Genomic DNA, 57,122 nt, shown 5'->3' with positions numbered 1-57,122 from the left:
GATCGCGTAGTCGATCAGGGTCCACTCGTAGCGCGTCTTGCTCATCAGCGCGACCCGCTCGCCCGGCTCGATCCCGGCCGCGAGGAGCCCACGCGCGAGGGTCACGACCTGGTCGTGGAACTGTCCGCAGGTGACGTCCTGCCACATGTCGCCGACCTGGCGCTGGAACTGCACCGCGTCCGGCGCCGTGACCGCGTTGTCCCACACTGGGTCGGTCAGCGTGGCGTGATCGCCGACGGTGACCGCTGGGGGCACGGTGAACTCGCGCACGTAGGACTCCTTCTTTCCAACCCTTATTCGGGAACCTACCCTGCCGACGGATCGCCAGGCGCACCGCAGAGGTAGCCTGCCACGCATGGCCGACACTTCGACGCAGTCGATCGTCATTGACGCGCCCCCGGAGCGCATCGCCGAGGTCATCGCCGACTTCGCCCGATACCCCGAGTGGGTGGCGGCCGTGAAGTCGGTCGAGGTGATCGAGGAGTACGAGGACGGCTACGCGAGTCAGGTCCGCTTCGCGCTGGACTCGGGGCCGGTCTCCGACGAATACACCTTGCAATACGAATACGCCGAGGACCTGACCCGGATCGAATGGAGCCTGGTCGCGCCGTCGAAGATGCAGAAGCAGCAGGACGGCTCCTACGACATTACCGCCAACGCGGACGGGACCTCCACGGTGACCTATTCGCTCGCGGTGGAGTTGGCGATCGGCATGCTCGGCATGTTCAAGCGCAAAGCGGAGAAGATGATCATGGACACCGCGCTCAAGGAGCTCAAGCGGCGCGTCGAGGCCGGGGCGCCGGCGTGAGCCGCGACCCGCGCGAGGAGGCCGAACGCCTCGTCGCCACCGCCCTCGCCGCCCTGTCGGTCGCCGCGAACAGCACCGCCGGCTTCGCGACCGGCTCCGCCGAGTGCTGCGTGTGCCCCGTCTGCAAGGCGATCGCCGCGGCCCGCGACCCCGACCCCGAGTTCGCCGAGCGCCTGGCCACCGGCGTCGGCGACCTGGCCGTCGGCCTGGCCGGCGTCCTGCGAGCATTCGGAAACCCGGAAGGCCGGAGAAACGGGCCGGACGACACCGGTACACCGGAACCGCCGGAAAGCGAAGACGTTTGGCAAGAAGCCACCGCGGAGACACCGATGTCGCCGAAACCGATGGCCAAGAAGGCCGTCAAGCCCAAGATTGATCCCGAGGCATAGCGCCTGTGCGAGAGGAGACAGCCGCGGTGGGGTTGACCATCGGAGTCGACATCGGTGGAACGAAGGTGCTCGGCGGGGTCGTCGACTCGGCCGGTGACGTCCTCGCGCAGACCCGGCGCGACACACCGGCGCAGGACCCGGGGCAGACGGCGGACCGGATCATCGAGGTGATCCAGGAGCTGGCCGCCGGGCACCCGGTCGACGCGGTCGGCATCGGCGCGGCCGGCTGGATCGACGCCACCCGCTCGATCGTGCAGTTCGCACCCAACCTGGCCTGGCGCAACGAGCCGCTGCGCGACAAGATCACCGCCGCGGTCGGCCTGCCCGTCGTGGTGGAGAACGACGGCAACGCCGCGACCTGGGCCGAGTTCCAGTTCGGCGCCGCCCGCGACGCCGACAACTCGATGGTGCTCTTCACCGTCGGCACCGGCATCGGCAGCGGCATCGTCATCAACGGCACCCTGATCCGCGGCACCAACGGCATCGCCGCCGAGCTCGGCCACATGATGATGGTCCCCGGCGGCCACCCCTGCGGCTGCGGCCGGCACGGCTGCCTGGAGCAGTACGCCAGCGGCAACGCCCTCGTCCGGTTCGCCAAGGCCGACGCACGGGAGCGGCCCGAGCTCGCCGAGCAGCTGCTCAGCCTCGTCGGCGGCGACGTCGACGCGATCAAGGGCCACGCCGTCACCCAGGCCGCCCGCCTCGGCGACACCGTCGCGACCGGCGCCTTCGAGCAGATCGGCCGCTGGCTCGGCGTCGCCCTCGCCGACATCGTGCAGATCCTCGATCCGCAGGTCATCGTGGTCGGCGGCGGTGTCATCGACGCCGGCGACCTGCTCATGAAGCCGGCCCGGGCCAGCTACGAGGACCAGCTTGCCCAGCGCGGCCGCCTGCCCGTCGCCGAGGTCCGCCCGGCCCTCATGGGCAACCTCGCGGGAGTGGTCGGAGCCGCCGACCTGGCGCGCGTATGACCAAGCTCCGGGTGTTGTCTTACAACCTGCACAGCCTGCGGGACGACCGCCGCGCACTGGCGCAGGTGGTGCGGGAGATCGCGCCCGACGTGGCGATCCTGCAGGAGGCGCCCCGCCGTTTCCGGTGGCGGCAGAAGTCGGCCGACCTGGCCCGCGACTTCGAGCTCGTCGTCGGCGGCGGCGGGCTGCCGGCCCTGGGCAACCTGATCCTGACCAACCTGCGGGTCCGCGCGCTCGGCGGGTTCGACATCCGGTATCCGCTGACGCCCGGCCGGCACATGCGCGGCGCCGCGTTCGTGCGGTGCAAGGTCGGCCGGTCCACGTTCGCCGCGGTCGGCTCGCACCTGTCCACCGACGCGACCGAGCGCCCCGATCAGGCCGCCATGCTCAAACACCACCTGTCGGAGCTGCAGGAGCCGGTCATCTTCGCCGCCGACCTCAACGAGAACTCCGGCGGCGCCGCCTGGCGGACCCTCGCCGACGGGCTGCTCGACTGCGCCGGCACCGACGAACGCCTCACGTACCCGTGCGCCGCCCCCCGCGAACGCCTCGACGTCGTCTTCGTCGACCCCCGCATCACCGTGCTGTCCTACGAGGTCGTCGACACCCCGGCCGCCCGCCTCGCCAGCGACCATTTCCCGGTCGTCGTCGAGCTCGACCTGCCGGAGTGAGGCTGCTGCGGTTCGTGGTCCTTCTGGCTCCGGTCCGTCGTGGGCGCGGCCGCCGCTCCCGTCAGCCACCGGTCAGGCCTTGACGGCCTTCCCTGCCATGTCCGCGTGCAGTTGCGCGGACACGACCTGCGGTCGTGAACAGGCACGCGACCTTCGGCCGCGACCGGGTCGGGCTGGAGTGGGCAGGGGGCCGGGCGGGGGGCCATTTGACCTTGGAGACTTTGACTGCCTATAACCAGTCAAACTCTCCAAGGTCAACTTGGCTCGGCGCCGCGACGTGCGGGACTGGACAAAACAGCGCCGAGCGGACGAGGATCTGGCCGCGAAAGCATGAGCGGCATTGGGGAGACGACGCGGGTGACAAGCTTCGACGAACTGGCCGGCGGTGCGACCCACTGGCGCGACGGCGAGCCCGTCTACGACCGCGGCGACACCGTCTGTGTCATCGGCGCCGGCGGCACCGGGCTCGCCGCGATCAAGAACCTCCGCGAGGCGGGCTTCGGCGTCGACTGCTACGAGCGCGAGACCGGCGTCGGCGGCGGGTGGAACTGGCGGCACGACCGCAGCCCCGTCTACTCCAGCACGCACCTGATCTCCTCGAAGCCGTTCACCCAGTTCCCGGACTTCCCGATGCCGGACGACTGGCCCGACTACCCGCACCACTCGCAGCTCCTGGCGTACTTCGAGCGGTACGCGGACCACTTCTCGCTGCGTGAGCACATCTGGTTCGGCACCGACGTGGCCAGGGTCGAGCCCGCCGACGACCCCGGCGGCGGCCCGCCGCGCTGGGACGTCACGGTCCGGGGCTCCCGCGGCGGGGCGCCACGCACCATGCGCTACGCCGCCGTCGTGGCCGCCAACGGGCACAACTGGTCGCCGAAGATGCCCGAGTACGAGGGGCTCGCCGAGTTCCGCGGCAAGGTGATCCACGCCAGCCAGTACAAGGACGCGGCCCAGCTGCGCGGGCGCAAGGTGCTCGTCGTCGGCGCCGGCAACAGCGGCTGCGACATCGCGGTCGAGGCCGCCCAGCAGGCGGCGAAGTGCTGGCACTCGACCCGCCGCGGCTACTGGTACGCCCCGAAGTACGCCCTCGGCAAACCCGCCGACCAGGTCAACGACCGGATCCTGGCGATGCGGCTGCCGTTCCGGCTGCGCCAGTGGCTGCTGCAGCGCACGATCTCGATGACGGTCGGCGACCTGACCCGCTTCGGGCTCAAGGCACCCGACCACGGCCTGCTCGAGATGCACCCGCTGGTCAACAGCCAGCTGCCGTACTACCTCGGCCACGGCGGCATCACCCCACTGCCGGACATCAAGCGCTTCGAGCGCACCGAGGTCGTGCTGGCCGACGGCCGCACCATCGAGCCGGACCTGGTCGTGTTCGCCACCGGGTACCTGCCGAACTTCGACTTCCTCGCCCCGGAGCTGCTGTCGACCGACGCGACGGGCCGGCCGCGGCTGGCGCTGCAGATGCTGTCGCGCACCCACCCGACCCTCGCCGTCGCGGGGCTGCTGCAGCCCGACTCGGGCGTGTTCACCCTCGCGCACTGGCAGACCGTGTTCATCGCCCAGTGGCTGCGGGTCCTCGACGCGTCGCCGGCCAGGGCGCAGGCGCTGTGGGCGAAACTGCGCCAGGACGGTGACCGGCGCTTCACCGCCGGCAAGGTCACCGACTCGACCCGGCACTGGTTCGAGGTGAGCCACTTCGTGTACCTGCAGGAGCTGGAGAAGTCCCTGCACGAGCTGGAGGCGGTCCGTTGACCACCCGAGTGATGCGCTCCGACGAGTGGTCCGACCCGCCGAAGCCCGTCCAGCGGGAGGTGCTCACCGAGCAGCCCGACACCCCGCAGGACAAGCCGCCGGTGCTGTTCGTCCCCGGGTACGGCCACGGCGCCTGGGCCTTCGCCCAGCACTGGCTCGAGCACACCGCCCGCCGCGGCTTCCCCGCGTCCGCGATGAGCCTGCGCGGGCACGGCGGCAGCGGCACCGACCCGGACGCCCGCCTGCGCGACTACGTCCACGACGTCACCCAGGTCGCCGCCGGCCTGCCGAAACGGGCGGTCCTCGTCGGCCACGGCGCCGGCGCCCTCGTTGTGGCGATGGCCCTCGCGAGGTACCCGGCCCGCGCCGGCGTCCTCACCGCACCCGTCTTCGGCGGCGTCAGCACGGCCCTGGGCCTGCTGCGCCGCAACCCCGCCGGCACGGTCCCCGGCCTGTTCGGCGGCCGCGTCTCGCTGCGCCAGGCGCAGCTGTTCAGCCGGTCCCTGCCGGCGAAGGAGGCCCAGTCCTACACCGCTCGCCTCCAGCGGGTCCCGGCCGGCGCGCAGCGGCAGCTGATCCGCCGCCAGGAGCCGGAGGCCGCGGTCGGCGCCCCGCCGGTCCTCGTCGCCGGCAGCCCCGACGACCGCATCGTGTCGGCCTCGGCCCTGGAATGGGTCGCCCGCCGCTACGGCGGCTCACCCCTGCTCTTCCCCGGCATGGGCCACGACCTGATGCTCGACGCCCGCTGGCAGGAGCCCATCGACGCCATTCTGGACTGGCTCGAAAAGCCCCACTGAAATGCTCGCTGCGCTCGCACGCCCTGCTCCGCACGGGCGCACCACACGCTGCGCGCCGCATCCAGCCGACCAGGGTTGAGGTGTACGAGCCTCGCGGCAGGTCTGACATCTGGCTCAGCGCGAGACTCCCTCGTGCCGTCGTGGCGCGCCGACCCAGACAGACGTTGGTCAATGCCCGGGTTCGTGGCTTTGCGACATCGACAGTGTGCGACCTACCCACAGGATGATCTCTGGAACGCGGGTAGATCGCACACTGTCTATCCGGAAAAGGGGCGTTTCAGGGCATTGACCAACGTCTCCGCCGAGGCGGCGGAGCCGGGGGCAGCGGGGCCGGGGGCAGCGGGCTTGGGGTGAGTGGAGCCGGGGCAGCGGAGCCGGAGGTAGCGCAGCCGGAGGGTAGCGGGGCCGGGGCAGCCGAGCCCGGGGCTGGGGGCAGCGGAGCTGGGGGCAGTGGGGCTGGGTGGGTGCCTGTGGGCGGCGGGACCTGCTGATTTCCGGGCGGAGGTGTGGCGGAAGCGGGCCTAGACGCGGGCGCCGTTGTCCGGGTCGTCGTCTTCCTCGTCGCCGGGGCGCAGCCGCAGGATCAGCGTGACGAAGCCGCTGAGCAGCAGCGCGAAGCCCAGGAACAGCGTCGACTGCGGTCCGAAGATCGGCAGCAGGTCGGGCCAGATCAGCAGCATCAGGCCGCCGACCAGGCCGATGACGGCCAGCAGGGTCGACGGCGCGATCTTCGGCAGCGGCGGTGGGGGCGGCGGCGTGTAGCCGGCGTCCTCGTCCTCGTCGTCGGGCAGGTCGGCGCCGAACGAGTCGAGACCGTCCAGCAGCGACCGGTCCACGGCGTCGGAGGCGCGCCGCAGCGGGGTCCGCGGCGCCGGCTCGGTGTCCATGTCGGCGGCGGTGGACCCGGACGAGTCGAGGTCCTCGGCGGCGGGCCAGGGCGCGCTGGTCGGATCGACGGTGGTGTGGAAGCCGGCGATGATGCTGGCGAACGTCTCGTCGTCCGATTTGCGGCTCGTCTTGGCCTCCGGGGCGGGGGTCGCCTTGGCCGGCTGGGGTGCCTCGGCGGGTGGGGTGTGCTGCTCGGGCACGGCGGTGAGCTGGCTGAGGTAGTCGCGAGCGGTTGCGAGGTGGTCACGATCAGCGTAAAGCCGGTCGGTGGGTCTGGCGGGCAGTGTCGTGGTGCGCGTCACCGGGTGCAGATCAGTGGCAGGCTGGAGGTATGCCGCGATCCCGCCGGCCGCGAGGACGTCCAGCAAATGCTCACCGACCCGGGGGTCGACGTCTCCGACCACCGCATACTCCTGCGCCACCAGGCCGTTGTCGCGCCGGCCGCGCCGCGCCCCACCCCCTGGCACAGCCTGCCCCTCCCCGCGGCCGACACCGCGACGACCGGGTCCGCCGCGAAAAAACCGCTGACCGAAATCCTGACATGCGCAGTGGTGCTTCCGGGAGTGCGTTGTGGTGTGCCGAACTGGTTCGTAGGCTCTTTGCGACGGTCATCACCGATTGTCGGCAGATCTTGGAAGGTTGAGCGGTGCTCTACTGGTTCCTCAAGTACATCGTCCTCGGGCCTGTGCTGAAGCTCATCTTCCGCCCCAAGGTGGAGGGACTGGAACATGTCCCCGCCGAGGGGCCCGTGATCATCGCCAGCAACCACCTGTCGTTCGCGGACTCGATCTTCATGCCGCTGAGCGTCAAACGGCGGGTCACCTTCCCGGCCAAAGCCGAATATTTCACCGGAAAGGGGATCAAGGGCCGGCTCGTGAAGCTCTTCATGTCCGGGACCGGGCAGATCCCGATCGACCGCTCCGGCGGCAAGGCGGCCAGGGCTGCGCTCGAGGTCGGGCTCAAGATCCTCCGGGACGGCGGCATCTTCGGCATCTACCCGGAGGGCACCCGCTCCCCGGACGGGCGGCTCTACCGGGGCAAGACGGGCGTGGCGCGCCTCGCCCTGGAGTCCGGTGCCGTGGTCGTGCCGGTGGCGATGATGAACATGGACAAGGTCCAGCCGATCGGGCAGCGCCTGCCCAACCTGAAGCGCGTGCACATCCGCTTCGGCCCGGCGCTGGACTTCTCCCGCTACGCCGGGATGGCCGGCGACCGGTTCATCGAGCGGGCGGTCACCGACGAGATCATGTATGAGCTGATGACGCTGTCCGGCCGCGAGTACATCGACATGTACGCGCAGAAGGTGAAGAGCCTCCCCAAACCCGAACCCAGCAAGGCCGAACCTATAGCGGCGTAGGCGGCAGCTCGGCGAGGGTCAGCAGCAGCGGCGCGCCGGCCTGGGTGGCGAAGGCGATCAGCTCGCTGCGCCACGGCTCCAGGCGGTCCTCGGCGCCGAGCCGGCCGAGCGCCTGCACGGCCCAGGTGAGCGACAGGATGCGGGCGGAGGCGTTGGGGATCTCGCCGTAGAGCTCCGCGGCGGCCAGGTGCATGTCGGCGGCGCGGGCGAAGTCGCCGTCGACGAAGGCGATCGCCCCGGTGATGGTCCGCATCGCCGCCTCGACCCACGGGGTGCGGTGCGGCACGTCGGCGAGCATGTCCCGGATCGCCATCATCGAGACCCGGCCGGCGAGGACGGCGGCGTGCGCGGTCGCGTCGATCCACTCGCCGCTGGCGATGGCCCGCACCTCGCGCCAGGTCTTGGCGAGCTCGACGATGAGCGCCTCCGCGTCGCGCTCCCGGCCCTGCAAGGCCCGGCAGAGGGCGCCGTGGCCGAGCACGGTCCACTGCAGGCGGTAGAAGCCGCTGCGGCGCCCCGCGGCGACGAGGTCCTCGATCTCCTCGGGGTTCACGAAGGGCTCGCCGCGCAGGATCTTCATCCAGGCGTGCGCACCGCGCACCTGCAGGTCCCACTCGGACGCCGGGGCCCGTTCGGCCACCTCGATCAGGGTGGCCCAGTCGCCGGTGAAGTACGCGACCTGCGCGACGTTGGAGTAACCGGTGGCGAGGGTGTGGCTGCCGGGGACGGTGTGGCGGGTGCTCTCGTACATCGCCGCCGAGGCGGTCCAGTCGCCGTCCTCGAGCAGCGCCCAGGCGACGTTGCGCATCGCCCGGTGCTCCGACAGCAGCCGCCGCTCCCGGCACACCTCCAGGGCCGCCTGCAGCTCGACCAGGCCGGAGCGGTCGCCGGCCTGGAACAGCGCGGTGCCGATGGTGATCCGGGCGCTGGTGGCGACCTCGATCAGGCCGAGCCGGTCGGCGATCTCGGCGGCGGCGCTGGCCGCGGCGACCGCCGGCTCGACCTCGAAGTTGGACATGTGCAGCCGGCCGAGCTCGGCGTACGCGTCGGCCTTCTGCGGCGCGTCCGGCAGCTCGTCGAACAGCTCCACCGCCCGGTCCAGGCACGACAGGGCGCCGAGCCGGTCGGCGCGCAGCCACGCGGCCTGGCCGCGGATGGTCCAGGCCCGGGCGGCGCTGGCCTGCTCGCCAGCCGCGTACAGCCGATCGGCAAGGCCGGCCAGCTGGTCGGTGCCACCCGTGCCGAGGAAGGACTCCGGGTCGGCGTAGAACGCGATCTCGGTGGCGAGCAGCCCGATCCGCAGCCGCTCGCCCTGCTCGGTGCTGTCGTCGCAGAGGGCGAGGGCCTTGCCGGCGTGCGCCGCGGCCGCGTCGAGGACGTGCAGCGCGTAGGTGCGGCGGGCCGCCCGGTGCAGCGCGTCGCGGGCCGGCACGCTGTAGCGGGGCGCGTCGAGGCCGAGCGAGCCGGCGATCTCGTAGGCGGTGTACCGGTGGTTGGCGACCACCTCGGCGAGGTCGGTGTCGCGGTCGGCGGCGACGCTGTCGAGCCAGGCGGCGGTCAGCTCGTGCCGGGCGACCCGTTCGGTGCGGGGGAGCCGCTGGTAGCACACGTCGCGGACGAGGACGTGGCCGAAGCGGTACTCGGTCTGCCCCTCCATGGTCGAGGCGGCCTGCTCGTGGATCAGGTCGCGCTGCTCCAGGCGGCGAAGCGAGCGCTCGATGCCGTCGGCGGGGCGGCTCATGGCGGCGGCGACCGCGCCCGGCCAGAAGTTCATCCCGACCACGGCGGCGGCCTGCAGTACCGCCCGATCCGCCGCTTCCAGGAGGTCGACCCGGTTGGCGATGACGGCGTGGACGCTGTCGGGCATCGGTAGGACCCGGGTGAGCGCGTCGGAGGCGCGCAGGTTGCCCTGCTCGGCGAGCATCCGGGTGTACTCGAGCGCGTACAGCGGGTTGCCGTCGGCGAGCTCGACCAGGGAGTTGAGCGAGTGACCGGGGAACGCCGCCTGGCCCAGCAGGTGCGCATACATGGTCGCGATCTCGGCGTCGCGCAGCGGCGGCAGCGTGATGGTGACCGAGCCGGCGATGGCCCCGGCCCAGCTCGCGTTGCGCTCCAGGAACTCCGGCCGGGCCGTGGACAGCAGCAGCAGCGGCACGTCGCGCACCGAGGCGCCCAGCCGCTCCACGAAGCGCACCATCGACTCGTCGGCCCAGTGCAGGTCCTCGAAGACCAGGACGGTGGGGCGGTGCGCGGCGAGCGCGACCACGAAGCGCCGCCAGGCAGACTCGGTCTCGTCGGGGGCCAGCTTCGGCCCGGGCAGGCCGACGAGCGGGCTGAGCGCGTCGGAGAGCCGCTCGGCCTCCGACGGGGTGACGATCACGCTGAGCGCGGTGTCCAGGCGCTCGCGGGCCGTCTCGGCGGTGTCGGTGTCCAGGATGCCGGCCTGCGCCTTGACGATGTCCGCCAGCGCGGCATATGTCACGTTCTCCCCGAAGGGCGGGCAGCGCCCGGTCCGCCACGCGACCGGCGCGTCGAAGAGCCGCTCGGCGTGCAGGAACAGCTCGTGCACCAGGCGGCTCTTGCCGATCCCGGCGTGGCCGATCACGGTGACCAGCTGCGGGGTGCGCTCGCGCAGCCCCCGGTGCAGGGCGTTGACCAGCAGGCTCAGCTCGTGGGTGCGGTTCACCAGGGGAGTGGAGCCGGCCTCCCGGTCCGGATGGTTGCGCCGCAACGGGGCGAGGGCCAGCCACACCTCGGTCGGGGTGGAGCGCCCGCGCAGCGTGGCCGGCGGCTGCGCCTCGTAGCGGATCGAGGACTTGGTCAGCGCGTACGTGCTGCCGCAGACGAGGACCCCGCCGGGCGGCGCGAGGGACTGCAGCCGGGAGGCGGTGTTGACCACGTCGCCGGCGACGATCGCCTGGCCACCGTCACGGGCCGCGGCCACGTCGACCAGGGCCTCACCGGTCGCGACACCGACCCGGAAGCGCAGCGCGCGCTCGCCGTCGCCGGTGCTGGCATACCGCGCCAGGACCCGCTGCAGCTCGAGCCCGGCCCGCACGCAGCGCACGGCGTCGGTCTCGGTGGCCACGGGTGCGCCGAAGAGCGCCATCACGGCGTCGCCGATGTACTTCTCGACCACCCCGCCGTACTGTCCGATGACCTCGCGGGCGGTGGAGAAGAAGCCCTTCTGCAGCTCGCGGACCAGCTCGGGGTCGGCGCGCTCGACGTAGGGCGTGAAGTCGATCAGGTCGACGAACAGCACGCTGATGCGGCGGCGGTCCTCGCTGCGGGTGGCGGGGATCGGCACGGTGGCGCGGCCCATGTGACCGCCGCCACGGTCGGACCGGCTCTGCCCGCCGCCTGGCTGCCCCGATGAGGCGCGCGGGGTCCCGCAGCCGGTGCAGAACGACGCGTCCGGGCCCAGTGAGCGCCCACATGTCGCGCACGCCGGACTCAGCTCGGCGCCGCATCCACCGCAGAACCGGTCACCGTCGCCTGACTGGCGGCCGCAGCGTGCGCACTGACTGGAAATCGCCGACACTCCCCAACTCAGATCCCCGCACATCCTCACACGTCGGCAACCCGGCCGACCAGGTGTATACGGAGTGACCACCGCCGCGCAGCGTGTCGCGGCGCGGTGGTGGTCGAAACTGTTGGGGGACCGCTAGCGGTCGGTCATCCCGGCCCGGCGGCGCAGCGCGCTGAGGTCCGTGACCACGATCCGCCGGCCCTCGGTGCGCAGCCAGCCGCGGCTGGCGAACGACCCGATGGCCTGGTTGACGCTCTGCCGGGAGCCACCCGCCATCTCGGCCAGCTGGCTCTGGTTGAGCTCGATGGTCACCATCGGCGCGTTGGTCTCACCGGCGAGGCGGACGAGGGTCTTGGCGACCCGGCCCGGCAGGTCCAGGAAGACGTGGTCGGCGTTCTGCTCGGTGAGCCGCCGGATCAGCGCGCCCAGGGAGCGCATCACCGCGTCGAGGATCCGCGGGTTGGCGTGGACCAGCTCGATGAAGGCGTGCCGGGACAGTGCCAGGGCCTGGCAGTCCTCGATCGCCTCCGCGGACGCGGAGCGGGCAGCACCGTCGAGCAGGGACACCTCGCCGAGCGTGTCGGGCGGGCGGACCACCGAGAGGACCGCGCGCTCGCCGGTCGGCGCGGTCCGGAACACCATCACGGCACCGCGCTTGAGCACGATGAGTGATTCGCCCGGATCGTTTTCGACGAACAGCAGCTGGCCCTTGCGGTATGTCCGTGGCACCGCCGCCTGGATGACCCGCTGACGCACGTCGGGCTCCAGACCACTGAACATTTCCACACCGGTCAGTGCGTCGCCGGGATCTGGCAGCCGACCCTCCACGGTCAAACCCCTCCCGGTGCAGCGTTGATCGGACTCGTGATCACCGTAGGTGATCACGAGCACAGTACGGAACTTCTACCAGATCATGACGCGCGTGTCGGAGTCTGTACATCCCCCGCATCGGCTCACCGACAGCCCGCGCATGTGCCCGCAGGCAGGCTAGTGCCAGCACGCAAACCGCTGGGGGGCGGGGTTGGTGTCGGGTACCCGAGGTGCTGGTGGTGCGAGCACCGGTGCCTCGGGTATCTGCGTTTTCCCGGCACGGACGCCAATGCGGGCGCATAATGCGCATCGTGGCCCCCGCTGCCGACCAGGTGCACACGACACTGCGCAGGAGTTGGCAGTGCAGCCCCGGCCCGTGCATTCCTCTCGGCGCCGCCGCGTGGCGGGTTGAGATCGACGACGGCCAATTCGATGCGGTTCGGCTCGACGGCGACCAGTTCGTGGTGAAATGGGCGCCGGCGGCCGCGCGGCGCGGCTTCGAGGCCGGTCTGTGCGCCGCGGAGCACGTCGACGCCTCGGGGGTGTGCGCCGGCCGTCCGGTCCGGGCCGCCGACGGCGCGCTCACCACCCGGGCCGGCGACGGCGTCCTGGCCCTGCTGCGCCTGGTGCCCGGCCGGCCGCTGCGCGCCGACGACCCCCTGGACCAGTCGTGGTGGGGCAGCACGCTGGGCACCGCGCATCGCAGCCTGCGCCGGTTCGTGCACCCCGACCTGGCGAAGTTCCAGGCGGCCACGGTGCCGGCGGTGGCCCCGCATCTGGCGATGGAGCCGTGGCTCGGGCCGGCCGTCGCGGAGAGCGCGGCCGTGGTGCGCCGCATCATGATCACCGACCAGCTCACCTATGGCGTCCGCCACGGCTCGCCCGCCGCCGCCCGCTTCCGGCTCGACTCCGCCACCGGCCGGGTCGGCCTGTTCGGCTGGGCCGGCGCCGGCACCGGCCCGCTGCTGTACGACCTCGCCCACGCCGTCCTGTGCGCCGGCAATGCCGGCACCGACGGGCTCGTCGAGGCGTACGTGCGGGCGGGCCCGGTCCCGGCCGACGAGTGCGAGGCGGTCCTGCCGCCGATGCTCGCGCTGCGCGCCGCCGTCCACGCCGGCACCGTCGCGGCGAAGATCCACGCCGACGGCGGCACCCCCCGTGACCACGCCGAGCTGACCCGGCTGGCGACCCTGCTGCTGTGAGGCCGCGCCCCGCCCGGCAGGATGGGAGCGGTGTCGGCATATCGGTACTTCTACGACTGTGAGTTCATCGAGGACGGTCGCCTGATCGACCTGGTCTCCATCGGGGTGGTGGACGAGCACGGCCGGGAGTACTACGCGGTCTCCACGGAGTTCGACGCCTCGCGGGCCGTGCCGTGGGTGCGCCGCAACGTCCTGGACAAGCTGCCGTCACCCGCCGACAAGGCGTGGCGCTCCCGCGAGCAGATCCGGGAGGAGCTGCTCGAGTTCCTGGTCGAGCCGCTGCGCGCCGGCGAGGCCGACGAGCTGGAGCTGTGGGCCTGGTACGCGGCCTACGACCACGTCGCCCTCGCGCAGCTGTGGGGCCCGATGCCGACGCTGCCCCGGGAGATCCCCCGGTTCACCAAGGACCTGCGCCAGCTGTGGGACGAGTCGGGCCGGCCGCCCCTGCCCGCGGCGGAGGGGCGGCACGACGCGCTCGTCGACGCCCGGCACAACCTGGCCCGCTGGGCCGTCATGCGCCCGGCGTAGCCCTCGTCAGCGGCACCCGCAGCGCGAAGTACAGCGGCATCCCGATCGGCGACAGCAGGATCGTCAGGACCAGCACCGGCGCCATCACCAGGGGATGGATCCGCCGCTCGCGGCTGTCCAGGTAGATCCACCGGCCGACGAACAGGTCCCACGCGAGCACCTGTGCCCAGACGGCGGCGACCACGTCGTCGCCGGCGAACAGGGCGCGCACGCCGGCCAGGTCGGGGTTGAGCATCTCCGCGGCGAAGTCACCGAAGACCGGCGCGATCGCGAAGGCCCAGACCACCAGGGCCGGCAGCACGATGAACGGGGACCCGGCGATCCGCTCGCTCCACCGCCACCCGGGCGCGATGATCATCAGCGCCCAGAACGGCACGACCACCAGGAACGCGAGCTGGAACAGGGTGCCGGCCATCAGTGGACCTCACTCAGCACGGGTGCGGCGGGGGTCTGCACCGTACCGGGACGGGCCAGGGCCCAGGTCAGGCCGCCCGCCGTGGCCAGCAGCAGCCCGCCGAGCGCGGCCAGGGTCAGGGCGTCGGGGTGCGCGATCGACTGCCCGCGCAGCGCCTGCCAGACGAGCAGGCCGGTGAGCACGCCGTACGCGCTGCCGGCGACGATCACGATGCGGGTCCGCACCCGGTCGAAGCGCAGCCGCGCGAAGCGCCGGGAGGCGAGCACCAGCAGGAACCCGAGCAGCGGCAGCGCCTGCAGCGCGTGCATGCCGATGAAGTGCCCGGCGCGCAGGTCGCCGCCGGTGGTGCTCCAGTTGACCAGGGGCAGGCCGGGCCCGCCGTCCTCGACGCCGACGCTGTGCGCGCCGATGATCGTGGGCTGTTCGCCCTCCGGCAGGTCCTGCTGCGCCTTGGTCGGCAGGGTCATGAGGAAGCCGACCATCATGCCGCCGAGCCCGACGAGCAGGCCGAAGCGCACGGCGAGGGCGTTCGCCCGGTCCGGCAGCCGCTGGATCAGCAGCAGGACGGCGAGCCAGGCGGTGCAGATCCAGGCGATCGCGATGGTGGCGCCCATCACGCTGAACAGGGTCGCGTCGAGCGGGGTCTGGTTGTTGAAGTGGCTCTGCCGGCCGCGTGCCGCCTGACCGACGATGATCACCATCTCGCCGAGCATGGCGGCGGCGATCACGGTGCCGAGCCACCAGCCGAGCCGCTGCCGGCGGTCCAGCAGTGACAGCAGCCAGGCGATGGTGACGGCGTAGATGGTGATCGACACGGCGAACTTGAACGGCTTGAGCCAGACCGGGACGCCGACCAGGATCCGGTCGTCGAGAGCGAGGCCGGCACCGGCGAAGATCGCGATGAGGACCATCACCGCAGCGGTGAAGATGAGGGGGCGGTGCAGCTGTGCGAGACGCATCAGAGGCTCCCAGCAGTATGGATAGCGGCGCTCTCCACTATTGGAGAGCTACACTATCCATGTCAACCCTGAAAGGACCCTGATGCGCATCGCGGAACTGAGCCAGACGACCGGCGTGCCCGTGCCGACCATCAAGTACTACCTGCGCGAGGGACTCCTCCCGGCCGGCGAGCTGACCAGCCCCAACCAGGCGCACTATGACGATCGCCACGTCCAGCGGCTGCGGCTCGTGCGGGTGCTGCTGGACATCGGCCGGCTGCCCATCGCCACGATCCGCGACCTGCTCACCGAGCTGGACCAGCCGGATCCCGACGTGCACGAGGTGCTCGGCCGGGCCCTGCCGGCCACCGTCGGCACCCGCGAGACCAGCGACCCGGCCACGATCGCCGCGGCGCACGAACGGGTGAGGACGCTCATCAAGGAGCGCGGCTGGCTGATCTCGGACAACGCCCGCACCCGGCAGTCCGCGGCCGAGGTCGTCGCCGCGTTCCAGCAGGTCGGCGCCGACGTCGAGCACCTGCTGGAGCAGTACGCCGACCTCGCCGAGCAGATCGCGGTGCACGACCTGCGCTTCGTCGCCAAGGCGAGCGGCAACGAGGGCAAGCTGCACGCCGCCGTGGTGGGCTCGATCCTGGGAGATTCCCTGCTGGCGGCCCTACGACGGATGGCACAGGAACATGAGTCGGCCAAGATGTTCGGCATTCGCGACGACAACTGCTAGGTCCCGGACGCGGACTGATGCGACGTCGTCGAGTTCAGGCGGAGCGACTACAGTGCGCTGTGAATCGGCAGCGTCGCCAACGAGTGGGACCCTCCGGCTCGGCAGTGCCTCTGGGCAGACCCGTCAGCAGGGCCCACCAGCATGGTCGAGCAGCACCGCAACCAGGAAGGCAAGATCTAGCATGCGTATCGGCGTACTGACCGGGGGCGGCGACTGCCCCGGCCTCAACGCGGTCATCCGTGCCGTGGTCCGCAAGGGAATCTCCACCTACGGTCACGAGTTCGTGGGCTTCCGTGACGGTTGGCGCGGACCGCTCGAAGGCACCACCCGCGAGCTGGGCATCGCGCAGGTCCGTGGCATCCTGCCGCGCGGCGGCACCATCCTCGGGTCCTCCCGGACCAACCCGTTCAAGATTGACGGCGGCGTCGAGAAGATCAAGTCGAACCTGGCCGAGCTGGGCATCGACGCGCTCGTCGCGATCGGCGGCGAGGACACCCTCGGCGTCGCGGCGAAGCTGACCGACCTGGGCGTCAACGTCGTCGGCGTGCCGAAGACGATCGACAACGACCTCGGCGCGACCGACTACACGTTCGGCTTCGACACCGCGGTCAACATCGCCATGGAGGCGATCGACCGGCTGCACACCACCGCCGAGTCGCACCACCGCACCCTCGTCGTGGAGGTCATGGGCCGCCACGCCGGCTGGATCGCGCTGCACGCCGGCCTCGCCGGTGGCGCCAACGTCATCCTCCTGCCGGAGCGGCAGTTCGACGTCGAGCAGGTCGCCGGCTACGTCGAGAAGCGCTTCCAGACCCAGTACTCGCCGATCGTGGTCGTCGCCGAGGGCGCACAGCCGCTCGACGGCCAGATGGTGACGCACAACCAGGAGCTCGACGCGTTCGGCCACGTCCGCCTCGGCGGCATCGGCCAGTGGCTCGCGCAGCAGCTGGAGGAGAAGACCGGCAAGGAGGCCCGCACCGTCGTGCTCGGCCACATCCAGCGCGGTGGCACGCCGACCGCGTTCGACCGGGTCCTCGCCACCCGCTTCGGCCTGCACGCGATCGACGCCGTCCACGAGGGCGACTTCGGCAAGATGGTCGCGCTCAAGTCCACGGACATCGTCCGCGTCCCGCTCGCCGACGCGACCCGTGAGCTCAAGACCGTCCCGGTCGAGCGCTACACCGAGGCCGAGGTCTTCTTCGGCTCCTGAGCCTGCCGGGCCCGGCCTTCGCGAGGAGGCCGGGCCCGCCACTCGTCATCGACCAAGGGAGTGCGTGCGCGTGCGGACCATCGCCGTCTTCGGCGCCGGCAAGCTCGGCGAGGTGCTGCTGTCAGGGCTGCTGCGGGCCGGCTGGTCCGCCGACCGGCTCCTGGCCACCGCCCGCCGCCCCGAACGGGCGAAGGAGCTCGAGGAGCGCTACGGCATCCGGGTCGTGGACAGCGAGACCGCGCTGCTGGAGGCCGACGTGCTCACCGTCGCGGTGAAGCCGCAGGACGCCGGGGCGCTCCTGGCGGACCTCGGCCCGAAGCTGCCCGCCGGCAAGCTCGTCGTGTCGCTCTGCGCCGGCCTGCCGACGTCGTTCTTCGCCCGGCACCTGCCCGAGGGCACGCCCGTGGTCCGGGTCATGACCAACACCCCGGCCCTGGTCGACGAGGCGATGACCGCGATCTCCGCCGGCCCCCACGCCACCGCCGAGCACCTCGCCCTCACCGAGGAGATGTTCCGGCCCCTCGGCCGCACCATCCGGGTCCCCGAGTCGCAGCAGGACGCGGTGACCGCGCTGTCCGGCTCCGGCCCCGCCTACTTCTACTTCCTGGTCGAGGCGATGACCGACGCCGGCATCCTGCTCGGGCTGCCCCGCCAGGTGGCGCACGACCTGATCGTGCAGACCGCGATCGGCTCCGCGGTGATGCTGCGGGAGTCCGGCGAACACCCGGTGAAGCTCCGCGAGGCCGTGACGTCGCCGGCAGGCACCACCATCAACGCCATCCGCGAGCTGGAGAACCACGGGGTCAGGGCCGCGTTCCTGGCCGCCCTGGAAGCGGCAAGGGACCGCGCCAGGGAGCTCGCAGCCCAGAGTGGTTGAATCATGCGGTCATAGCGCCGCAGGCGTCGACCAGGAACGGATCTGAGCGTGACCGTCATCACCTGTACGTGCTGCGGCGTGGAGCTCGGCGACGTGCCGAGCATGTGGTCGTTCTCCGCACCCGACACCTGGGGCGTGCCGGGCGTCGGCGGGGCGTCGTTCCTGGAGGAGGAGCTCTGCTTCGTCGAGCTGCCCGACCTCGACGAGCAGCACTTCTTCATTCGCGGCCTGATCGAGGTCCCGATCCGGGGCGCGCAGGAGGCGCTGACCTACAGCGTCTGGGCCAGCCTCAGCCCGGCCGGCTTCGCGCGGGCCGTCGAGCAGTGGGAGGACCCGGACCGGGCCGCCGAGCCGCCGTTCTTCGGGCAGCTCGCCAACCGCATCCCCGGCTACCCTGAGACGCTGCGCCTGCGGGTCCGGGTGCACACCCGCCGGCCGGGGCTGCGCCCCCTGGTCGAGGTGCGGGCACACGAGCACCCGCTCGGGGTGCGGCAGCGCGACGGCATCGACGCGCACGAGCTCCCGGAGATCGCCGCCGCCTGCGGCGGCTGAAGGCGACACCCCTGGACGCCCGCGCAGCGGCTGAGGGCATCCCTGGACGCCCCGCGCAGCGGCTGAGGGCATCCCCCCTGGACGCCCGCGCAGCGGCTGACAATTCGTTCATTCAGGTATTCACCGGTATCCGCACGCAATACCGTGCCCGTACCGTTACGTGCAGTGAAGCTGATGTTGACCGCGACCGGTGGCCCCCCGCTCGTCGCGAGTCCCGCGCTCGGTGCCCTTCCCCAGCCGAAGAGCGCGGCGTAAAGCCCGCCGTCGGCCGCAGAGGTGGTCGACGGCGGCTTTGCGGCATGATAACCGGGTGCGATTCGAAACCAGCCGTGCCCTCGACGCCGTCGAGCGGAGACTGAGCGTCGACCCCCTCGCTGTTGGCGGGGTCATCGACCTGGTGGAGGCGGCCCGCAGCGTCGACCTCGACGGCGGGCGCCCCGCCTCCCTGCTGCGGCTCGGCATGTTCATCGACGCCCTGAGCCGGCAGCTCGGCGACGGCAACGTCGCCCTGTATGCCGTGGCCGAACGCGGCGCCATGTCCGACACCGACTTCACCTCCAACGAGCGGATGGTGCTGCGCCGCTGGTCCGACGACGGGCTGATCGAGATGTTGCCGCCCGGCGCCCGGACCGGCGCCCGGGTCCGTGAGGCGGCGGCGCTCACCGGCCTGCCGCTGATCAGCCGCACCCCGCTGCCCGGCCACCCGGGCCCGGTCTACCTCACCACCGGCGCGGCCGGCGGGATGGAGCTGGCCCTCGCCCCGTCGACCGGCTCCTCGCCGCGGCCGCACCCGGTGCTCGCCCGGTTCTGGCGCTGCCCGGCCGCGGACTGCCCGACGCTCGGCCGGCAGCCCGCCGCCGGTGCCGGTCAGCCACCACCCGCGCTGCCCAGTGGCGCCCCGCTGTGCCCGCGGCACGGCGAGCGGCTGATCGACGCCGGCCCCCGGCCGCCCGCGACGACGATGGCGGTGCGCATCGACGGCATCGTGCGCGCCCGCTTCCCGCTGACGGCGGCCCGCCCGGTCGTCGTCGGCCGGGCCCCGGAGGAGCCCGGTGGCATCACCATCGGCAACTGGCTCAACGACGAGTCCACCCGCCGGGTCAGCCGCAACCACGTCCGGCTCGAGCTGCGCGACGGCATGATCCTGGTGACCGACGTCAGCACCAACGGCGCCGCGGTCCTGGCCCGCACCGGCTCCTCGGTCCCGCCGCGCGAGGTCGACCTGCACCGCGGCGAGCCCAAGGCGATGGGGGAGTGGGACGAGGTCGAGCTGTATCCGGAGGTCACCGTGGGCCGCGCGGACCGGCCGCCGTCGTCGGTCGCCAAGGGCGGCGCCCCCAACTCCGTCATGGCCGACGCGCCCACGATCGCCCTGCGCCTGCCGAAGCAGGCTTGAGTGCGTCGCGACAGCGACGCATGGGGGGTGTGGGGTGGGAACCCCCCACGAAGCCGCGGGCGTAGCCCGGGGAGCCAGAAACTGTAAATCACTGGCCGTTTCAACGACGGCGAGCTATCTTTCGACCCGTGATCACGACGACCGCGTTCTTCGAGCCGGGCCTATCGGCCACCGGCTCCGCGGTCGCGTGCGCCTCGGCCCTGCGACGCTGACCCTCCTCCCGCAGCCTTTCATGCGGAACCTACGGAGGAGGGTGGCTCGGCCACCCCTCACGAAGGTGGCCGCACGGTTCTGCACACCCACCACACATCCACTGTGGAGTGTCAGATGGCCAAGCAGACGTTCACGAGGAACAAACCTCACCTCAACATCGGCACCATGGGTCACGTCGACCACGGCAAGACGACCCTGACCGCCGCGATCACCAAGGTGCTCGCCGAGCGCTACCCCACCGTCAACCGGTACACCTCCTTCGAGGGGATCGACCGGGCGCCGGAGGAGGTCAGCCGGGGCATCACCATCAACATCGCCCACGTCGAGTACGAGACCGCCACCCGCCACTACGCGCACGTCGACATGCCCGGTCACGCCGATTACGTGAAGAACATGATCACCGGCGCGGCGCAGGTCGACGGTGCGATCCTGGTGGTCAGCGCGGTCGACGGGGTCATGCCGCAGACGCGCGAGCACGTCCTGCTCGCGCGCCGCATCGGCGTGCCCCACCTGGTCGTGGCGATGAACAAGGCCGACGCGGTTGACGACGCCGAGCTGCTCGACCTGATCGAGCTGGAGATCCGCGAGCTGCTCACCGGCTACGGGTTCCCCGGTGACGACGTGCCGGTCGTCAGGGTGTCCGCGCTGCGGGCACTGCAGGGCGACCCGGCCGGCGTCCAGTCGGTCTTCGACCTGCTGGACGCGGTCGACCGGTATGTCCCGGTACCCGACCGGGTGCTCGCCGAGCCGTTCCTGATGCCGATCGAGAACGTGCTCACGATCACCGGCCGTGGCACCGTCGTCACCGGCGCGGTCGAGCGGGGCACGCTGCAGCTCAACGCCCCGGTCGAGGTCGTCGGGCTGGGTCCCACCCGGTCCAGCGTGGTGACGGGGCTGGAGACGTTCGGCCGGCAGCTGGAGCGGGCCGAGGCGGGCGACAACGCGGCGCTGCTGCTGCGCGGCATCCGCCGCGGCGACGTGCAGCGCGGCCAGGTCGTGGCCCTGCCGGGCTCGGTCTCGCCGCACCGCCGGTTCACCGCACACGTGTACGCGCTGACCACGAAGGAAGGAGGCCGGCACACGCCGTTCTTCGCCAACTACCGGCCGCAGTTCTTCTTCCGGACCACGGACGTGGTCGGCTCGGTCGACCTCGGCGAGGTGAGCATGGTGATGCCGGGCGACACCGTCGACCTGACGGTCGAGCTGGGCAAGCCCGTCGCCATGGCCGAAGGCCTCGGTTTCGCCGTCCGTGAGGGCGGCCGCACCGTCGCCGCGGGCACGGTCACGGAACTGCTCGACTAGACGACCCCGAGGTGGGCAGGTGCGTCGGCATGGACACCGACCATGTTCAAGGCCCGGCCGACGCACCGCTGACCCTGCTCGAGTACGGGGACTACCAGTGCCCCAACACGGGCAGGGCGTTCGGCGTGGTGGAGCGCCTGCAGCTGCACTTCGCCGGGCGGCTGCGGTTCGCGTTCCGGCACTTCCCGCTCGTCGACAAGCACCCGAGGGCGATGCCGGCGGCGCTGCTCGCGGAGGCGGCCGCGGACGCCGGCTCGTTCTGGGGCATGCACGCGCTGCTGCTGTCCCACCAGGACAGCCTGGAGGACACGGACCTGTCCCGGTACGCCGAGCAGTTCGGCCTGCCGGGCACCGGCGGGACCCGCGCGCACTACCAGCGGGTCGACGAAGACCTGGCCGCGGGCCGGTCCGCCGGGGTACGGGAGACGCCCGCGTTCTTCGTGAACGGAGTGCCGCACGAGGGCGGGTTCGACTTCGAGTCGCTGCGCGAGACGCTCGATAAAGTAGCAATCGGGTGAGATAGGGGTGAACAGTGTCGATTGCCGGATGGGTTACGGCTTGTCCTCCCTAAGATCTTTGAGAAGAAACACAGCGAATTTTGAGCTGAACAAAGGTTGCCGTTAAGAACGTCAGGGCAACCTGTAGGGGATGCGGAACCGGTACGTAGACCTCCTGCGAGCCGTCGCGATCATCCGGGTGGTGACCTACCACACCCTGGGGTTCGCGTGGCTGACCGTTGCGTTCCCGGCCATGGGCCTCATGTTCGCGCTCGGCGGCTCACTGATGGCCGCCTCCCTCGACCGTGCCGACGGCGTCGGCCTCAAGGCGATCGGCCGCCGGATGCGCCGCATCGTCGTGCCGTTCTGGGTGCTCGGCGCGTTCGCCGTCGTGCTCATGTCGTTCATGGGCGGCCTGGAGCACACCTGGCGCCTGGTGCTGTGGTTCCTGCCGCTCGACGACCCGCCGACGTCGGAGAAGGGCGGGGTCTGGTTCAGCCAGATCTGGTACGTCCGCTCCTACCTGTGGTTCATCATCCTGTCGCCGGTCATGCTGTGGCTCTTCCGGCGGGCGCCGATCCCGACCGTCCTGGTGCCGTTCGGGATCCTCGTCGCGCTGTGGGAGACCGGCCACGGCACCGGCGGCATGGTCCGCGACTTCTTCATGTACGCGCCGATGTGGATGCTCGGCTTCGCCCACCACGACGGCACCCTGCAGCGCATCTCGAAGAAGGTGCTGTGGCCGGCGTGCCTGGTCATCGGCGGGATCGGCCTGGCCATCCTGTACACGCATCCCGGGCCGCGCGGGTACGACATGAACGACGCCCCGGTCGCCGACGCGCTGTGGTCGACCGCGTTCCTGCTGGTGATGCTGCACGCGGCGCCGGCGGCGCTGAGCCTCGGCGCGGCCGAACCGGCGGTCGAGGCGGTCAACCGGCGGGCGCTGACCATCTACCTGTGGCACGAGGCGGTCATCACCGCCGTCCGGCTCGCGGCGGTCGCGGCCGGCGTGTCGCTGATCGGCGTGTACGGCGGGCTGCTCCAGATCGTGCTGGTGTTCGCCCTGGTCACCCTGGTGGTGCTCGCACTGGGCTGGGTCGAGGACCTGGCCGCCAGGCGCAAGCCGAAGCTCATCCCGCTGCCTACCCGTACACCCGCCAGGCGGCTCGACGAGCAGGCGCAGCCAGTTCCGGTATAAAAAGCAAGACGACACGCCGACACTGGTCTTTGCTGGAACTTGCTGGAACCAGCTACCGTGCCGTTCGTGTCCGAACCGATCCAAATCGAGCTGCTCGAGCGGCGGATCGACCGGTTGCGTGGTGAGCTGCGACGAGCCGCCACCACCGGTGACCGGATGCAGGCCCGTGCCCTGCGGGCCGAGCTGCGCCAGGCGGAGCACGCCTGGGACGACGCCCTGGCCGACCTGGAGGACCAGGCCCGGCCGGCGCCGCAGCCGGTGCACAAGCCGATGCTGTCCATCCGTGAGCAGGTCCACCACGCGCTGACCCTGCTCACGGTGCCGGCCGCGCCGAAGCTCATCATCGCCGTCCACGACGCCTTCTTCCCGGGCGAACTGGTCGCGGCGCGCCTCACCAGCCTGCGCCGCGACGAGGAACGCTCGTTCCGCGTCCAGCCGTTCGGCCGGCCGTACTACCTGTGTCCCGCGCTCACCGCCGACCTGCTGTCGCCGGCGCGCGGGCTCCTTGCGCTGTCGACCTGGCCGCTGGAGACCCGGGTGGTCGGGCCGCTCAGCGCCCGCGTCGACTTCCTCATCGGCGCGATCAAGGTGGCGGAGCGGGTCGGGCAGCTGCCCGAGGACGCCCACGACGCCCGGCGGCTGCTGTGGCGCTTCGCCGCCAGCATCCCCGGCGCGGGTAGCGCCGGCATCACCCCTGAAACCGTCGCCGGCCTCGCCCAGGCCGAACTCGACGTGCACCTCGAAGCCGACACCGCGGACCGCACCGCGGCGGCCGAGCGTGCGCAGGAACGCCTGGACGGATCCGAGGCGCTCTTCGGAGCGCGTCTGCAACGACTGCGTCGTACCGCGAGCACGACGTGAAACCGCGAAATTCTTCCCCGAAAGAAGACCGCCCATGGACCCACTGGTCGACCGGTTGGACCGCATCCGCGGCACGGTGGCGCCGCGCAACCACAACGCGCGCACCATCGCGGCCCTCACCAGCAACCCGGGGTGCGGCCGCCGCGGGCTGATGGACGCCGCCGGGGTCAACAAGGGCGCCGTCGCCGGGCAGCTCGGCTTCCCCGCCGGCTTCGGGCAGTCCCGGTTCGCGATCGCCCGCGGCAACGCGTTCGAGGCGCAGGTGAAGGCCGACGGCGCCGCCGAGCTGCTGCAGCTGCTCCGCGAGCGGCTCGGCCTGGCGATCCCCGAGGTCGCCTATGACGACCTGTCCAACGTCGGCGGCAACGCCAGCCGCGAGGTCCGTTACGCCCGCACGAAGGCGCTGCTCGCCCGTGCCGCGTCGGAGCGTGACGACGCCGGGACGCTGTTCGACCATCCGATGCTGCGCCTGGAGATCGCCGGCTACTACGCGTACCTGGAGCCCGACCTGATCGCGTTCCGGGCCGGCGGCCGGTTCCACGTCGTGGAGATCAAGTCGTTCGCGGTCATCGACGGGCAGGCCGACCCCGGCAAGACCGCCGCCGCCGCGACCCAGTCCGCGGTGTACGTCATGGCCATGCGCGAGCTGCTCGCCGAGCTCGGCCACCCGCCGGAGACGGTGTCACACGACGTGGTCCTCGTCTGCCCGGAGAACTTCGCCAACCGGCCGACCGCCACCCTCGTCGACGTGCGCAAGCAGCTGACGGTCCTGCGGCGGCAGCTGTCCCGGCTCACCCGCCTGGAGGCGATCCTCGACGCGCTGCCGGCCGGGTTGTCCTTCGACCTCGCGTACGACAGCGACCAGCAGCCGACCCGCCCCGCCGACGAGCTGCGCAAGGCGGTCAGCACGATCGACGCCCGGTACAGCCCCGACTGCCTCGGCACGTGCGAGATGGCGTTCTTCTGCCGCGACGAGTCGGCCGGCTCGACGTCCGCGCTGGGTCGTTCGGTCCGTGACGACCTCGGCGGGGTCGAGAGCATCGGCACCGTCCTCGGCCTGGCCCGCGGCACGCTCACGCCGGGCGCCGGCCAGGAGGAGATCGCCGGCCTGCTGCGCTTCGCGCACAAGCTACGCACCGAGTGCCTCGACGGCATCGGCTAAAGCGTGAGCATCCTGACGGCGCTCGCGCGGGCAGAGGCGGTGGAGTCCGGCAAGGCGCAGCCGCTGACCACGGTCCGGCACACGCACGTCGCCGAGCGCCCCCTGGTCCTGGTGCCGCTGAGCCTCGCCGGTGAGGCCGCCGCGCCCCTGGCCGCGATCGTCGGCACCGACCCGGCGCAGCCGCGGCTACTCGTCGTGGCCAACCCGCGCGACCGCACCCAACGCTTCGACTTCGTCGCCGAGCTCGCCCGGGTCGTGCTGTCCTACGTGGACGGTTGCGCCCGCAGCGTCGACACCGGCGCCGGCGGCACGAAGCTGCGCTACGCCGAGGCACCCCAGGTCATCGTGCCGAACCGGGGCGGGGTCGAGTTCGTGCGGCTGCTCGGCCGCTCCACCCGGTTCCGCCGGCCGTTCGGCCCGTACCCGGTGCACCGCACCGTGCCGATCCTCGGGCAGTGGCTGACGTTCCTGCGGGAACGCGCCGACCACCCGGGCTCCTCGATGCTCCTGGCCATGACCGAGGTCCTCGGCAACCACTGGGCGACCGGGCAGAGCGGCCTGGAGGACGCCAACCTCGCCGCCCTCCTCGGCTGGATCGACCCGCCCGGCGGCCTTGACGGCGCCACCGCCGCGTCGCTCGCCGAGGACCCGCTGCGCTCCCCGCCGGCCGGGCCGAGCACCGACCCGACCTTCGACAACGAGATCCTCGCCCCGGCCCTCGCCGCCGTCGCCCGCTCCGACAGCGACGACTTCGCCCGGGAACGGGCCCTCGCGGCGCTCACCGCCGCCGTCGCCGACCAGATGCGACCCACCTGGGACCTGACCTGGCAGGCCGTCCGGCTCCTGCGCGCCCGGCCCGCCGGGGCGTCCGTGGAGACCCGCTGGGCGATGGACCGCGACGTGTTCACCATGTACCACATGGCCCTGGCCGAAGGGACCGCGCTGCCCCAGCCGAGGCGGGACAGTGCCGTCGCCGCCGCCGGCCGGCTGGATCGCCTGGAGCGCGAGCAGGCCCGTTACGACGCGCAGCGGGCCCTCGACGACCCGCTGGTGATGGCCGAGTTCCGGCTGTCGGGGGAGGCGTTCACCGGCACCGTCGTCGCCGCGTCACCGAACCGGGTCGACACGTCGGGCAAGAAGGCCGCGCTGCGCCCCCACATCACGGTGCAGACCGACGACCCGGTGCGCCTGGAACCCGGTGCGAACCTGGTGTCCCCGGCCCGCCTCACCCAGCAGGCGACCGTCGTGTCGGTGTCCAGTGTGGACGTCGTCCTGGAACTGTCCAAAGGCATGGGCCGCTCCACCAAGCAGCCGGCGCCCGGCTCGGTGCCGGAGGTCGGTGAGCGGGTCACGTACGGGCCGGTCACCGACGCCTACCAGCCGCCGGGCCGCTTCCCCAGCCGCGACGACACCCCGTGGACGCACGGCGGCCCGCCACCGGTCGTCGAGTACAGCCCCAGCGAGAACGACGCCGTGGAGGACTGGTCGTGACGAACGTGATCGACGACATCCTGCGGGACTTCGGCTCCGCCGCGGGACGGGGCGTCGTCGTCGACTCACCACCCGGCGCCGGCAAGTCGACCCTGGTGGTGCGGGCCGCGCGGACCCTCGCGGAGGCCGGCGAACGGCTGATGGTGGTCGCCCAGACCAACGAGCAGGTCGACGACCTCATCGACCGGCTCGCGACCGCGGCACCCACGCTCGCCATCGGCCGGCTGTCGGCGTCGACCTACGTACCGGCGCAACGCGTGATCAAACACGGCACCGTCACCGTCAGCGGCGCCGTCGGCGACATGAACGCCAGCGCCGTCACCATCGGCACCGCCGCGAAATGGGCGACCGTCACCGACGGCAGCTGGGAGCGGGCAATCGTCGACGAGGCGTACCAGATGCGCTCCGACATGCTGCTGCGCGTCGCCGGCCGGTTCTCCCGCGCGCTGTTCGTCGGCGACCCCGGCCAGCTCGACCCGTTCTCCGTCGTGGCCGTCGAGCGCTGGGCGGGCCTGTCCTGGGACCCGATGCAGAGCGCCGTCGCCGTGCTGCTGCGGCACAACCCGGACCTGCCCGTACACCGGCTGCCCGTGTCGTGGCGGCTCCCACCGTCGGCGGCGTCGGTGGTGTCGGCGGCGTTCTACCCGTTCACGCCGTTCGAGGCGGGCACGAAACCCGCCGACCGGCGCCTCGAGTTCTCCGCCCGCGCCCTCGGCGGCGACCACGGCCTGGACGCGACCCTGGAGACCGCCCGCCGCACCGGCTGGGCGCTGCACGAGCTCCCCGCCCGGCACACGGTGCGCACCGACCGGGAGGCGGTCGCCGCGATCGCCGACCTGGTGACCCGCCTGTTGCAGCGCGGGCCGGTCGCGTACTCCGAGCACGCCCCCGACGGCCGCCCCGTCACCGTCGACCGGGTCGCCGTCGGCGCCGCCCACCGCGACCAGGTCGCCGCGATCCGCCAGGCCCTCGCCGGCACGGTCGCCGCCGACGTCACCGTCGACACCGCGAACCGCCTGCAGGGCCGCGAGTACGACGTGACGGTCATCCTGCACCCGCTGTCCGGCCGCCGCGACGCGAGCGCCTTCCACCTCGAGGCCGGCCGCCTGTGCGTCCTCGCCTCCCGCCACCGCCACGCCTGCGTCGTCGTCGCCAGAGCCGGCATCGCCGAGCTCCTCGACACCCACCCGTCCGCGGAACCGGTCCACCTGAACGTCCCGGTCCGCTTCCCCGACGGCTGGGAAGCCAACCAGGCCATGCTCGCCCACCTGAGCCGCTGAGCTGGCTGGGCGACAGACCTGTTGTGCCTCAAACCGTGACCTCCGGTCTTTCGTAGGTCCGGTGGGTAAGACTGCTCACATGGACCCAGAGCGCCCGGATCCGGCCGCCGAGCCGCTGATCGTCGTGGACGGCGCCAACGTCGTCGGCTCCGTGCCCGACGGCTGGTGGCGGGACCGGCGCGGGGCCGCGACCCGGCTCCGTGACGCACTGGCGGCCCGGAACGCCGCCACGCTACCGGCTGCGCTGCTCGGTGCGGTGACCCTGGTGGTGGAGGGCGCCGCCCGTGGTGTGCCGCCGGTCGCGGGCGTGCATGTCGAAGCCGCGCCGCAATCCGGTGACGACCACATCGTCGCGCTCGTCGCTGACAATGTCGGCCGCCGTCCGGTCGTGGTGGTGACGTCCGACCGGGAGCTCCGCCAACGAGTGCGCGAGCTCGGTGCGAGTATTGTCAGCCCCGGTGAGTTGCGCGCGTCGATCCCATATGGTGGACGACGTGAATCTACCTAGCGGATAGGATTTGTCGGCAACATGTGCGCACCTTGGCATGGGTTTGCCGGTACCCCAAGGGTGGATCTTCTCAACATGCGGGAAGAGATTGACCAGTCATCGTACGGTGACAAAGCTGGACTCGTAGACGTGTCGTGAATGGCCGGTGAATGTCGGCCGAAAACATCAGACAAATTGTCATCGATCTATTCTGTGCGGCAGGTAACAGCTCTGTCGCGCGGCGTGACGATGCTGGTAAGGTCGGTCCCATGTGCCATGAGGTACTCCTTGACCCCATCTGGGTCTCGCGGCGTGCACACCATTTCGACGGCCTTTGTCGAGCGGCTGTCCGTTGATTCGGCGTCATTTCAAAGGCTTTTCGAGAGGAATTGAAAATGGCCATTTCGGTCGTCGGCGCTCCTGACGTGACGCCATCGGTGGTCACCATCACCGTGCACATCACCCTCAACGGTGACGAGCTCCCACCGGAGGCGTCCCGCCTGATCAGCGACCTCGAGGCACTCGCCGCCAGCCAGGCCAAGCAGCAGATCCAGCGCGGCCCGCAGACCCCGGCGCCGCTGCAGCGCGCCACCGCACCGGCGCACACGCTGCAGCACGGACCGTCCCAGCACACCGGCCGCAACCTGCGGCTCGTCGAGACCTCCGAGGCCGCCGGCGCCGTCGAGCCCACCCGGGTCAAGCGGATCGGCGCGGCCGCACCCGACGCCCCGTCGCTCTACCTGTGCACCGGATCCCGGCTCGTCCTGCGCGACGGCGCGCCCGTGCCGCTGACCCGCCGCGAATACGACCTGTTCCTGTTCCTGTGCGAGCACCCGCGTCGCGTGTTCAGCCGGGCGCAGCTGCTGCGTCAGGTGTGGGGCTACGACATGGTCGGCACCGAGCGCACCGTCGACGTCCACGTGCGGCGCCTGCGGGTCAAGCTCGGCGAGGCCGCACGGATCATCGCCACAGTGCGCGGCGTCGGCTATCGTCTCGACGATGACGCCGCCGTCCAGGTTGTCGTTCGCGAGGACTGACCTCCGGATCCCCGCGCTCGCCGCGGGGATCCTCCTGCTGGTCGACCTGCTGCGGGTCTGGCTCCCGTCGATCATCACGATCTTCGGGCAGGCCGCCTCGACGCCGGCGGAGCTCATGGGCGCCTTCGCGCTGCTGTGGTTCCTCGTGCCGTTCGCCGTCGTGCCCCTCGCCGCGCGATGGGACGCCGGGAAGGTCGCGATCATCGGCGGCGCCGGCCTCGCCGCCGCCCGCTTCGCGCTGCTGTTCGTCCACGGTGGACAGCCGCAGCTCTACGTCGCCTCCGCCGGTCTGCTCGCCGGGCTGTCATGGCTCGCGGCGAGCGCCGTGCGGGGCGCCCCCGCGGCCACCGGCGTCCCGTTCGGCCTCGCCGCCGCCGCGCTCCAGCACGCCGCGCTGCGCACCGTCGACCTGACCTGGCAGTCGCGCTGGTGGGCCGCGCCGGTCGTCGCCGTCGAGTGCCTGATCCTGCTGTGGTGCCAGTGGCGCACCGCACCCGGGCGGAGCTCCGCGGCGGCCTGGTTCCTGGTCGGACCGGCGATGCTGCTCGCCGGCATGTTCGCGCTGTCCCCGGCCGTCGCGACCCTCGCCCTGTCCTACCGCTTCGACCCCGTCGCCAGCACCGCCCCGCCCGCGCTGCCGGAGCTGCTGCTCGGCCTGGCCGTGGCCGGGTTCCTGGCCGGCGCGACCGGACGGCTCGCCGGCCGCTTCGACCGGATCGTGGCGGCCGTGCTGCTCCTCGCCGCCGCGGTCATGTGGCTCGTCCCGGACGGCCTGTTCGTCGCGCTGCTGCTCGGCTGCGGCGCCCTCGGCCGGGCGTTCCGTGCCGCCGCGGCCGACGGCGCACCCGACCCGGCCGCCGGGCGCGGGGCGGCGGCCGGGCACGCCGCGATCGCCGGGATGGTGGTGTTCGCCGTCGCCGCCGTGGCGTACTACGCGGCCTACGACCTCGGCTACCCGAACCAGTGGGTGCCCGTCGCGGTGGCCGTGGCACCGGCATGGATCCTGCTCCGCGCCGGTGGTGGCGCCCCCGCGGTCGGCCTGTCGTGGCGGTCCGCACTCGCCGGCCTCGGCGTCTGCCTGCTCGTGCCGCTGCTCGGGGCCACCGCGACGCCGCCGGTCGCACCCGACGCCGCGCCGGGACGGGGGCTGCGGCTCGTCGCGTACAACATCCGCATGGGCTTCGGGCTCGACGGCACCTACCGTCCCGCCGTCGCCGCCCGGGCGATCGCCGCATCCGACCCTGACGTCGTGGTCCTGTCCGAGGTCGACCGGGCCTGGCTGCTCAACGGCGGCCACGACGACCTGCGGGTCCTCGCCGCGGAACTCGGCATGCGGTACTGGTTCGGCCCGGCCGCCGACGCAGTCTGGGGCGACGCGGTGCTGACGAGGCTGCCGGTGAGCACGGTCGAGACGGTGCCGCTGTCGGCGGTGGGCGCGCCGACCGGCGCCCAGGCCCTCGGCGTCGTCGTGCGATTCGGCGGCCGGGACATCGCGGTCGTCTCCACCCACATCCAGCCGCCGCCGGACGCCGAGCCCCTGGTACAGGTCGCCGAGATCGCCGCGTTCGCGACCCGGTTCGGTGCGGGCCGGCCGACGTTCATCGCCGGCGACCTCAACATCGAACCCGGTGACGCGTCGATGCGGGCGTTCGCCGACGCCGGCTACGCCGACGGGTTCGCGGCGTTCCGCCCGGTGCGCACGTTCCCCGCCGACGCGCCCGTCAAGCAGATCGACCACGTCCTCGTCCGGGGCCTGACCTGCACCGGCGTCAGCGTCGGCACGGCGGTGACCTCGGACCATGCGCCGGTCGTCACAGAACTGCGCTGATTGAGCAGGCCCGTGAATGGGCAACCTGACGCTCAGAGAGAGAAAGGGGCAGCGATGAGCGTCACACATGCGAACGGGACAACGATCGGTGGCACTGCCACCGGGACTCGCGACGACCTCGGCACCACGGTCGACACGATGTCCGCCAAGACCAAGCAGCGCGCGGCCGAACTGGCCGAGCAGGGCAAGGACGTGGCACGCCGTCGGCCTGTTCCGCTGGTGACCGCCGCCGCGGCCGGAGTCGCCACCGTGATCGTCGCGGTAGTGACGGTCGTGCGGCGCCGCCGCAAGCCGACGCCGCGTCAGCGGGCCGTCAACGCTTGGCGGAGCACCAGCAAGAGCGTGAGGAAACGAGTCAAGCGGTAACTTGCTCTCAAAGCGCGCGCCCCCGCACCGGAACAGATGCGGGGGCGCGCGCATTTGCTGCGCTGGCTGGGCCGTGGGTCAGGGGGTGGCCATGCGGTAGGCGGCGAGTTGGGTGGCCTGGACGACGACACGGTCCTGGGAGTCCCAGATCTCGCAGACCTGGTCGACGAGGTGCTCCGTGAGCAGCCGGGCCCGCTGGCGGACCCGGAGGGGACCTGCGGCGGGGAGGGCTCGCACGTACACCGTCAGCTCCAGCGTCGGCGTCCAGCCGTTGCTGCCCAGGGTGAACGTCGCCGGTGGGAACGCGTCGGCGGCGAACAGCAGCGAGACCGGGTCCCAGGTCGCGCCGTCCGGCAGCCGCAGCCAGCCGCGCAGCTCACCGGCCGGGTCGCCGACCGCCTGCCAGTCGATGCGCTGCTCGAACTGCTCCAGCATGTCGATGCGCAGCCCGGTGCCGGGGGCCTGTGCGGGGGTGGGGAACAGGTCCTGCTCGGCGGCGACCGGCGGGGGAGCGGCGTCGACCCAGCGGGGCTCACCGGCCGCGGCGAGCGCGCCTAGGGTGAACAGCGCCTCGACGCACGTGCGGTCCTTCTGGCTCAGCCGCGCCCGGATCTGGCTGGCGGAGCGGCCGGTGCGCAGCACCTCGACGGAGACTGCGGCCGGGCCAGGGTCCGGCGGCGACAGATAGACCGCGCTCGCCGACAGCGGGTCCGGGTGGGTGCCGGCCGCCTCGACCGCGGCCCGGGCGAGGATCGCCAGGAGGTAGCCGCCGTTGGGCTTCCCGCCGACGGTCCACAATGGATCAAGCTCGGCGTCGAAGCCGCCGGCGCCGTCGGGCCGGACCCGCGTCGCGTCGGTGAACCCTGCCACGCCTGCCTCCTTCTGGTTGGATGACGGCATGGCTCGCACGCGGCTCTACCGCAACGGTGACCTGGTGGCCGAGGACTTCCCGATCGACGATATCTCGGACCACCTGGAGGCCGAGGACACGGTGGTGTGGCTGGACCTGTCCTCGCCGTCGCCGCGGCAGTACGAGCAGGTGCAGGAGGAGTTCGGGCTGCACCAGCTGGCGATCGAGGACGCGTCGTCGCCCCGCGAGCGGCCGAAGCTGCATCACTACAGCGGGCACCTGTACCTCAGTGCGTACCAGGTCGGCTTCGAAGGCGACGGCAACGACCTCTCCGTGCACCAGGTTTCGGCGTTCATCACCGACCGGGCGCTGATCACCGTGCACGGCGAGGGCTTCGACATCGACGCGGTGGTGGAGCGCTGGGACACCACCACCGAACTGGCCGTGCACGGTGTCGCCTACCTCGTCCACGGGCTGCTCGACGTCGTCGTCGACGGGCACTTCGACGCGGTGCAGCAGCTCGACGACGCGCTCGAGGGCCTGGAGGACAAGCTCTTCGAGGAGACCCCGAGTGCGGTCCGTGAGGTGCAGCAGCGCAACTTCCGGCTCCGCCGCACACTCAGCCACCTGCGCAAGATCGTGCTGCCGATGCGCGAGGTGGTCAGTGGCCTGACCCGCACGAAGTTCGTCGACGAGGACATCGCGCCCTACTACCAGGACCTCTCCGACCATGTCATGCGGGTCACAGAGTGGACCGAGAGCCTGCGCGACTTCGTGGCGAGCATCCTGGAGTCCAACCTCGCCGTGCAGGGCAACCGGATGAACAACATCATGAAGAAAGTCACCAGCTGGGCTGCCATCATCGCGGTGCCCACGGCTGTTACGGGTTACTACGGGCAGAATCTTCCGTTTCCTGGTTACGAGCACACTTGGGGCTTCGTGACCTCCGCCGTGCTCATCGTGGTGCTGTCCATAGGGCTGTACTTCACCTTCAAACGCAAGGACTGGCTGTGACTACTGAACAGGCTGAACATTTCGACGTCGTCGTGCTGGGCGCCGGTCCGGGCGGGTACACCGCCGCCGTGCGCGCCGCGCAGCTCGGGCTGCGGACCGCGATCGTGGAGGACCGCTACTGGGGCGGCGTCTGCCTCAACGTCGGCTGCATCCCCAGCAAGGCCCTGCTGCGCAACGCCGAGCTGGCGCACATCTTCACCGCCGAGGCCAAGACGTTCGGCATCCAGGGCTCGGTGACCTTCGACTACTCCGCCGCGTTCCAGCGCAGCCGCAAGGTCGCCGACGGCCGGGTCAAGGGCGTGCACTACCTCATGAAGAAGAACGAGATCCGTCAGTACCAGGGCCGGGGTGTGTTCCTCGACGAGCACACGCTGCGGGTCGGGGACGAGACGGTGACGTTCGCCAACGCCATCATCGCCACCGGTGCCACCACCAGGCTGCTGCCGGGCACCTCGCTGTCGGACCGGGTGGTGACCTACGAGGAGCAGATCCTCACCGAGGAGCTGCCGTCCTCGATCGTCATCGCCGGGGCGGGCGCCATCGGCGTCGAGTTCGCATACGTGCTGCACAACTACGGCGTCAAGGTCACCATCGTGGAGTTCCTGGACCGCATGGTGCCCCTGGAGGACGCCGAGGTGTCGGCCGAGCTGGCGAAGCGCTACAAGCGCCTCGGCATCCAGGTGCTGACCTCGACGCGCGTCGAGTCGGTCGAGGAGACGGCGGACAGGGTGCGCGTGCGGGTCGCCGGAAAGGACGGCGCGTCGCAGATCCTGGAGGCGGACAAGCTCCTGCAGGCCATCGGCTTCCAGCCCCGAGTCGAGGGCTACGGCCTGGACAAGACCGGGGTCGCGCTGACCGAGCGGGGCGCGATCGCCGTCGACGGGCGGCTGCGCACCAACGTGCCGCACATCTATGCGATCGGCGACGTCACCGCGAAGCTGATGCTCGCGCACGCCGCCGAGTCGATGGGCATCATCGCCGCGGAGACCATCGCCGGCGCGGAGACCATGGAGCTCGACTACGTCATGATCCCCCGGGCGACGTACTGCCAGCCGCAGATCGCCAGCTTCGGCTGGACCGAGGCGCAGGCCCGCGAGCAGGGCTTCGACGTGAAGGTCGCGAAGTTCCCGTACACCGCCAACGGCAAGGCCCACGGCCTCGGCGACGCCACCGGCTTCGTGAAGATCATCAGCGATGGCAAGTACGGCGAGCTGCTGGGTGCGCACCTGATCGGCCCCGAGGTGACCGAGCTGCTGCCGGAGCTGACCCTGGCCCAGCAGTGGGACCTCACCGTGCACGAGGTCGCCCGGAACGTCCACGCCCACCCCACCCTCGGCGAGGCGGTCAAGGAGGCCATCCACGGGCTCGCCGGCCACATGATCAACATGTGACATCGGGAGTGTTCCAGTTCCCGGGACCGGCGGGATGGCGACAGCCGCCGGTCCTGGGCGGTCGGTAGGCTTTGCGGTATGCGGCAGGAGTGGCACCACTTCACATACCCCGGTCCCGAGATCTCACGAGTCGCCGTCGCGGGTAACGCCGCCGACGACGAGGAGTTCGGTCTCGACCACTGGCGCACCCTGCCCCGCGCGCAGACCCCGCCGTGGCCGGACCAGCAGGCGGTCGACGAGGTCGGCCAGCTGCTGTCGTCGGTCCCGCCGATCGTCGCGCCGTATGAGGTCGACCAGCTGCGCGAGCGGCTCGCCCTCGTCGCCGACGGCAAGGCGTTCATGCTGCAGGGCGGCGACTGCGCCGAGACGTTCGCCGACAACACCGAGGCGCACGTCCTGGCCAACGCCCGCACCCTGCTGCAGATGGCGGTCGTGCTGACCTACGGCGCGTCCCTGCCGGTCATCAAGCTCGGCCGGGTCGCCGGCCAGTTCACCAAGCCCCGCTCCGCGGCACTGGACTCGCTGGGCCTGCCGGCCTACCGCGGTGACATGATCAACTCGTTGGACAAGGACCCGCAGGCGCGCATCGCCGACCCGCAGCGCATGGTCCGCGCCTACGCCAACTCCTCCAGCGCGATGAACATGCTCCGCGCCTACCTCGGCGGCGGCATGGGCGACCTGCACGCCGTGCACGACTGGAACAAGGGCTTCGTCGTCACCTCGCCCGCCGGCCAGCGCTACGAGGCGATCGCCCGCGAGATCGACCGCGCGCTGCGCTTCATGCAGGCGTGCGGCGTCAACGACGACGAGGCGCTGCGCACCGTCACCCTGTATTGCTCGCACGAGGCCCTCGCCCTGGAGTACGAGCGGCCCCTGGCCCGCATCGCCGGCGGCCGTCCCTACGGGCTGTCCGGGCACTTCCTGTGGATCGGCGAGCGCACCCGCCAGATCGACGGCGCCCACGTCGACTTCATGTCGCGCATCGCCAACCCGATCGGCGTCAAGCTCGGCCCGACCACCGCCCCCGAGCAGGCCCTCGAACTGTTCGAGAAGCTCAACCCCGACAACATCCCCGGCCGGCTCACCTTCGTGGCCCGCATGGGCAGCACCAAGGTCCGCGACGCGCTCCCGCCGATCGTGGAGAAGGTCACCGCCGCCGGCTGCCGCGTCGTGTGGCAGTGCGACCCCATGCACGGCAACACGCACGAGTCCTCCAACGGGTACAAGACCCGGCACTTCGACCGGATCGTCGACGAGGTCCTCGGCTACTTCGAGGTCCACCGCGAGCTGGAGACCCACCCCGGCGGCCTGCACGTCGAGCTCACCGGCGAGGACGTTACCGAATGCCTCGGCGGCGCCCAGGCGATCGTCGACGAGGACCTCCCCGACCGGTATGAGACCGCCTGCGACCCGCGGCTCAACACGCAGCAGTCCCTGGAGCTGGCGTTCCTCGTCGCGGAGATGCTGCGTGGCTGACCGGGTCGCGGACCTGCGCTCCGACACCGTCACCCGGCCGACCGCCGCCATGCGAGCCGCCATGGCCGAGGCGCCGGTCGGGGACGACGTGTTCGACGAGGACCCGTCACTGCACGAGCTGCAGTCGTATGCGGCTGCGCTGTTCGGCCACGAGGCGGCCCTGTTCACGCCGTCCGGCTGCATGGCCAACCAGATCGCCCTGCAGCTCGTCGTCCCCCGCGCCGAGGAGCTGCTCTGCGACGCCGACGCCCACGTCGTCACCTATGAGATGGGCGCGGCCGCGGCGTACGGCGGCATCTCCACCCGCACCTGGCCCGCCGTCGGCGGCGCCATGGACCCCGCGGTCGTCGAGGCCATGATCCGCCCACCGGGCGGCTACACCGTCGCCACCCGCGCCGTCGCCGTCGAACAGACCCACAACCGCGGCGGCGGCACGATCATCCCGCTGCCGGCCCTGCAAGACCTGCGCACCGTCTGCGACGACGCCGGCCTGCTCCTGCACTGCGACGGCGCCCGCATCTGGCACGCGCACGTCGCCACCGGCACCCCCCTGGCCGAATACGGCCGGCTCTTCGACACCATGTCCGTCTGCCTGTCCAAGGGCCTCGGCGCGCCCGTCGGCTCCCTCGTGATCGGTTCCGCCGCCCGCATCGCCGAGGCCCGCCTGATCCGCAAGCGCCTCGGCGGCGGCATGCGCCAGGCCGGCATCCTCGCCGCCGCCGGCCTGTACGCGCTGCAGCACCACATCGACCGGCTCGCCGACGACCACGCCAAGGCCCGGCACCTGGCGACGGCCCTCGCCCCGACCGGCGTCGTCGACCCGGCCCGCGTCGAGACCAACATCGTGCTGCTGGACCTGCGCGCCGCCGCCCTCGACGCGGCGCAGCTGACCGCGGCGGCGCAGGAGCAGGGGGTCCTCGTCTCCGCGTTCGGGCCGCGCACGGTCCGCCTGACCACCCACCTGGACCTCACCGACGACGACGTCACCACCACCGCGTCCGTGCTCACCAAGCTCCTGACCTGATCCCCCGCTCCGGTCCGTCGCGGGTTTCTGCCCCGGCCCGGTCGCGGGTTTTCTGCTCCGGTCCGTCGTGGGCGCGGCCCGCCGCTCCCGTCAGCCACCGGTCGGCCGTGAACGGCCTCCCTGCCACCTCCGCGTGCAGTTGCGCCGCCACGACCTGCGGTCGTGACAGCCCACGACCTGCGGTCGTGACAAGCACGCGGCCGTCCCGGCGGCGGGTGAAGGTCGAGGGCACGTCCCGGCGGGTCAATGTCTCCGAGGGTCAACGCGACGTGGACATGCCGCGCAGCAGGGCGATGTCGGCGGCGTGGTCGGCGGACAGTTCGCCGCCCGGGGTTTCCACGATCAGCGGTACGCCCGCCGCGGCCGGGTGGCGGGCCAGTTCCGCGAACGCCGCCGCGCCGATGGTGCCCTTGCCGAGCGACTCGTGACGGTCGCGGGTCGAGCCGCAGGTGTCCTTCGAGTCGTTGGCGTGGATGAGCCGCAGCCGCCCCGGGCCGGCCGCCCGGATCAGGGCGTCGAGGGTCGCGGTCATCCCACCGGGGACGGCCAGGTCGTGCCCGGCGGCCCAGGCGTGGCAGGTGTCGAAGCAGATACCGAGGTGCGGGTGGTCGTCGACGGCGGCGAGGTACGCCTCCAGGTGCTCGACCCGGGACGCCAGGGAACGGCCCCCGCCGGCGCTCGGCTCGACCAGCAGCGGCGGCCAGCCCTCCGCGACCGCACGGTCGAGCAGGGGACGGAGCACATCGCGTACCACATCCAGGGCCTTCTCGGCATGGGCCGCGTCGACCGCCGAACCGGCGTGGAAGACCACACCCCGGGCGCCGATCGCCTTGCCGCGGCGCAGCGCGTGCTCGAGTGTGGCGACGGACCGTTCGACGGTGGCCTCGGTGGGGGAGCCGAGGTTGACCAGCAGCGCGGCGTGGATGTAGGCGGTGACGCCGCGTTCGCCGCAGCCGGTGAGGAACGCGGCGTCCTGGCCCGGGTCGCCCTCGGTCAGCGCCCAGCCGCGCGGGTTGGAGACGTAGACCTGCACGGCGGTCGCGCCGGTCTGCTCGACGTAGCGCAGCGAGGCCTTGGCCAGGCCACCGGCGGCGGGCGCGTGCCCGCCGACCGGTGTCGAACCTGACACTAGAAGTACGCCAGCAGACGGATCCGAGTGCCCGGCGGGACCTGGGTGTTCGGCTGCGGGTCCATCTGGCGGACGGTGCCGAAGCCCTGCACGTCGACGCCGAGCCCCAGCGCCTCCAGCGTCTGGCGGGCCTGGTCGACCTGCATGCCGCGGACCTCGGGGACCGTGACGAGCGCGGGGCCCTTGGAGATCTGCAGGTCGATGACCATGCCGTCGGTGACGCTGTTGCCGTCGCCGATGCTCTGCGTGACGACCTCGTTCTGCGGCTTGTCACTGTCGACGGCCTCGATCTTGCCGACCGTGATCTTCACCTTGGCGAGGGCCTGCTTGGCCTCTTCGATGTTCTTGCCGATGACGAGCGGCACCTTGACCGGGTTCGGACCCTTGCTGACGAGGACCTTGATCGTCTGGCCGGGTTTGACCTCGGTGCCGATCTTCGGTTCGGTCTCGATGACGTAGCCGGCCGGGATGGCGTCGTCGAACCTCTCGGCGCGGGTGGCCTGCAGGCCGGTCGCCTGGATGTCGACGAGGGCGAGGTCGTATTCCTTGCCGGCGATGTCCGGGACCTTGTGGATCTCGGGTCCGAGCGACAGCGTCAACGTGATCGTGCCGCCGTCCAGGATGCGGGCGTGCGCCGCCGGGTCCTGGGCGAGGACCTTGTCCTTCGGGACCTTCGTGTCGAACTTCGCCGGGCCGAACTTCACCTTGAACCCGGCGGCCCTGGCCTGCTGCCCGGCCATGTCACTGGTCATCGTGGTCAGGTCGGGGGCGTCGGTGTACCGGCCGACGCCGAACCAGTAGCCACCGACGGCGATCAGCAGGCCCAGCGTGAGCATCGCGGCGATCACCGTGAGGCGGGTCCGCGGGTTGGCGTTGATCTGGGCGAGCAGCTCCGCGAGCCGGGCCGCGGGGCCGGTCGGCTCCGGCTGCGCCCGCCGGCGCCGGGCCGGCGGCTGCGCGGCCGTGGGGCTGGGCAGCTTCGCCCATGAGGGCCGGGCCGGCTCCATCGAACCGGTGCGGTACACGTTCTGCGGCACGGACTCGATCTGCGGCACGATCACCGTCGGCTGCGACAGCGGCCGGGAACGGGTGGCGAGCTCGACGCCGACGTTCTCGCGGGCGGCCTGCACCTCGGCGAGCATCGCGCCCGCGTCGGTCGGGCGGGCGCCGGGGTCGCGGCGGGTCGCGCGGATCACCAGGTCGTCGACGGCCGGCGGAAGCCCCGGGGTGTACCGCGACGGGAACGGCACGTCCCGGTCGACGTGCTGCCACGCGACCTCGACGGGCCGGTCCGCCTCATAGGGCACCCGGCCGGTGAGCATCTCGAAGAGCACGATGCCGGCGGAATACACGTCGGTGCGGGGATCGGCGTGGCCGTCGGTGACGAGCTCCGGCGCGACATAGGCAACGGTGGCCATGAGGTGCGAGCCGGTCTCGTCGGCGCTGGCCTCGACCGCGCGGGCGAGCCCGAAGTCGGCGACCTTGACCACGCCGTCGATGAGGTTGTGCGCGTCGCCGGGCGCCTCCGCCACGAGGACGTTCTCCGGCTTGACGTCGCGGTGCACCAGGCCGGCGCGGTGCGCGGCGGCGATCGCGGCGAGCATCTGCTCCATGATCGCGAGGGCTTCCTGCGGCTGCAGGCGGCGGCGCTCGGCGAGCACCTCGCGCAGCGTGCGGCCCCGCACGAACTCCATGACCAGATACGGCAGCCCGTGATGGGTGCCCTGGTCATAGACGGCCACGACGTTGGGATGGGTGAGCCGGGCGATCGTCTTCGCCTCGTCGGTGAACCGGCCGACGAACTGCGGATCATGCGACTGCGCCGGGTGAATGATCTTGAGGGCGACGGTGCGCTCGAGCCGCTCATCGAGTGCCGTGTAGACCGTCGCCATGCCGCCCTTGGCGACACGGGAGCGAACGCGGTAGCGCCCGTCTACAAGCGCACCGAGGAGGGGATCGGCGACCGTGGTATCCATTGGCTGCGAGTGTACGGCTGGTGAACCGGTTTCCTCAGCGTCCTGCCGTACCGACATTGCTTTGTCCCTGTTTCGGGGTCTTCGAGGCGGTGCGGCTCGGCGACGGCCCGGTTGCGGACGGTGACGGACTGGCCGAAACGGTCGGGCTGGGGCTCGCCGTGGGCGTCGGCGTGCTCTCCGGGGTCTTCGTCGTGGGCGCCCCGGCGGGCGGCGGCACGGCCGGCATCGCCAGGACCGGCTGCGGCGCGGACCGGCGCACCTGCGGCCGGGCGTAGGTCGGCTGCGCCCCCGCCGAGGGGTTCCCCGCGCCGCCCGTCACGCCCGGCGCGGCGAACGTCGGCTCCGCCGCGGCGGCGACCGACACCGGCGGCGGCATGCGCAGCGCCGTGAGGCTGCCCGCGACCGCGAGGTACGTCCCGGCCGCCCCACCGGCGACGAGCAGGGCAACACCGCTGGTCGCCGCCACCCGCCGCGGCCGGCGGGGCACGTCACGGGCCCGGTGCCGTGCCGCGAACTCGGTCGTCTCATCGGTCAGCAGCTGCGCCAACTTGCGCCGGCTCACCTGCCGGTAGACGTCGTAGCACGCGGAGCGCCAGGCACCGGTGACCTCACGGTGGACCTTGAGCCAGAGCCCCACAGCCGTTCCCCTCCGTCAGTTGTCGTCGCAGCGACATGGCACTGTGTTCCTGTGACCGAACAACCTGTGGGCCCCGCCGAGTGGCTGACCATGCCGGACGTCGCTGAACGCCTCGGCATCCCCGTCAACCGGGTGCATCAGCTCGTCCGGGAGCGCCAGTTCCTCGCCGTCCGCGAGAACGGCGTGCTGCGCGTGCCGGCCGACTTCATCAGCGACGACGGTGTGGTCAAGCACCTTCCCAGCGTCCTCACGGTGTTGCACGACGCTGGGTACAACGACGATGAGGCGCTGCGGTGGCTGTACACGCCTGACGACACCCTGCCGGGCACCCCCGCCGAGGCGTTGCGCGACAACCGGGCGACCGAGGTCAAGCGCCGCGCGCAGGCGCTGGGCTTCTGAGTGGGCGCTTAGTGCTGCGGCACCTCACGTACCTGCTGGTGCTCGCCGGCTGTCTCTTCGGCGCGCTGTGGCTCGAGCCGCTGCTGAAGGTCGGCGTGCTCCGGCAGGTACGGCGGCTCACCCTGACCATCGTGCCGGTCGCCGCCGTGTTCGTCGTATGGGACCTCCTCGCGATCCGCGCCGGGCACTGGACGTTCGACCCTGCCCAGACGACCGGCGTGGTGTTCCCCGGCGGGCTGCCCCTCGAAGAGGTGCTGTTCTTCCTCGTCGTGCCGGTCTGCGCGATCCTCGGCTTCGAGGCGACCCGGCTGACCCTGATCCGCCTCGGGTCGCGGCGGCGGTCGTGACCTACACCGCCGCCGCAATGACCGGGGTCGTCGCGGCCGTCCTCGTCGACGTCTTCGTGCTGCGCAGCCGGGTCGTGCTCGGGCGGGTGTTCTGGTGCACGTACCCGATCATCTTCGGCTTCCAGCTGCTGTCGAACGGGATCCTGACCGGCCGGGGCGTGGTCCTCTACAACCCCGACGACGTCCTCGGCGTGCGGCTCGTCCACGCCCCGGTCGAGGACCTCGCGTTCGGCTTCGCCCTCATCGTGCTGACGCTGTCGCTGTGGGTCAGACTGTCCGCTGGGTCGCGGCCTGGGCCAGACCCGTCAGAACCTCCCGCGCCTCCGCGGTGATCTGCGCGCCGTCCAGCGCCGTCAGGGCTTCCGCGGTCAGGTGCTCGATCCTCTGCTCGGTCCGGGCGAGGGCACCGCTGCCCTCGATGGCCTCCCGCAGCCGGGCGACGCCACCGGCGTCGAGGCCGGGATTGCCGAGCAGCTCGTCGAACAGCCGCCGGTCCCCGCCGTTCTCCAGGGCCGCCGCGACCAGATAGGTGCGCTTGCCCTCCCGCAGGTCGTCCCCGGCGGGCTTGCCCGTCACCGCCGGGTCGCCGAACACCCCGAGCACGTCGTCGCGCAACTGGAACGCCTCGCCGAGCGGCAACCCGTACCCCGAATACGCCTTCGCCAGGGTCTGCGACGCCCCGGCGATCGCGGCGCCCAGCAGCAGCGGCTGCTCGATCGTGTACTTCGCCGACTTGAACCGCGCCACCAGGCTCGCCCGCGCCGTCGACGTGTCGCCGGTCGCCTGCGTCTGCACGTCGAGGTACTGCCCGATCGTCACCTCGGTCCGCATCTCGTCGAACACCGGTCGGGCCCTGGCCAGCGTGTGCGGGTCGAGCCCGCTCGCGTGCAGCATCTCGTCGGACCACACCAGGCACAGGTCGCCGAGCAGGATCGCCGCGGCGGTGCCGAACCCGGCGGGGTCACCGCGCCAGCCCGCCTCGGCGTGCAGCTTCGCGAACCTGCGGTGCACGGCGGGCTCCCCGCGGCGGGTCTCCGAGCCGTCCATGACGTCGTCGTGGATCAGGGCGCTGGCCTGGACCAGCTCGAGCGCGGCGACCGTGGCAACCACCGCGTCGTCGTCTCTGTCTTTTCCGCGGGCACCGCGGTATCCCCAGTACGCGAACGCGGGCCGCAGTCGCTTGCCGCCCTGCAGCACGAACGCCTCGATGGCGTCGGCGACCGGGGCGAGGGCCTCCAGCTCGATCTCGGCCAGCCGGCTCCGCCGCCGCTGGAGGAAGTCACCGAGCGCCAGCCGCACCCGTGTGCGAAGGTCGGCCCGGTCGAGGAAGGGGTGGGTCACGGCAGAGACGCTAGTCCGAATCCGCCGCGCCCGCCGCTCCGGACCCCACCTGCGTCAGCCGGTCCGGCATCCGGTCGAACCGGTCGGCTGACCCTTCCCGGCCTGCGACAACACAGCGAAACCGTCCCTTCGCGGACCGTTATCGCGGTCGCGGGTGGTGGCCCTTTGCCAACACGCTTCTCGCCCCCGCTGCCACTGCCCGACGCCGCCGGTCCGGACAGACGCTGGTCAATACCCGCTTTTGCCGCTTTTAGCGCTTTTGCGCCATCGACCATGTGTGATCTACCCGTAGGATGATCTCTGGAGCGCGGGTAGATCGCACACTGTCTATACGTACCGCCGCGCGCGGTGCCAGCCGGTCCGGCAATCGGCGGGTTCGTCTTTGACCGAAGCGAATGCTGCCCTCGACGGCGACGTTCACAGGGCATGACGAACACGCATACGAACCACATCCGGCGGACAACTCATCTCGGTGGACTGGAGAGCACTCGGTGGACTAGAGCGCGACGGCCCGTTCGACCCTGCCCACGTCCGAGGCCGGACTGATCGGCTCTGAGGATCAGCTGGCCACCCTCCCCTGGACCTGCGCCGAGGCGCTCAGGATCGGCGCCGATCGGACCGGTGCCGGTGCGGCGCCCGGCAGATACGCGGCGGCCGACGCGGCCAGGTCCGTATACGCCCGCAGCGCCGCCGGGCGCCCGCTGCCCATGGTGGCGTGCAAGGCGGCCTCCAGGCGCCGCAGCCGGTGCAGCACCCTGAACGACCCCGAGTCCACGCACGCCAGCAGCGTCTCGGTGGCGGCGGCACACGCCGCGTCGAGGTCGCCGGCGGTGAGGTGGGCGTGGGCGGTGGCGGCACTCACCAGGCCGGCGGCTCGGAACCGGATGGTCGGCGCGCGCTGCGCGGCGGCGAGGCGGTGCAGCGCCGCCGCGGGCCGGCCCGCCGCGGCCAGGCTCAGCCCGGCGAGCGCGTCCACGTGGGCGCCGTCCAGCCAGTAGAGCCAGGGCGGATCGAGGCCGGGCACCCGGCGCGCATGCGCGCGATCGGCCGAGGCGAGCGCCGTGTCGCACGTGCGCCGGTCGTCGGCCTGCGCCGCCGCGAACGCGACCCGCAGCGACAGCACCGTCGTGGTCGCCGCGTCGCTGCCGGCCGCGACCCGCTCGGCGATGGACACGACCCGCAGCGCGTCCTGCCCTTCGCCGCGTTCCGCGACGGCCTGAGCGTGGCAGCCGAGCAGATGCCCCGCCAGAGCTCGGTCGCCGGCGGCGAGGGCCGCCCGCACCCCGCCGCGCTGGACACCGTCCGGCGGATGCCGGCCCGCGTCGGCTGCCACCCAGGTGTGCAGCTGGGCCAGCTCCGCAACGTGCGCCGGCTCGCCGCGTCCAGCGGCGGCGTCGCGGGCGGCGTCCCGCAGCTCGGCGAGCACGAGCGCGAGCAGCTCCGGCCCGGCGAGGAGATCGTCCATACGGCGCAGCTCGGCGATGCGCCCACGCCGATCCACACCGCCGTCCCCGCCGGAGCCCGCGCCGCCGCTCTCGGCACCCCCCGTTCTGCCGTGCCGACTGTCCCCACTGGAGCCCGCGCTGCCTCTTCCGACGGCCCCCGCTCCGCCGTGCCGGCCGTTCCCACCGGAGCCCGCGCCACCGCTCCCGGCAGCCCTCGCTCTGCCGTGCCCGGCACCGCCGTGCCCGGCACCGCCGTGCCCGGCACCGCCGTGCCCGGCTGGCGCCGCAGCCACAGTCGGCGCCGGCTGTGGCTGCGGCAACGATGCCGGTGTTGGCGTGATGGACGTAACGGGCGTGATCGGCGTCGTGGTCAAGGTCATGGTCGGCTCCCTCCACAGGCGGGTCAGCGCCGCAGCGCGTTCCAGGTCGTCGAGCGGGGTGTCGAGCACGAGCGCGAGCCAGCCCAGCCAGACCCGGCTCGGGATGCGCTCCTCCCGCTCCCACCTGGAGATCTCGTGGCGGGTCAGCGTCGGCAGCCCCGACGCGGCGCACAGCAGCCCGGCGAGCCGCACCTGCGACTTGCCCTGCGCCTGGCGCACGCGGGTCAGCAGCACGCCGAGCGACTCGCCAGGGCGTGCGGGCGGGTAGATCCTCTGGGACATCGGTCACGACCTCCTGGAACCAGCGACCCCCGTCCGCTCGCGGTCCAGCCGGACACCCCAGCGCCCGCAGGCCTTCGCGATGCCCGCGGACGTCGAACCGTCCACCGCCTTTCTACCCCAGAGGTACGACATGATTCGGTGGCCGCGGAGCCCCCAGCCGCGGCGTCGATGGCACTACAGTCGGGACGTGGCTTCTGGACTTCCTTCCGTGATGGGTGGTGGACCCGCGGCGATCGGTGACCTGATCTCCGGGGCCGCTGCGACGTTCTCCTTCGAGTTCTTCCCGCCGAAGACCCCCGAGGGCGAGCGCCAGCTGTGGCAGGCGATCCGCGAGCTGGAGCCGCTGCGGCCGTCGTTCGTCTCGATCACGTATGGTGCCGGCGGCACCACCCGCGACACGACCGTCGCCGTGACAGAGCGGGTGGCGACGGAGACGACGCTGCTGCCGATGGCGCACCTGACCGCCGTCAACCACTCCGTCGCCGAGCTGCGCAACGTCATCGGCCAGCTGGCCGGCGCCGGCATCCGCAACTTCCTGCTGGTGCGCGGCGACCCGCCCGGCGACCCCATGGGGGAGTGGGTCCGGCACCCGGAGGGCGTGCTCTACGCCGAGGACCTGGTGCGCCTCGTCCGCGAGTCGGGAGACTTCAGCATCGGGGTGGCGGCTTTCCCGTACAAGCATCCGCGGTCGGCCGACATCGAGTCCGACACCGCCAACTTCGTCCGCAAATGCCGGGCCGGCGCGGACTTCGCGATCACCCAGATGTTCTTCGACGCCGACGACTACCTGCGGCTGCGGGACCGGGTCGCGGCGACCGGCTGCGACACCCCGATCGTCGCCGGGGTCATGCCGGTCACGGCGATCGGCACCATCGCGCGGTCCCAGCAGCTGTCCGGCGCACCGTTCCCGCCGGCACTCGCCGCACGGTTCGAACGCGTCGCCGACGACCCGCAGGCGGTCCGGCGCCTCGGCATCGACCTGGCCAGCGAGATGTGCGAGCGGCTCCTCGAAGAGGGCGTGCCGGGGATCCACTTCATCACGCTCAACCGGTCGACGGCCACGCGAGAGGTCTGGCAGCAGCTCGGTGTCGGCGCCCGCGTCTGACGTCCGCGACTGGGACGGCTACGCCGAGCGGTGGGCGGCGGCGCACGGCGGCTACGACCCGAGATCCGCGCCGCCGGTGGTGCAGGGTTGGCTGCGCATGTCGTACGAGGTGGGCGCCGCCCTCGTACGAATCGGTGTCCGCAGCCCGAACGCCATCACCGCCCTTGGGCTGCTACTGGCCGCCGCCGTGCCGTTCGCGGTCACCGGTGGACCCGGCTGGGCTCTCGCGGGGGCGGTGCTGGTGCTGCTGTCGGCAGTCGCCGACACCGTCGACGGCGTCCTGGCCGTGGTCACCGGCCGGGCGAGCCGCCTCGGCCAGGTCTACGACTCCGCCGCCGACCGGGTCGCCGAGGCGTGCTGGCTGGTCGCGCTGGTCATCCTCGGCGGGCCGGCCTGGCTCGCCGCGGGTTGCTGCGCCGTAATGTGGCTGCACGAGTACGTGCGAGCCAGGGCCACCGTCGCCGGCATGTCCGACATCGGCACGGTCACGGTCGCGGAGCGCCCCACCCGCGTCCTCGTCACGATCTTCGGGCTCCTCGCGGTCGCGGGCGCCGGGGTCGCGGACCGGTGGCAGGAGCAGACGGTCCTCGCCGTGCTCGCGGCCATGGCCGCGCTGACCGTCGCCGGCTTCGTCCAGCTCGCCGTCGCCGTCCGCCGCGCCCTGTCCTGAGCTTCGTGGCAGAATCTCTGCGACGTGATCTCCGGGGTATCACGGATGGTGATTGCCCGGCGACGATTCTCGAGATCATTTTTTCGGGTGGGGTACGGTAGGCAAGCAGTCGGCCGTCACCGGCCCGGGTCCTGTCCCCGACTGAGCGAGGCGTGCAGGGTCTCGGCTTCGGCCACGACCGCCCAGCGTCGATGTGACCGAGTCCGCGCGTCGCCCGTGGCCGTCCCCGCGCGTGTCGCCCGCGCGTCGCCACGCCGCCCAGCGTCGCTGTGCCCGCCCCCACGCGTCGCCGGCCCGCCCGTCGGCCGGGCCGCCCGTCGCCGGCCCGCGCGTCGGCCGGGCCGCGCGTCGGCCGCCTGGCGCTGCGGCTGCGGACCGTGACGAGGCGATGCGGGGCCGGTCTGGCCAGCGAGGCTATGCGGGGCCGATCCGGTCGGCGACGATCTTCGCGGACAGCATCACCAGCGGCAGCCCACCGCCGGGATGGACGGACCCGCCGACCAGGAACATGTCGCGGACCGCGCCGCGGTTCGGTGGGCGGAGCAGGCCGGTAAGGCCGTGGCTGGCGGTGCCGTAGATCGCGCCGCCGGGGGAGCGGGTCGCCGTCTCCAGGTCCGCCGGGGTCAGCACGTCGCGGAACAGCAGCCTGTCCCGCACGTCGACACCCCGGGCGGCGAGCGTGGCGAGGACGCGGTCGGCGTAGCCGTCGGCGACGCCGGGTGCCCGCCAGTCGAAGGGGCCCTGCGGCGGGGCGTTGACCAGGACGAACCACGCCTCGTGGCCGTCCGGGCGGGCGGCGGGGTCGTCGGGCGACGTGACGAACACCGCGGGGTCGTCCGGCGGGCGGGCCGGGGCGCCGAAGATCGCGTCGAACTCGGCGTCGTAGTCGCGGGGGAAGAACACCGTGTGGTGGGCCAGTTGGGGGGTTGTGCCGCGTACCCCGAGCAGCAGGACGAAACCGCCGAGGCTGCGCCGGGTGAGGGCGGCTGCCCGGCGTGGTGTCGGCAGCAGGTCGCGGTAGACGTGCAGCGCGTCGGCGTTGGCGACGAGCAGGTCGCAGCGGACCGTGGTCCCGTCGGCGAGGACGACGCCGGCGGCCCGGGAGCCTTCCATGAGCACCGATTCGACGGGCGTGCCGAAGTGGACGGTGACGCCGAGTGCGGCGCACCGGGCGAGCAGCGCGTCGGCGAGGGTGCCGAGGCCGCCGCGCAGGTACCAGCCGCCGAACTCCAGTTCCGCGTAGGGGATCGCGAGCAGCGCGGCCGGCGCGCGGCGCGGGTCGGCGCCGGTGTACGTGGCGTAGCGGTCCAGCAGCATCCGCAGCCGTGGGTCGCGCAGGTGCCGGCGGCCCAGGCCGCGCAGGGTCTGGCCGGGTGCGATCGCGGCCAGGTCGCGCAGCCGCCACGCCAGGCCGGCCAGCTGCAGCGGGCTGTCGACGGGGGCGGTGAGGACGTGCCGCCACGAGGTTTCCCAGACGCGGCCGGCCCGCTGCCACAGCCGCCGCCAGTCCGCCGCCGCCGGAGGGCCGAACGCGGCCGCGATCCGGTCGGCGAAGCCGGCCCCGGCGCACGAGTCCAGGGTCGTGCCGTCGGGGAAGCGGTGCCGTACCAGCGGATCCAACGCGACCAGGTCCAGCTCCGGGGCGGGGCCGCCGGTGTGCGCGAACAGCTCCGCTGCCACCTGCGGCAGCGTGAACAGGCTCGGCCCGGTGTCGAACCGGAACGTGCCCTCGGCGGTGACCCGTGACCGCCGGCCGAGTTTGCCGCCGGCGGACGCGGCCTGTTCGAAGACGGTGACGCGGTGGCCGGCCGCGGCGAGCCTGGCGGCGGTGGCCAGGCCGCCGACGCCGGCGCCGATGACGGTCACGGTCGCCATGTGGGGCGTCCCTTCCAGGTGACCCGCCCCCGCCGCCGGTAGGACCGGGCGACCAGCCAGGCGAACAGCAGCACGGAGACGGGATGCAGGAGGGCGTCGGGCCAGGCCCGGCCGCCGGTCGTGCGGGCGCTGACGACCCGGCCGGCCACGCCGAGCAGGTAGCCGGCCAGGCCCCACCAGGACCCGGCGAGGGCGGTGAGCGGCAGCGCGACATACAACAGCAGCAGCAGCGACACGACGGCCGCGGCGCCGAAGGGGGAGCCGAACGACGCCCACAACGACTTGCTGTAACCGTCGACGACCTCGCGCCACGACGTGTACATGCGGCAGGTCGCGAGGTCCGAGCCGTCGGCGAGCGCGATCCGGCCGCCGGAGCGTTTCACCGCGCGGGCCAGTTCGATGTCCTCGAGGATCTTGTCGCGGACCGCGGCGTGCCCGCCGGCCCGGTCGTAGGCGGCCCGCCGGACCAGCAGGAACTGCCCGCCGGCCGCGGCGAGCGACGGCCGCGGCGAGCGTTCCACCGCCCGCAGCGGCAGGAACGTCAACCATGACCACTGCAGCAGCGGCTGCACGAGCCGCTCGCCCGCACTTCCCGTGGTGATCCGGGGGTACGGGCTGAGCAGGTCCACGCCCGTAGCGTCCAGTACTGCGGTGGCCGCGTCGAGCGCGTCGGGGCGCAGTACCACGTCGGCGTCGAGGAACACGAGGACGTCAACCGGCGAGGAAACGGCGTCGGCGAGCTGCTGGCAGGCATGCGGCTTGCCGAGCCAGCCCGGCGGCAGCGGCGCGCCGCTGAGCAGCGTGACCCGGTCGCCGGCGGGGGCGAGGACGGACCGGACGAGGTCGGCGGTGCCGTCGGTGGAGCCGTCGTCGAGGATCAGCAGCCGGGGCGCGCCGCGCAGGGCGAGCAGCGCCCGCAGGCACGGTTCGACCCGGTCCGCCTCGTCACGCAGCGGCAGCAGCACCGCGACCCGGTCGTCTGACGGCCGCGAGCCGGCGGGTGGCCTGCGCAGCAGCAGCGCGTTGACCACCGTGTGCGCGGTGAGCGCGAACACCACGACGGTCAGGATCGCGAGCGCCACAGCGTCACCGCCAGGGGGATCGCGACCAGGCCCATGCCGAGGGCACCCCACGCCGCCGACGCCGGCATGCCGAGGAACACGGCGTGCGCGAGGACGCTGGAGCCGTACGTCCACAGGTAGAGGGCGTATATCGGCCGGTCTGTGGACAAGGCACCGCCGATGGGGGTCAGCGCGGCCGCCAGTACCAAGGCCACCACCAGCCAACCGAGATAATTGGTCAGCGGGATGCCGGGGACACCGGGCAGCGACGCACCCGGCTCGTCCCAGTGCCAGTGGCCCTCGGCGACCATCTGCGGGTCGAGGAAGAGGTCCCAGGCGGCCAGGCCCAGCCCCGCCACGCCCACCCGCAGCCACGGCCGGCCGGTGAGGCGGGCCGCGGCGACCCACGCCGGCCACGCCATCCACGTCCAGGCGAGGGGGATCACCAGTGGCACGCCCAGCAGGCGCGGCCCGAGCGAACCGGTGTAGTCGTAGTCGCCGAACGGGAAGCCGGTCGCCCGGCCGAACGCCTCGACCGCGAACCCGCCGCCGGTCGTGACCGCCACGAGCAGGCCCGCGGCGCGTGGGCCGCGGGACAGCCACGCGTGCCCGACGGACAGCAGGTAGCCGGTGCCGACGGTGGCGACGGTCAGCGCGGCGCGGGTGCCGCCGTGCACGAGCGGGTAGGCGATCTCGACGAGGACCAGGGCCGCGAACACGGCCCAGAGGGCTTTCACAACGGCAGTTGCCGGCCGAGGACGGCGAACGGGCGGTCGTCGCCCGGGAAGTTGAAGTGCCGCAGGACGTCGACGAAGCCGAACCGCCGGTAGAGCCGCCAGGCGCGCGACGTGGCCTCGGGTGCCTCGGGCGTGGACAGCAGCGCGGTCTGCTGCGGCGCGTTGCTGAGCAGGTCGTGCAGCTGGCGGGCGCCGATGCCGTGGCCCTGCGCGTGCGGCCGGACGTGCAGCTCGACGAGCTCGAAGCAGTTGCCGAGCCAGAACTTGCGGTGCTCCCGGCGCAGTGCGTTGCGCACCTGGTCGTGCCACCACTGCCCGGACGTGCCGCGGTAGCCGTAGCCGAAGCCGAGCAGGTTGTCGTCGTCGTCGAGGGTCGCGACCGCCTGGAACGACTCGCGCCGGGTGTGGCCGGCCACGTAGCCACGGCGGGTCTGCAGGAGCTGGACCGAGTAGCCCATCGCTTCCCCGTAGACGGCGATGACGTCGTCGAGCCGCGCGAGGAGATCGTCCCCGCGCCACCGCACGAGCCTCACGGGCTGTCCCTCCAACCGATCACCTCACGGTCGCCGGTGACGTCCAGCACGCGGAACCGGGCGAACAACTCCTCCGCATACCAGCCTTCCCGGGCCGTGCGGTCCACGACGGCGGCATGCTCGGGCTGACGGTACGCGAAACGTACGACATCCGCCGCACTGCGCCAGAGGCTGACCGTGCCCTGGAATCCTACGGGTGCCTCACCGATGCCGAACGCGCAGATCATGCCCTCGGCGTCCGGCAGCGCCCGGGACACGGGGTCGATGGCCTTCCAGAACGCGGGCGCCTTGCGGGCCTTCAGCCGGGCCCGGGTCAGCACGGCGATCATGCCGTCCTTTTGCAGGGCGCGATCCGGTACGAACGGTGCCTGCCCGGCCCACGTGCCGCGGCTCGCGACCGGCGCGAGGGTGATGACGCACCTCGCGGTGACACCGCGCATCGGCGGGGTCACCGCGGCGTCGCCGACGATGATCGCGGCCCAGCGGGTCAGGTCCGCTTTGCCCGCGCCGAACTCGCCGCCCCGGCCGGTGCCGAGCAGCTTCACGAACGTGGCGTCGCGGCGCAGCGGCCGGCGGTCGACCGCCATGCCCCACAACGCCCGGGGCACGGCGGCGGGCCGCACCCGCCAGACGTGGAGCCGGACCGTCACGCGACCTCGGCGGGGGTGCCGGCGGTGATGCGCACCAGCTCTGCGTACGTGACCGGGAAGACCGCCTGCGGGATCCCGCCGGCGGCCCAGATCTCCTCGTACTGCGCGAGGTCGACGTCGACGAGGGTCTGCACGGGCTTCGGGTGGCCCAGCGGCGACACCCCGCCGATCACCTGGCCGGTGTGTTCCCGGACGAACTCGGCGGTGGCGCGCTTGACCTTGCTCTTGCTGATGCCGAGCAGCGCCGCGACCTTGCCGGTGTCGACGCGGTGCGCCCCGGACGTGAGGACCAGCAGCGGGTCGCCGGCGGCCTCGAAGATCAACGAGTTGGCGATCTGGCCGACCTCGACGCCGACGGCCTCGGCGGCGGCCACCGCGGTGTGCACCGGCTCGGTGAGCACCCGCACCTGGCAGGGGGTGCCGGCGGCGGTGCGCGCCCCGGCGGCGTCGAGGGCGTCCTGGATCGCCTGCACGTTGGGATGCTGCTGCATGCGTCGACTCTAGTTCGCGGGCAGGTGTGCCGGTTCGGACGGCTCGGGCTTGACCCGGGCGGTCTCGGCGAGCGCGACGCCGGCCAGGATCAGCGCGCCGCCGCAGATCTGCGCCACGTTGAGGTGCTCGTGCAGGACCAGCCAGGCCACCGCGGTGGCGATCACCGGCTCCGACATGCCGATGATGCCGACGCTCGTCGGCGGCAGGTGCCGCATCGCGCCGGCGAGCAGCAGGTACGGGGCGATCGACCCGCCGATCACCACGTAGATCAGCAGCAGCCACACCGGGACGCCGTGGGTGGTGACCGTGGTGCGGGCGAAGTCGAAGTCCCACCACGGCCGGACCACGGAGCCGGCGAGGGCGGACACCCCGAACGCGTACGCGGTCAGCGACAGCGTGTCGCGGCTGGCCACGCCCCGGGCGCTGAGCAGGTAGTAGACGGCGAGCAGCACGGCGGCGCCGAGGGCGGCGCTCACCCCGACCGTGTCCAGGCGCAGTTCGCCCCAGATCTCCGCGACGCAGGCCAGGCCGGCGAGGCTCGCGGCGAGCCCGACCCACAGCCTGGGCCGCACCGCGTGGCCCTGCACGAACCGCGCCCACAGCGCGACCAGGACCGGCGCGGTGTACTCGAACAGCAGGCTGATGCCGACCGGCAGCCGGCTGATCCCCACGAAGTAGAGCATCGGGACGAAGAAGAACCCGGCCAGGCCGTACGCGACGAGCATCGGCACCTCCCGGCGGGTGACCCGCAGCCGGGAGGGCCGCACCAGCAGCGCGAGCGCGAACAGCCCCAGCGCGGCGCCGCCGGCCCGCAGCGTGGTGAGCTGCGGCGCGTCGATCCCCGTCTCGGCGGCGAGCTTGGAGACGGTGCCGTTGACGGCGAACAGGACGCTGCCGGCGAGGACCATCGCGACACCGGCGGCGGGGCGGGGCTGGTGGGTCACCCGCAGAGGGTACAGGTCAGGAGTGGGTGGTTCTCCACCCCTTACCCGTGGATGTTCAGGGGGTGGCGAGCCAGGCGGTGCGACTTGCTTGGACGGTGAGGTCGGCGCGGTGCGGCACGGCCTCGGCGAGGGCCTCCAGCGCCGTCAGGTCGTCCGGGGTCAGCCGGCCATCGAGGCCGTCGCGCAGGCGGCGCAGAGTCGCCTGGGCGTAGCGGCCGGTGGCCTCCGGCAGCGGCGGCCGCAGGTCGATCTCGAAGCGGTGCTCGGCCTCGACGGTGAAGCCCGCGGCGCGCAGCAGCGGCCCCCAGTCGGCGCCGAGGTGCGGCATGTCACCGGTCCGCGCCTCTGTCACCGCGGCGTGGCAGCGGGCCTCGAGCGCGTCGCCGGGCAGGAACCGCGGGAATGCGCTCATCTCCAGGGCCACGAGGTGGCCGCCGGGGCGGATCGTGGTGCGGAGCCTGCGCAGCGTGCCGACGGGGTCGGCGAGGTGGTGCAGGGAGTTGGCCGCCCACACCAGATCGGCCTGGATGCTGGCCTGGGCGCCGGCCTGGGTCGCGCCGAGGTCCGGCAGGGCGGTGTCGAGGTCCGTCTCGACCGTGCGGACCCGGTCGGCCACGCCCGCGGCGTGTGCCTTGTGCCGCAGGTGCTCCAGCATCTGCGGTGACACGTCGACGGCGGTGATCCGCGCCTCCGGGAAGCGGCGGGCCAGCGCCAGGGTGCCGGCGCCGGTGCCGGCACCCAGGTCGAGCACCGTCGTGGGGTTGCCGGCGCGCTCGTGCACCCAGGCCATGACCTCGGTGAGGTGGTCGTGCAGCACCTCGGCGTCGAGGTCGAGGATGTCGGCGAGATCGGCGTGGCCCGCATGATCGGAATGGTGGTGGTGTCCCATGTACCGAAGATAGCCGGATCTTGCGTCGGTGACATAGCATCTTGCGTATGACGCAAGACGGTGAGCTCGACGGGTTGGTTCGCAAGCGGATCCGCGGGCTGCGGGTGGCCAAGGGCTGGTCCCTGGACGACCTCGCCTCCCGGTGTTATCTGAGCCCCTCCACGCTGAGCCGGATCGAGACGGGCCACCGGCGGATCGCCTTGGACCAGCTCGCCCCGATCGCCCGCGCGCTTGGGACCAGCCTCGACCAGCTCGTCGAGGGCGTCGACGACGAGGACGTGGTGATCCGGCCGCGGCGCGACACGGCGCACGGGATGACCACCTGGATGCTGACCCGGGAGCCGGGACCGCACGGCGTCTCCGTGGCCAAGATGCGCGTCACCCGCCCGGTCCCCGAGGAGCTGCGGGTGCACCCCGGCAAGGACTGGTTCACCGTGCTGTCGGGGGTGATCGTGCTGCGGCTGGGGGAGCGGACCATCCTGGTCGAGGCCGGTCAGGCGGCGGAGTTCTCCACCATGACGCCGCACGCCTTCGGGGCGCACGGCGGCCCCGCGGAGATCCTCTGCATCTTCGACCACGACGGTGAGCGCACCCATCTGCACCCCTCGACGGGGGCCGACACGACCGGATGATCGTGCGAACGGATGTTCGAAAAATCTGCCCGCGCCGTTGCACCTTTCCCGCCCCCCGGGTGTAGTCTTATCCCAGTCGAACGAGTGTTCGAACTGCTTCGGGAAGGCGATTCGCGGCGTTCTTCCCGAGCGCGGTCCGCGACACCGCGGAGGCCGGATTTTCGCGGGTCTGGCCTCAGGTGGGGTCGTTGCCCGCCGCCCACGACCCCCGGGCGGCGGGCAACGACCCAGCCGGCTCGCCGGCCGGGGGTGGTGTGGGGAAGCTCCACGCCCGGCCGGCGACGTCGCCGTTCGATCCGCTGTCCGAGCACCGTCCGACCCGCGCGTCACCGCTACTCCCCCAGCGGCGGCACGCACGCACCACGGGCACCCACCGCGGGCCCGCCGACGCACCACAGAGGGAGACACCGATGCCGACGAACCGTTCGACCCACTCGTCCAACGTCAGTCGATTCCCGACCGCCCCGGCCACCCCTTCGGTCGCCGGCCCGGCCGGCGGTGTGTCCCGACAACAGCTTCCGGTTCCCGCGCATGCGCTTCCCCACCGCACCCCGCGGGAGCTGCTGACCATTGCCCGCCGTGGCCTCGAAGAGGCGGCGGAGATCCGCACCGACGGCATGCGCTATGCCACCGCCCACCTCGCCGCTCTGCGCGCCGCCGCCGCCGTCCTCGCCGCCCGGGCGGTGCCCGCCGCGCCGGGCCGCCGCAGCCGGGTGACGAGCGTCTGGTCGCTGCTGGTGCTCGTCGCGCCCGAGCTGACCGAGTGGGCGGCCTATTTTGCCGCCGGTGCCAGCAAGCGCTCCGCCGCCGAGGCGGGCATCCCGCGGGTGGTCACCGCCCGGGAGGCCGACGACCTCATGCGCTCCGCGGAGCAGTTCATCGCCGTTGTCGAGGTCGGCCTCGGCTTCTCCTATCAGCCCAGGCTCGAGGGTCTGGCCAGCTGACCCGCGGCAGGTGCCAAGACCCGGCCCGACCGGCCCGGACCGCCGCCGGCGCCCGCCAGTGCCACCAGTTCCCGGCCCAGTTCCCGGCGGTGATGGCGGCCATGGCCCTCGGGCGTCGAGGCTTCCGGTCCTGGTTTGTGGGTCGGACCGCAGGCCTCGGTCGTCGCCCAGGGCGCTGGGCCTGGCATGGTCGTGCAGCTCCGTTGCCGTTCGGACTTCGCCCCTCCTCGTGTCGGACCCGGTCTTACCGCCGGGCCCGGGCCGCGGCGGGCTGACGGCGCAGACGGCGGCCGGGCCGGGTGGGAGACCGGAGCAGGTGGCCGGGTGCACCACAGGCCCTGCCGGGCCGGCGGGTGCGCAACGCTCGGACCGGCCGCCATCTGCGTCGTCAGCCTGCCGCGGGCCGTCTCCACCAGCCGTTCCCCTCCCGCTCCTGCGCGTCCGCTTCCGGGCGGCGTTCGACCGGCATCCGCCCCGCTGACGCGGCGGCGTGGCAGGTCACGTCCGGCAGAGGTGCCAGCCGGGTCCGGCCGGCGTGCCAGCGGGGTCTGACGGTGTGGGCAGCGGGGTCTGACGCGGTGTGGGCAGCGGGTCTGACGGGTGCGGCGGCGGGTCTGACGGGTGTGGGCGGGCGGGTGTGGCAGCGGGTCCAGCGGGCGTGGGCAGCAGGTCTGACGGGTGCGGCGGGTGTGGGCGGCGGGTCTGACGGGTGCGGCGGCGGGTCCGGCGGGCGTGGGCGGCGGGTTCGGCGGGCGTGGGCAGCGGGTCTGACGGATGTGGCAGCGGGGTTTGACGACACGGTTTGACAGCGCGGGCCTTGGCCCGCGGCGCAGCAGGACAGCGTCACGCAAGGTCGCCGCAGCGGGCGGCCGGAGCGCGGCGGGAGAACAGCACAGACAGTGGGGGAGCAGGTGCCGTGGCTGGCATGTCGGCTTCGGCGACCGCCGAGTCCTACGACACACGCGTCGACGACGCTGTGGTCGGGACCGACGGCGTGAACGATCCTGCCCGCACGCAGGCGGACCACGTTCCGCTCGCCCCGGCCGCTTGCCGCGGGCCGCAGCCCATGCCACCCACCGCGGGCGCCCCGCCCCAGGACCTGCCCGCCCCGCCAGGCCATCTACGGCTCGCCTCGCCCCCCACATCCGTTCACGCCGAGCAGCCAGCCCCGGCCCCTGTCCGTGCCGAGCAGCCAGCCCCGGCCCCTGTCCGTGCCGAGCAGCCAGCCCCGGCCCCTGTCCGTGCCGAGCAGCCAGCCCCGGCCCCCGTCCGCGCCGAGCAGCCAGCCCCGGCCCCCGTCCGCGCCGAGCAGCCAGCCCCGGCCCCCGTCCGCGCC

At 72.4% G+C, this 57,122-nt stretch carries 55 protein-coding genes and 2 pseudogenes (1 of these 57 running past the window's edge); 36 read left to right on the top strand and 21 right to left on the bottom strand.

The annotated features are described in order from the left end of the window. Positions 1–270: the start of a long-chain fatty acid--CoA ligase gene (locus tag AB0K00_RS28540; protein WP_363525982.1), read on the bottom strand. 1,515 nt of this gene lie to the left of the window's left edge; the window shows 270 of its 1,785 coding nt (coding positions 1–270); the start codon lies at positions 268–270; its stop codon lies off the left edge, out of view. A gap of 85 nt (positions 271–355) precedes the next feature. On the opposite strand from AB0K00_RS28540, the gene AB0K00_RS28535 reads away from it, so the two are divergent. From AB0K00_RS28535 to AB0K00_RS28510, 6 genes and pseudogenes are all read left to right on the top strand, one after another. Continuing rightward, on the top strand, positions 356–808 hold the full coding sequence (locus tag AB0K00_RS28535) for an SRPBCC family protein (protein WP_363525979.1): 453 nt from the start codon (positions 356–358) through the stop codon (positions 806–808). Continuing rightward, a pseudogene (locus AB0K00_RS28530) lies at positions 805–1,050 on the top strand (hypothetical protein); the annotation flags it as partial. The gene AB0K00_RS28535 and the pseudogene AB0K00_RS28530, both read left to right, overlap by 4 nt. 173 nt (positions 1,051–1,223) lie before the next feature. After that, on the top strand, positions 1,224–2,168 hold the full coding sequence (locus AB0K00_RS28525; protein ID WP_363525977.1) for an ROK family glucokinase: 945 nt from the start codon (positions 1,224–1,226) through the stop codon (positions 2,166–2,168). After that, positions 2,165–2,839 carry an endonuclease/exonuclease/phosphatase family protein gene (locus AB0K00_RS28520; protein ID WP_363525974.1) on the top strand — a complete coding sequence of 225 codons (675 nt, stop codon included), beginning with the start codon at positions 2,165–2,167 and terminating at the stop codon, positions 2,837–2,839. Before AB0K00_RS28525 ends, AB0K00_RS28520 begins: the two co-directional genes overlap by 4 nt. Positions 2,840–3,196: 357 nt before the next feature. Next, a complete protein-coding gene (locus tag AB0K00_RS28515; RefSeq protein ID WP_363525971.1) occupies positions 3,197–4,600 on the top strand; it encodes an NAD(P)-binding domain-containing protein in 1,404 nt (467 codons plus the stop codon). An 11-nt stretch (positions 4,601–4,611) separates the two neighbouring features. Next, complete coding sequence (locus AB0K00_RS28510) at positions 4,612–5,397, top strand: alpha/beta hydrolase (protein ID WP_363526231.1); 786 nt, start codon at positions 4,612–4,614, stop codon at positions 5,395–5,397. Between the two features lie 521 nt (positions 5,398–5,918). Here AB0K00_RS28510 and AB0K00_RS28505 read toward each other — a convergent pair. Further along, the gene (locus AB0K00_RS28505; RefSeq protein WP_363525968.1) at positions 5,919–6,752 is read right to left on the bottom strand and encodes a DUF308 domain-containing protein; all 834 of its coding nucleotides are present in this window, start codon (positions 6,750–6,752) and stop codon (positions 5,919–5,921) included. Between the two features lie 179 nt (positions 6,753–6,931). Between AB0K00_RS28505 and AB0K00_RS28500 the strand changes: the two genes are divergently transcribed. Further along, positions 6,932–7,642 carry a lysophospholipid acyltransferase family protein gene (locus AB0K00_RS28500; RefSeq protein WP_363525965.1) on the top strand — a complete coding sequence of 237 codons (711 nt, stop codon included), beginning with the start codon at positions 6,932–6,934 and terminating at the stop codon, positions 7,640–7,642. On the opposite strand, the gene AB0K00_RS28495 is transcribed toward AB0K00_RS28500, so the two are convergent. Together AB0K00_RS28495 and AB0K00_RS28490 are read right to left on the bottom strand one after the other, a co-directional pair. Further along, on the bottom strand, positions 7,629–11,207 hold the full coding sequence (locus AB0K00_RS28495; protein ID WP_363525962.1) for an adenylate/guanylate cyclase domain-containing protein: 3,579 nt from the start codon (positions 11,205–11,207) through the stop codon (positions 7,629–7,631). The two genes, AB0K00_RS28500 and AB0K00_RS28495, sit on opposite strands and share 14 nt — an antisense overlap. A gap of 99 nt (positions 11,208–11,306) precedes the next feature. Then, on the bottom strand, positions 11,307–11,999 hold the full coding sequence (locus tag AB0K00_RS28490; protein WP_033362537.1) for a Crp/Fnr family transcriptional regulator: 693 nt from the start codon (positions 11,997–11,999) through the stop codon (positions 11,307–11,309). Positions 12,000–12,292: 293 nt separating this feature from the next. On the opposite strand from AB0K00_RS28490, the gene AB0K00_RS28485 reads away from it, so the two are divergent. Then, positions 12,293–13,183 carry a phosphotransferase gene (locus tag AB0K00_RS28485; protein WP_363525959.1) on the top strand — a complete coding sequence of 297 codons (891 nt, stop codon included), beginning with the start codon at positions 12,293–12,295 and terminating at the stop codon, positions 13,181–13,183. 30 nt (positions 13,184–13,213) lie between these two features. Continuing rightward, positions 13,214–13,711 carry a polyadenylate-specific 3'-exoribonuclease AS gene (locus tag AB0K00_RS28480; protein WP_363525956.1) on the top strand — a complete coding sequence of 166 codons (498 nt, stop codon included), beginning with the start codon at positions 13,214–13,216 and terminating at the stop codon, positions 13,709–13,711. Here AB0K00_RS28480 and AB0K00_RS28475 read toward each other — a convergent pair. After that, the gene (locus AB0K00_RS28475; protein WP_363525954.1) at positions 13,695–14,126 is read right to left on the bottom strand and encodes an ABA4-like family protein; all 432 of its coding nucleotides are present in this window, start codon (positions 14,124–14,126) and stop codon (positions 13,695–13,697) included. The genes AB0K00_RS28480 and AB0K00_RS28475 overlap by 17 nt on opposite strands. Next, a complete protein-coding gene (locus tag AB0K00_RS28470) occupies positions 14,126–15,085 on the bottom strand; it encodes a hypothetical protein (protein ID WP_363525952.1) in 960 nt (319 codons plus the stop codon). The genes AB0K00_RS28475 and AB0K00_RS28470 overlap by 1 nt, the downstream gene beginning before the upstream one ends. Before the next feature lie 82 nt (positions 15,086–15,167). Here AB0K00_RS28470 and AB0K00_RS28465 point away from each other — a divergent pair, with 82 nt between their 5' ends. The 16 genes from AB0K00_RS28465 to AB0K00_RS28390 all read left to right on the top strand — a co-directional run bounded on the left by AB0K00_RS28465 (position 15,168) and on the right by AB0K00_RS28390 (position 31,563). Beyond that, the gene (locus AB0K00_RS28465) at positions 15,168–15,806 is read left to right on the top strand and encodes a MerR family transcriptional regulator (RefSeq protein WP_363525949.1); all 639 of its coding nucleotides are present in this window, start codon (positions 15,168–15,170) and stop codon (positions 15,804–15,806) included. Between the two features lie 181 nt (positions 15,807–15,987). Then, on the top strand, positions 15,988–17,016 hold the full coding sequence (locus AB0K00_RS28460; protein ID WP_363525946.1) for a 6-phosphofructokinase: 1,029 nt from the start codon (positions 15,988–15,990) through the stop codon (positions 17,014–17,016). A 64-nt stretch (positions 17,017–17,080) separates the two neighbouring features. After that, on the top strand, positions 17,081–17,893 hold the full coding sequence (gene proC, locus AB0K00_RS28455; RefSeq protein WP_363525944.1) for a pyrroline-5-carboxylate reductase: 813 nt from the start codon (positions 17,081–17,083) through the stop codon (positions 17,891–17,893). 48 nt (positions 17,894–17,941) lie between these two features. Further along, a complete protein-coding gene (locus AB0K00_RS28450) occupies positions 17,942–18,445 on the top strand; it encodes a DUF2199 domain-containing protein (protein WP_363525941.1) in 504 nt (167 codons plus the stop codon). 310 nt (positions 18,446–18,755) lie between these two features. Next, complete coding sequence (locus AB0K00_RS28445; RefSeq protein WP_363525938.1) at positions 18,756–19,841, top strand: FHA domain-containing protein; 1,086 nt, start codon at positions 18,756–18,758, stop codon at positions 19,839–19,841. A 327-nt stretch (positions 19,842–20,168) separates the two neighbouring features. After that, on the top strand, positions 20,169–21,356 hold the full coding sequence (gene tuf, locus AB0K00_RS28440; protein ID WP_363525935.1) for an elongation factor Tu: 1,188 nt from the start codon (positions 20,169–20,171) through the stop codon (positions 21,354–21,356). Positions 21,357–21,385: 29 nt separating this feature from the next. After that, a complete protein-coding gene (locus AB0K00_RS28435; protein ID WP_363525932.1) occupies positions 21,386–21,874 on the top strand; it encodes a thioredoxin domain-containing protein in 489 nt (162 codons plus the stop codon). A gap of 130 nt (positions 21,875–22,004) precedes the next feature. Continuing rightward, positions 22,005–23,051, top strand: a complete 1,047-nt coding sequence (locus AB0K00_RS28430; protein WP_363525929.1) for an acyltransferase — start codon at positions 22,005–22,007, stop codon at positions 23,049–23,051. Between the two features lie 66 nt (positions 23,052–23,117). Then, a complete protein-coding gene (locus AB0K00_RS28425; RefSeq protein WP_363525926.1) occupies positions 23,118–23,912 on the top strand; it encodes a hypothetical protein in 795 nt (264 codons plus the stop codon). 34 nt (positions 23,913–23,946) lie between these two features. Then, positions 23,947–25,074 (top strand): hypothetical protein, encoded by a 1,128-nt coding sequence (locus AB0K00_RS28420; RefSeq protein ID WP_363525923.1) that lies wholly within the window; start codon positions 23,947–23,949, stop codon positions 25,072–25,074. A gap of 3 nt (positions 25,075–25,077) precedes the next feature. Further along, positions 25,078–26,565: a hypothetical protein gene (locus tag AB0K00_RS28415; RefSeq protein WP_363525921.1), complete on the top strand. Its 1,488-nt coding sequence runs from the start codon at positions 25,078–25,080 to the stop codon at positions 26,563–26,565. Beyond that, positions 26,562–27,845, top strand: a complete 1,284-nt coding sequence (locus tag AB0K00_RS28410; RefSeq protein WP_363525918.1) for an AAA domain-containing protein — start codon at positions 26,562–26,564, stop codon at positions 27,843–27,845. Before AB0K00_RS28415 ends, AB0K00_RS28410 begins: the two co-directional genes overlap by 4 nt. A gap of 79 nt (positions 27,846–27,924) precedes the next feature. Then, on the top strand, positions 27,925–28,353 hold the full coding sequence (locus tag AB0K00_RS28405) for an NYN domain-containing protein (RefSeq protein ID WP_363525915.1): 429 nt from the start codon (positions 27,925–27,927) through the stop codon (positions 28,351–28,353). Between the two features lie 374 nt (positions 28,354–28,727). Then, positions 28,728–29,369, top strand: coding sequence for a winged helix-turn-helix domain-containing protein (locus AB0K00_RS28400; RefSeq protein ID WP_363525912.1), 642 nt, complete (start codon positions 28,728–28,730; stop codon positions 29,367–29,369). Next, entirely contained in the window at positions 29,332–31,197 is a 1,866-nt protein-coding gene (locus AB0K00_RS28395; protein WP_363525909.1) for an endonuclease/exonuclease/phosphatase family protein, read from the top strand. The genes AB0K00_RS28400 and AB0K00_RS28395 overlap by 38 nt, the downstream gene beginning before the upstream one ends. A 138-nt stretch (positions 31,198–31,335) precedes the next feature. Beyond that, positions 31,336–31,563 carry a hypothetical protein gene (locus AB0K00_RS28390; protein ID WP_363525906.1) on the top strand — a complete coding sequence of 76 codons (228 nt, stop codon included), beginning with the start codon at positions 31,336–31,338 and terminating at the stop codon, positions 31,561–31,563. 78 nt (positions 31,564–31,641) lie between these two features. Here the strand turns inward: AB0K00_RS28390 and AB0K00_RS28385 are convergent, their stop codons facing one another. Then, positions 31,642–32,433, bottom strand: coding sequence for a thioesterase family protein (locus tag AB0K00_RS28385; RefSeq protein WP_363525904.1), 792 nt, complete (start codon positions 32,431–32,433; stop codon positions 31,642–31,644). A 28-nt stretch (positions 32,434–32,461) separates the two neighbouring features. Here AB0K00_RS28385 and AB0K00_RS28380 point away from each other — a divergent pair, with 28 nt between their 5' ends. From AB0K00_RS28380 to AB0K00_RS28365, 4 genes are all read left to right on the top strand, one after another. Then, entirely contained in the window at positions 32,462–33,427 is a 966-nt protein-coding gene (locus AB0K00_RS28380; protein ID WP_363525901.1) for a magnesium transporter CorA family protein, read from the top strand. Continuing rightward, entirely contained in the window at positions 33,424–34,818 is a 1,395-nt protein-coding gene (gene lpdA, locus AB0K00_RS28375) for a dihydrolipoyl dehydrogenase (protein ID WP_363525899.1), read from the top strand. The genes AB0K00_RS28380 and lpdA overlap by 4 nt, the downstream gene beginning before the upstream one ends. A 78-nt stretch (positions 34,819–34,896) precedes the next feature. Further along, on the top strand, positions 34,897–36,294 hold the full coding sequence (locus AB0K00_RS28370; RefSeq protein ID WP_363525896.1) for a class II 3-deoxy-7-phosphoheptulonate synthase: 1,398 nt from the start codon (positions 34,897–34,899) through the stop codon (positions 36,292–36,294). After that, positions 36,287–37,318, top strand: a complete 1,032-nt coding sequence (locus AB0K00_RS28365) for a GntG family PLP-dependent aldolase (protein WP_363525893.1) — start codon at positions 36,287–36,289, stop codon at positions 37,316–37,318. The genes AB0K00_RS28370 and AB0K00_RS28365 overlap by 8 nt, the downstream gene beginning before the upstream one ends. A 259-nt stretch (positions 37,319–37,577) precedes the next feature. On the opposite strand, the gene AB0K00_RS28360 is transcribed toward AB0K00_RS28365, so the two are convergent. The 3 genes from AB0K00_RS28360 to AB0K00_RS28350 are packed head-to-tail and all read right to left on the bottom strand — an operon-like array spanning position 37,578 to position 41,060. Then, positions 37,578–38,447 (bottom strand): deoxyribonuclease IV, encoded by an 870-nt coding sequence (locus AB0K00_RS28360; RefSeq protein ID WP_363525890.1) that lies wholly within the window; start codon positions 38,445–38,447, stop codon positions 37,578–37,580. After that, the gene (locus tag AB0K00_RS28355; protein WP_363525887.1) at positions 38,447–40,423 is read right to left on the bottom strand and encodes a PASTA domain-containing protein; all 1,977 of its coding nucleotides are present in this window, start codon (positions 40,421–40,423) and stop codon (positions 38,447–38,449) included. Before AB0K00_RS28355 ends, AB0K00_RS28360 begins: the two co-directional genes overlap by 1 nt. Before the next feature lie 34 nt (positions 40,424–40,457). Continuing rightward, positions 40,458–41,060: a hypothetical protein gene (locus AB0K00_RS28350; RefSeq protein WP_363525884.1), complete on the bottom strand. Its 603-nt coding sequence runs from the start codon at positions 41,058–41,060 to the stop codon at positions 40,458–40,460. A 51-nt stretch (positions 41,061–41,111) separates the two neighbouring features. Here AB0K00_RS28350 and AB0K00_RS28345 point away from each other — a divergent pair, with 51 nt between their 5' ends. From AB0K00_RS28345 to AB0K00_RS28335, 3 genes are read left to right on the top strand one after another with little or no spacing between them, the layout of a single operon-like run. Then, positions 41,112–41,459 carry an Rv2175c family DNA-binding protein gene (locus AB0K00_RS28345; protein ID WP_363525881.1) on the top strand — a complete coding sequence of 116 codons (348 nt, stop codon included), beginning with the start codon at positions 41,112–41,114 and terminating at the stop codon, positions 41,457–41,459. An 11-nt stretch (positions 41,460–41,470) separates the two neighbouring features. After that, positions 41,471–41,806, top strand: a complete 336-nt coding sequence (locus AB0K00_RS28340; RefSeq protein WP_363525878.1) for a lycopene cyclase domain-containing protein — start codon at positions 41,471–41,473, stop codon at positions 41,804–41,806. Continuing rightward, positions 41,803–42,138, top strand: a complete 336-nt coding sequence (locus tag AB0K00_RS28335) for a lycopene cyclase domain-containing protein (RefSeq protein WP_363525875.1) — start codon at positions 41,803–41,805, stop codon at positions 42,136–42,138. Before AB0K00_RS28340 ends, AB0K00_RS28335 begins: the two co-directional genes overlap by 4 nt. Here the strand turns inward: AB0K00_RS28335 and AB0K00_RS28330 are convergent. Together AB0K00_RS28330 and AB0K00_RS28325 are read right to left on the bottom strand one after the other, a co-directional pair. Beyond that, positions 42,074–43,147 (bottom strand): polyprenyl synthetase family protein, encoded by a 1,074-nt coding sequence (locus AB0K00_RS28330; protein ID WP_363525872.1) that lies wholly within the window; start codon positions 43,145–43,147, stop codon positions 42,074–42,076. The two genes, AB0K00_RS28335 and AB0K00_RS28330, sit on opposite strands and share 65 nt — an antisense overlap. A 559-nt stretch (positions 43,148–43,706) precedes the next feature. Next, the gene (locus tag AB0K00_RS28325) at positions 43,707–45,254 is read right to left on the bottom strand and encodes a helix-turn-helix transcriptional regulator (RefSeq protein ID WP_363525869.1); all 1,548 of its coding nucleotides are present in this window, start codon (positions 45,252–45,254) and stop codon (positions 43,707–43,709) included. A 187-nt stretch (positions 45,255–45,441) separates the two neighbouring features. Here AB0K00_RS28325 and metF point away from each other — a divergent pair, with 187 nt between their 5' ends. Continuing rightward, positions 45,442–46,359: a methylenetetrahydrofolate reductase [NAD(P)H] gene (gene metF, locus AB0K00_RS28320; protein WP_363525866.1), complete on the top strand. Its 918-nt coding sequence runs from the start codon at positions 45,442–45,444 to the stop codon at positions 46,357–46,359. Continuing rightward, the gene (locus tag AB0K00_RS28315; protein ID WP_363525863.1) at positions 46,340–47,029 is read left to right on the top strand and encodes a CDP-alcohol phosphatidyltransferase family protein; all 690 of its coding nucleotides are present in this window, start codon (positions 46,340–46,342) and stop codon (positions 47,027–47,029) included. The genes metF and AB0K00_RS28315 overlap by 20 nt, the downstream gene beginning before the upstream one ends. Before the next feature lie 414 nt (positions 47,030–47,443). On the opposite strand, the gene crtI is transcribed toward AB0K00_RS28315, so the two are convergent. The 8 genes from crtI to AB0K00_RS28275 are packed head-to-tail and all read right to left on the bottom strand — an operon-like array spanning position 47,444 to position 54,210. Beyond that, a complete protein-coding gene (crtI, locus tag AB0K00_RS28310; RefSeq protein WP_363525861.1) occupies positions 47,444–48,904 on the bottom strand; it encodes a phytoene desaturase family protein in 1,461 nt (486 codons plus the stop codon). Then, complete coding sequence (locus AB0K00_RS28305) at positions 48,892–49,986, bottom strand: glycosyltransferase (RefSeq protein WP_363525858.1); 1,095 nt, start codon at positions 49,984–49,986, stop codon at positions 48,892–48,894. Before AB0K00_RS28305 ends, crtI begins: the two co-directional genes overlap by 13 nt. Beyond that, on the bottom strand, positions 49,968–50,702 hold the full coding sequence (locus tag AB0K00_RS28300) for a carotenoid biosynthesis protein (RefSeq protein WP_363525855.1): 735 nt from the start codon (positions 50,700–50,702) through the stop codon (positions 49,968–49,970). The genes AB0K00_RS28305 and AB0K00_RS28300 overlap by 19 nt, the downstream gene beginning before the upstream one ends. After that, entirely contained in the window at positions 50,699–51,235 is a 537-nt protein-coding gene (locus tag AB0K00_RS28295; RefSeq protein ID WP_327009132.1) for a GNAT family N-acetyltransferase, read from the bottom strand. Before AB0K00_RS28295 ends, AB0K00_RS28300 begins: the two co-directional genes overlap by 4 nt. Further along, on the bottom strand, positions 51,232–51,885 hold the full coding sequence (locus AB0K00_RS28290) for a monooxygenase (protein WP_363525852.1): 654 nt from the start codon (positions 51,883–51,885) through the stop codon (positions 51,232–51,234). Before AB0K00_RS28290 ends, AB0K00_RS28295 begins: the two co-directional genes overlap by 4 nt. After that, a complete protein-coding gene (locus AB0K00_RS28285) occupies positions 51,882–52,376 on the bottom strand; it encodes a YbaK/EbsC family protein (protein WP_363525850.1) in 495 nt (164 codons plus the stop codon). Before AB0K00_RS28285 ends, AB0K00_RS28290 begins: the two co-directional genes overlap by 4 nt. A 9-nt stretch (positions 52,377–52,385) precedes the next feature. Then, complete coding sequence (locus tag AB0K00_RS28280) at positions 52,386–53,321, bottom strand: EamA family transporter (RefSeq protein WP_363525848.1); 936 nt, start codon at positions 53,319–53,321, stop codon at positions 52,386–52,388. Positions 53,322–53,376: 55 nt separating this feature from the next. Continuing rightward, positions 53,377–54,210 (bottom strand): class I SAM-dependent methyltransferase, encoded by an 834-nt coding sequence (locus AB0K00_RS28275; protein WP_363525845.1) that lies wholly within the window; start codon positions 54,208–54,210, stop codon positions 53,377–53,379. A gap of 47 nt (positions 54,211–54,257) precedes the next feature. Between AB0K00_RS28275 and AB0K00_RS28270 the strand changes: the two genes are divergently transcribed. Both AB0K00_RS28270 and AB0K00_RS28265 read left to right on the top strand, forming a co-directional pair. Beyond that, the gene (locus tag AB0K00_RS28270; protein WP_363525842.1) at positions 54,258–54,842 is read left to right on the top strand and encodes a helix-turn-helix transcriptional regulator; all 585 of its coding nucleotides are present in this window, start codon (positions 54,258–54,260) and stop codon (positions 54,840–54,842) included. A gap of 410 nt (positions 54,843–55,252) precedes the next feature. Beyond that, on the top strand, positions 55,253–55,786 hold the full coding sequence (locus tag AB0K00_RS28265) for an SAV_6107 family HEPN domain-containing protein (RefSeq protein ID WP_363525840.1): 534 nt from the start codon (positions 55,253–55,255) through the stop codon (positions 55,784–55,786). Between the two features lie 1,120 nt (positions 55,787–56,906). Here the strand turns inward: AB0K00_RS28265 and AB0K00_RS28260 are convergent. Next, a pseudogene (locus tag AB0K00_RS28260) lies at positions 56,907–57,122 on the bottom strand (hypothetical protein); the annotation flags it as partial.

Origin of the sequence: Dactylosporangium sp. NPDC049525 (assembly GCF_040676755.1) — a bacterium.
Lineage (GTDB): Bacteria > Actinomycetota > Actinomycetes > Mycobacteriales > Micromonosporaceae > Dactylosporangium.
Note: the sequence above shows the minus strand (reverse complement) of the source record. Positions and strands in the feature narration are given on the sequence as shown.

Coding starts and splice junctions, on each gene's coding strand:
- AB0K00_RS28535 (WP_363525979.1), top strand. CDS start 356: ATGGCCGACACTTCGACGCAGTCGATCGTCATTGACGCGCCCCCGGAG.
- AB0K00_RS28520 (WP_363525974.1), top strand. CDS start 2,165: ATGACCAAGCTCCGGGTGTTGTCTTACAACCTGCACAGCCTGCGGGAC.
- AB0K00_RS28510 (WP_363526231.1), top strand. CDS start 4,612: ATGCGCTCCGACGAGTGGTCCGACCCGCCGAAGCCCGTCCAGCGGGAG.
- AB0K00_RS28495 (WP_363525962.1), bottom strand. CDS start 11,207: ATGTGCGGGGATCTGAGTTGGGGAGTGTCGGCGATTTCCAGTCAGTGC.
- AB0K00_RS28475 (WP_363525954.1), bottom strand. CDS start 14,126: ATGGCCGGCACCCTGTTCCAGCTCGCGTTCCTGGTGGTCGTGCCGTTC.
- AB0K00_RS28470 (WP_363525952.1), bottom strand. CDS start 15,085: ATGCGTCTCGCACAGCTGCACCGCCCCCTCATCTTCACCGCTGCGGTG.
- AB0K00_RS28465 (WP_363525949.1), top strand. CDS start 15,168: ATGCGCATCGCGGAACTGAGCCAGACGACCGGCGTGCCCGTGCCGACC.
- AB0K00_RS28460 (WP_363525946.1), top strand. CDS start 15,988: ATGCGTATCGGCGTACTGACCGGGGGCGGCGACTGCCCCGGCCTCAAC.
- tuf (WP_363525935.1), top strand. CDS start 20,169: ATGGCCAAGCAGACGTTCACGAGGAACAAACCTCACCTCAACATCGGC.
- AB0K00_RS28435 (WP_363525932.1), top strand. CDS start 21,386: ATGGACACCGACCATGTTCAAGGCCCGGCCGACGCACCGCTGACCCTG.
- AB0K00_RS28430 (WP_363525929.1), top strand. CDS start 22,005: ATGCGGAACCGGTACGTAGACCTCCTGCGAGCCGTCGCGATCATCCGG.
- AB0K00_RS28420 (WP_363525923.1), top strand. CDS start 23,947: ATGGACCCACTGGTCGACCGGTTGGACCGCATCCGCGGCACGGTGGCG.
- AB0K00_RS28405 (WP_363525915.1), top strand. CDS start 27,925: ATGGACCCAGAGCGCCCGGATCCGGCCGCCGAGCCGCTGATCGTCGTG.
- AB0K00_RS28400 (WP_363525912.1), top strand. CDS start 28,728: ATGGCCATTTCGGTCGTCGGCGCTCCTGACGTGACGCCATCGGTGGTC.
- AB0K00_RS28395 (WP_363525909.1), top strand. CDS start 29,332: ATGACGCCGCCGTCCAGGTTGTCGTTCGCGAGGACTGACCTCCGGATC.
- AB0K00_RS28390 (WP_363525906.1), top strand. CDS start 31,336: ATGTCCGCCAAGACCAAGCAGCGCGCGGCCGAACTGGCCGAGCAGGGC.
- AB0K00_RS28380 (WP_363525901.1), top strand. CDS start 32,462: ATGGCTCGCACGCGGCTCTACCGCAACGGTGACCTGGTGGCCGAGGAC.
- AB0K00_RS28370 (WP_363525896.1), top strand. CDS start 34,897: ATGCGGCAGGAGTGGCACCACTTCACATACCCCGGTCCCGAGATCTCA.
- AB0K00_RS28355 (WP_363525887.1), bottom strand. CDS start 40,423: ATGGATACCACGGTCGCCGATCCCCTCCTCGGTGCGCTTGTAGACGGG.
- AB0K00_RS28325 (WP_363525869.1), bottom strand. CDS start 45,254: ATGTCCCAGAGGATCTACCCGCCCGCACGCCCTGGCGAGTCGCTCGGC.
- crtI (WP_363525861.1), bottom strand. CDS start 48,904: ATGGCGACCGTGACCGTCATCGGCGCCGGCGTCGGCGGCCTGGCCACC.
- AB0K00_RS28285 (WP_363525850.1), bottom strand. CDS start 52,376: ATGCAGCAGCATCCCAACGTGCAGGCGATCCAGGACGCCCTCGACGCC.
- AB0K00_RS28275 (WP_363525845.1), bottom strand. CDS start 54,210: ATGGGACACCACCACCATTCCGATCATGCGGGCCACGCCGATCTCGCC.
- AB0K00_RS28270 (WP_363525842.1), top strand. CDS start 54,258: ATGACGCAAGACGGTGAGCTCGACGGGTTGGTTCGCAAGCGGATCCGC.
- AB0K00_RS28265 (WP_363525840.1), top strand. CDS start 55,253: ATGCCGACGAACCGTTCGACCCACTCGTCCAACGTCAGTCGATTCCCG.